Annotated in this window: 55 protein-coding genes (2 of these 55 only partly in view); 36 read left to right on the top strand and 19 right to left on the bottom strand. The window is 55.7% G+C overall.

Translation table 11 applies throughout. The annotated features are described in order from the left end of the window. The 4 genes in view from RAC60_RS13250 to argE are tightly spaced (at most 17 nt apart) and all read left to right on the top strand, a layout consistent with a single transcriptional unit that may run on beyond the window. On the top strand, positions 1-115 hold the 3' end of the coding sequence (locus RAC60_RS13250) for an NAD(P)/FAD-dependent oxidoreductase (protein ID WP_058702731.1). It extends 1,151 nt beyond the left edge of the window; only the last 115 of its 1,266 coding nucleotides appear in the window; its start codon lies beyond the left edge, outside the window; the stop codon is at positions 113-115. A 17-nt stretch (positions 116-132) separates the two neighbouring features. Further along, entirely contained in the window at positions 133-567 is a 435-nt protein-coding gene (locus RAC60_RS13245; RefSeq protein ID WP_033738510.1) for a RidA family protein, read from the top strand. Continuing rightward, positions 564-1,238: a DUF1028 domain-containing protein gene (locus tag RAC60_RS13240; RefSeq protein WP_367143280.1), complete on the top strand. Its 675-nt coding sequence runs from the start codon at positions 564-566 to the stop codon at positions 1,236-1,238. Before RAC60_RS13245 ends, RAC60_RS13240 begins: the two co-directional genes overlap by 4 nt. Then, on the top strand, positions 1,216-2,427 hold the full coding sequence (gene argE, locus RAC60_RS13235; RefSeq protein WP_205952800.1) for an acetylornithine deacetylase: 1,212 nt from the start codon (positions 1,216-1,218) through the stop codon (positions 2,425-2,427). The genes RAC60_RS13240 and argE overlap by 23 nt, the downstream gene beginning before the upstream one ends. A gap of 26 nt (positions 2,428-2,453) precedes the next feature. Here argE and RAC60_RS13230 read toward each other — a convergent pair whose 3' ends face one another. Further along, positions 2,454-3,227: an ArpA protein gene (locus RAC60_RS13230; protein WP_039338593.1), complete on the bottom strand. Its 774-nt coding sequence runs from the start codon at positions 3,225-3,227 to the stop codon at positions 2,454-2,456. Between the two features lie 94 nt (positions 3,228-3,321). On the opposite strand from RAC60_RS13230, the gene RAC60_RS13225 reads away from it, so the two are divergent. Then, positions 3,322-4,224: a LysR substrate-binding domain-containing protein gene (locus RAC60_RS13225; RefSeq protein ID WP_205959217.1), complete on the top strand. Its 903-nt coding sequence runs from the start codon at positions 3,322-3,324 to the stop codon at positions 4,222-4,224. A gap of 90 nt (positions 4,225-4,314) precedes the next feature. Here the strand turns inward: RAC60_RS13225 and hpxZ are convergent, their stop codons facing one another. The 4 genes from hpxZ to RAC60_RS13205 are packed head-to-tail and all read right to left on the bottom strand — an operon-like array spanning position 4,315 to position 7,873. Then, complete coding sequence (gene hpxZ, locus RAC60_RS13220) at positions 4,315-4,698, bottom strand: oxalurate catabolism protein HpxZ (protein ID WP_058702735.1); 384 nt, start codon at positions 4,696-4,698, stop codon at positions 4,315-4,317. Beyond that, positions 4,695-6,095 carry an AtzE family amidohydrolase gene (locus RAC60_RS13215; RefSeq protein ID WP_033738518.1) on the bottom strand — a complete coding sequence of 467 codons (1,401 nt, stop codon included), beginning with the start codon at positions 6,093-6,095 and terminating at the stop codon, positions 4,695-4,697. Before RAC60_RS13215 ends, hpxZ begins: the two co-directional genes overlap by 4 nt. Then, positions 6,092-6,274, bottom strand: a complete 183-nt coding sequence (hpxX, locus tag RAC60_RS13210; RefSeq protein WP_033738521.1) for an oxalurate catabolism protein HpxX — start codon at positions 6,272-6,274, stop codon at positions 6,092-6,094. Before hpxX ends, RAC60_RS13215 begins: the two co-directional genes overlap by 4 nt. A 12-nt stretch (positions 6,275-6,286) precedes the next feature. After that, positions 6,287-7,873 (bottom strand): gamma-glutamyltransferase family protein, encoded by a 1,587-nt coding sequence (locus RAC60_RS13205; protein WP_375093892.1) that lies wholly within the window; start codon positions 7,871-7,873, stop codon positions 6,287-6,289. A 157-nt stretch (positions 7,874-8,030) separates the two neighbouring features. Between RAC60_RS13205 and hpxU the strand changes: the two genes are divergently transcribed. From hpxU to katG, 10 genes are all read left to right on the top strand, one after another. Further along, positions 8,031-8,870: a MurR/RpiR family transcriptional regulator HpxU gene (hpxU, locus tag RAC60_RS13200; protein WP_033738523.1), complete on the top strand. Its 840-nt coding sequence runs from the start codon at positions 8,031-8,033 to the stop codon at positions 8,868-8,870. Between the two features lie 192 nt (positions 8,871-9,062). Next, a complete protein-coding gene (locus RAC60_RS13195) occupies positions 9,063-9,848 on the top strand; it encodes a transporter substrate-binding domain-containing protein (protein ID WP_006118026.1) in 786 nt (261 codons plus the stop codon). A 10-nt stretch (positions 9,849-9,858) separates the two neighbouring features. Beyond that, a complete protein-coding gene (locus RAC60_RS13190; protein WP_006118027.1) occupies positions 9,859-10,524 on the top strand; it encodes an amino acid ABC transporter permease in 666 nt (221 codons plus the stop codon). Further along, on the top strand, positions 10,524-11,180 hold the full coding sequence (locus tag RAC60_RS13185) for an amino acid ABC transporter permease (RefSeq protein WP_375093902.1): 657 nt from the start codon (positions 10,524-10,526) through the stop codon (positions 11,178-11,180). The genes RAC60_RS13190 and RAC60_RS13185 overlap by 1 nt, the downstream gene beginning before the upstream one ends. Continuing rightward, a complete protein-coding gene (locus RAC60_RS13180; protein WP_006118029.1) occupies positions 11,161-11,892 on the top strand; it encodes an amino acid ABC transporter ATP-binding protein in 732 nt (243 codons plus the stop codon). The genes RAC60_RS13185 and RAC60_RS13180 overlap by 20 nt, the downstream gene beginning before the upstream one ends. 21 nt (positions 11,893-11,913) lie before the next feature. Beyond that, a complete protein-coding gene (locus RAC60_RS13175; protein ID WP_006118030.1) occupies positions 11,914-13,149 on the top strand; it encodes an alanine--glyoxylate aminotransferase family protein in 1,236 nt (411 codons plus the stop codon). Further along, a complete protein-coding gene (gene hpxK / locus RAC60_RS13170; RefSeq protein WP_054632954.1) occupies positions 13,146-14,399 on the top strand; it encodes an allantoate amidohydrolase in 1,254 nt (417 codons plus the stop codon). The genes RAC60_RS13175 and hpxK overlap by 4 nt, the downstream gene beginning before the upstream one ends. 1 nt (position 14,400) lies before the next feature. Continuing rightward, positions 14,401-14,895 (top strand): 2-oxo-4-hydroxy-4-carboxy-5-ureidoimidazoline decarboxylase, encoded by a 495-nt coding sequence (uraD, locus tag RAC60_RS13165; protein WP_324028989.1) that lies wholly within the window; start codon positions 14,401-14,403, stop codon positions 14,893-14,895. Further along, positions 14,892-15,227, top strand: coding sequence for a hydroxyisourate hydrolase (uraH, locus tag RAC60_RS13160; RefSeq protein ID WP_054632956.1), 336 nt, complete (start codon positions 14,892-14,894; stop codon positions 15,225-15,227). The genes uraD and uraH overlap by 4 nt, the downstream gene beginning before the upstream one ends. 137 nt (positions 15,228-15,364) lie before the next feature. Further along, the gene (gene katG / locus RAC60_RS13155) at positions 15,365-17,563 is read left to right on the top strand and encodes a catalase/peroxidase HPI (protein ID WP_033738531.1); all 2,199 of its coding nucleotides are present in this window, start codon (positions 15,365-15,367) and stop codon (positions 17,561-17,563) included. Positions 17,564-17,599: 36 nt separating this feature from the next. Here katG and RAC60_RS13150 read toward each other — a convergent pair whose 3' ends face one another. Then, positions 17,600-18,373 (bottom strand): amidohydrolase, encoded by a 774-nt coding sequence (locus tag RAC60_RS13150; protein ID WP_054632957.1) that lies wholly within the window; start codon positions 18,371-18,373, stop codon positions 17,600-17,602. Next, complete coding sequence (locus tag RAC60_RS13145; protein ID WP_033738535.1) at positions 18,361-19,521, bottom strand: pyridoxal phosphate-dependent aminotransferase; 1,161 nt, start codon at positions 19,519-19,521, stop codon at positions 18,361-18,363. Before RAC60_RS13145 ends, RAC60_RS13150 begins: the two co-directional genes overlap by 13 nt. Before the next feature lie 115 nt (positions 19,522-19,636). Here RAC60_RS13145 and RAC60_RS13140 point away from each other — a divergent pair, with 115 nt between their 5' ends. The 3 genes from RAC60_RS13140 to RAC60_RS13130 are packed head-to-tail and all read left to right on the top strand — an operon-like array spanning position 19,637 to position 21,475. Further along, positions 19,637-20,251: a methylthioribulose 1-phosphate dehydratase gene (locus tag RAC60_RS13140; RefSeq protein ID WP_006118037.1), complete on the top strand. Its 615-nt coding sequence runs from the start codon at positions 19,637-19,639 to the stop codon at positions 20,249-20,251. Further along, entirely contained in the window at positions 20,248-20,931 is a 684-nt protein-coding gene (gene mtnC, locus RAC60_RS13135; protein ID WP_375093891.1) for an acireductone synthase, read from the top strand. Before RAC60_RS13140 ends, mtnC begins: the two co-directional genes overlap by 4 nt. A gap of 1 nt (position 20,932) precedes the next feature. After that, complete coding sequence (locus tag RAC60_RS13130; RefSeq protein WP_006118039.1) at positions 20,933-21,475, top strand: acireductone dioxygenase; 543 nt, start codon at positions 20,933-20,935, stop codon at positions 21,473-21,475. A 47-nt stretch (positions 21,476-21,522) separates the two neighbouring features. On the opposite strand, the gene mtnA is transcribed toward RAC60_RS13130, so the two are convergent. Then, a complete protein-coding gene (gene mtnA / locus RAC60_RS13125; RefSeq protein WP_162286951.1) occupies positions 21,523-22,545 on the bottom strand; it encodes an S-methyl-5-thioribose-1-phosphate isomerase in 1,023 nt (340 codons plus the stop codon). A gap of 137 nt (positions 22,546-22,682) precedes the next feature. Here mtnA and mtnK point away from each other — a divergent pair, with 137 nt between their 5' ends. Next, on the top strand, positions 22,683-23,882 hold the full coding sequence (gene mtnK / locus RAC60_RS13120) for an S-methyl-5-thioribose kinase (RefSeq protein WP_058708245.1): 1,200 nt from the start codon (positions 22,683-22,685) through the stop codon (positions 23,880-23,882). A 31-nt stretch (positions 23,883-23,913) separates the two neighbouring features. Here the strand turns inward: mtnK and fadE are convergent, their stop codons facing one another. Then, positions 23,914-26,361, bottom strand: a complete 2,448-nt coding sequence (fadE, locus tag RAC60_RS13115; protein WP_375093890.1) for an acyl-CoA dehydrogenase FadE — start codon at positions 26,359-26,361, stop codon at positions 23,914-23,916. A 252-nt stretch (positions 26,362-26,613) separates the two neighbouring features. Here fadE and lpcA point away from each other — a divergent pair, with 252 nt between their 5' ends. Together lpcA and RAC60_RS13105 are read left to right on the top strand one after the other, a co-directional pair. Then, complete coding sequence (lpcA, locus tag RAC60_RS13110; RefSeq protein ID WP_039338565.1) at positions 26,614-27,192, top strand: D-sedoheptulose 7-phosphate isomerase; 579 nt, start codon at positions 26,614-26,616, stop codon at positions 27,190-27,192. Positions 27,193-27,245: 53 nt separating this feature from the next. Next, positions 27,246-28,019, top strand: a complete 774-nt coding sequence (locus RAC60_RS13105; RefSeq protein WP_006118044.1) for a class II glutamine amidotransferase — start codon at positions 27,246-27,248, stop codon at positions 28,017-28,019. Here RAC60_RS13105 and dpaA read toward each other — a convergent pair. Continuing rightward, entirely contained in the window at positions 27,984-28,724 is a 741-nt protein-coding gene (gene dpaA / locus RAC60_RS13100) for a peptidoglycan meso-diaminopimelic acid protein amidase (protein WP_033738547.1), read from the bottom strand. The genes RAC60_RS13105 and dpaA overlap by 36 nt on opposite strands. Before the next feature lie 246 nt (positions 28,725-28,970). Between dpaA and dinB the strand changes: the two genes are divergently transcribed. Further along, positions 28,971-30,026 carry a DNA polymerase IV gene (gene dinB / locus RAC60_RS13095; protein WP_006118046.1) on the top strand — a complete coding sequence of 352 codons (1,056 nt, stop codon included), beginning with the start codon at positions 28,971-28,973 and terminating at the stop codon, positions 30,024-30,026. 1,032 nt (positions 30,027-31,058) lie between these two features. On the opposite strand, the gene RAC60_RS13090 is transcribed toward dinB, so the two are convergent. From RAC60_RS13090 to pepD, 6 genes are all read right to left on the bottom strand, one after another. After that, positions 31,059-32,126 (bottom strand): sugar ABC transporter substrate-binding protein, encoded by a 1,068-nt coding sequence (locus RAC60_RS13090; protein WP_039338561.1) that lies wholly within the window; start codon positions 32,124-32,126, stop codon positions 31,059-31,061. A gap of 29 nt (positions 32,127-32,155) precedes the next feature. After that, positions 32,156-33,157 (bottom strand): ABC transporter permease, encoded by a 1,002-nt coding sequence (locus tag RAC60_RS13085; RefSeq protein ID WP_054634454.1) that lies wholly within the window; start codon positions 33,155-33,157, stop codon positions 32,156-32,158. Continuing rightward, a complete protein-coding gene (locus tag RAC60_RS13080; RefSeq protein WP_058702743.1) occupies positions 33,154-34,659 on the bottom strand; it encodes a sugar ABC transporter ATP-binding protein in 1,506 nt (501 codons plus the stop codon). Before RAC60_RS13080 ends, RAC60_RS13085 begins: the two co-directional genes overlap by 4 nt. Positions 34,660-34,971: 312 nt before the next feature. After that, positions 34,972-35,943: a threonine/serine dehydratase gene (locus RAC60_RS13075; protein ID WP_058702744.1), complete on the bottom strand. Its 972-nt coding sequence runs from the start codon at positions 35,941-35,943 to the stop codon at positions 34,972-34,974. A gap of 27 nt (positions 35,944-35,970) precedes the next feature. Next, complete coding sequence (locus RAC60_RS13070; protein WP_054688091.1) at positions 35,971-36,963, bottom strand: ornithine cyclodeaminase family protein; 993 nt, start codon at positions 36,961-36,963, stop codon at positions 35,971-35,973. Positions 36,964-37,227: 264 nt separating this feature from the next. Continuing rightward, the gene (gene pepD, locus RAC60_RS13065; protein ID WP_375093889.1) at positions 37,228-38,685 is read right to left on the bottom strand and encodes a beta-Ala-His dipeptidase; all 1,458 of its coding nucleotides are present in this window, start codon (positions 38,683-38,685) and stop codon (positions 37,228-37,230) included. Between the two features lie 252 nt (positions 38,686-38,937). On the opposite strand from pepD, the gene gpt reads away from it, so the two are divergent. The 3 genes from gpt to crl all read left to right on the top strand — a co-directional run bounded on the left by gpt (position 38,938) and on the right by crl (position 41,286). Beyond that, entirely contained in the window at positions 38,938-39,396 is a 459-nt protein-coding gene (gene gpt, locus RAC60_RS13060; RefSeq protein WP_006118053.1) for a xanthine phosphoribosyltransferase, read from the top strand. 115 nt (positions 39,397-39,511) lie between these two features. Further along, positions 39,512-40,765: an esterase FrsA gene (gene frsA / locus RAC60_RS13055; protein ID WP_375093888.1), complete on the top strand. Its 1,254-nt coding sequence runs from the start codon at positions 39,512-39,514 to the stop codon at positions 40,763-40,765. 119 nt (positions 40,766-40,884) lie between these two features. Next, positions 40,885-41,286, top strand: coding sequence for a sigma factor-binding protein Crl (gene crl, locus RAC60_RS13050; protein ID WP_006118055.1), 402 nt, complete (start codon positions 40,885-40,887; stop codon positions 41,284-41,286). A 190-nt stretch (positions 41,287-41,476) separates the two neighbouring features. Here crl and ompC read toward each other — a convergent pair whose 3' ends face one another. After that, on the bottom strand, positions 41,477-42,589 hold the full coding sequence (gene ompC / locus RAC60_RS13045) for a porin OmpC (protein ID WP_058708252.1): 1,113 nt from the start codon (positions 42,587-42,589) through the stop codon (positions 41,477-41,479). 350 nt (positions 42,590-42,939) lie between these two features. Here ompC and proB point away from each other — a divergent pair, with 350 nt between their 5' ends. From proB to lpxO, 9 genes are all read left to right on the top strand, one after another. Beyond that, positions 42,940-44,043 carry a glutamate 5-kinase gene (proB, locus tag RAC60_RS13040; protein WP_033738564.1) on the top strand — a complete coding sequence of 368 codons (1,104 nt, stop codon included), beginning with the start codon at positions 42,940-42,942 and terminating at the stop codon, positions 44,041-44,043. Between the two features lie 9 nt (positions 44,044-44,052). Then, positions 44,053-45,306 (top strand): glutamate-5-semialdehyde dehydrogenase, encoded by a 1,254-nt coding sequence (gene proA / locus RAC60_RS13035; RefSeq protein ID WP_006118058.1) that lies wholly within the window; start codon positions 44,053-44,055, stop codon positions 45,304-45,306. Positions 45,307-45,665: 359 nt separating this feature from the next. Then, positions 45,666-46,397, top strand: coding sequence for a S24 family peptidase (locus RAC60_RS13030; RefSeq protein WP_039338546.1), 732 nt, complete (start codon positions 45,666-45,668; stop codon positions 46,395-46,397). 418 nt (positions 46,398-46,815) lie between these two features. Continuing rightward, complete coding sequence (locus RAC60_RS13025; RefSeq protein WP_072193621.1) at positions 46,816-47,094, top strand: hypothetical protein; 279 nt, start codon at positions 46,816-46,818, stop codon at positions 47,092-47,094. 187 nt (positions 47,095-47,281) lie between these two features. Further along, positions 47,282-47,749, top strand: a complete 468-nt coding sequence (locus RAC60_RS13020; RefSeq protein ID WP_033738569.1) for a glycoside hydrolase family protein — start codon at positions 47,282-47,284, stop codon at positions 47,747-47,749. Then, on the top strand, positions 47,746-48,093 hold the full coding sequence (locus RAC60_RS13015) for a hypothetical protein (protein ID WP_006118062.1): 348 nt from the start codon (positions 47,746-47,748) through the stop codon (positions 48,091-48,093). Before RAC60_RS13020 ends, RAC60_RS13015 begins: the two co-directional genes overlap by 4 nt. Further along, entirely contained in the window at positions 48,090-48,383 is a 294-nt protein-coding gene (locus tag RAC60_RS13010; RefSeq protein ID WP_033738571.1) for a hypothetical protein, read from the top strand. The genes RAC60_RS13015 and RAC60_RS13010 overlap by 4 nt, the downstream gene beginning before the upstream one ends. A gap of 199 nt (positions 48,384-48,582) precedes the next feature. Next, positions 48,583-50,331, top strand: coding sequence for a glycosyl hydrolase family 28-related protein (locus RAC60_RS13005; protein WP_058708254.1), 1,749 nt, complete (start codon positions 48,583-48,585; stop codon positions 50,329-50,331). A 270-nt stretch (positions 50,332-50,601) separates the two neighbouring features. Then, positions 50,602-51,510, top strand: coding sequence for a lipid A hydroxylase LpxO (gene lpxO / locus RAC60_RS13000; protein WP_033738574.1), 909 nt, complete (start codon positions 50,602-50,604; stop codon positions 51,508-51,510). Between the two features lie 66 nt (positions 51,511-51,576). Here the strand turns inward: lpxO and dhaR are convergent, their stop codons facing one another. Beyond that, positions 51,577-53,493 carry a dihydroxyacetone kinase operon transcriptional regulator DhaR gene (dhaR, locus tag RAC60_RS12995; protein ID WP_058708255.1) on the bottom strand — a complete coding sequence of 639 codons (1,917 nt, stop codon included), beginning with the start codon at positions 53,491-53,493 and terminating at the stop codon, positions 51,577-51,579. A 101-nt stretch (positions 53,494-53,594) separates the two neighbouring features. Next, on the bottom strand, positions 53,595-54,692 hold the full coding sequence (locus tag RAC60_RS12990) for a glycerol dehydrogenase (RefSeq protein WP_375093887.1): 1,098 nt from the start codon (positions 54,690-54,692) through the stop codon (positions 53,595-53,597). 586 nt (positions 54,693-55,278) lie between these two features. Here RAC60_RS12990 and dhaK point away from each other — a divergent pair. Together dhaK and dhaL are read left to right on the top strand one after the other, a co-directional pair. After that, complete coding sequence (gene dhaK, locus RAC60_RS12985; protein ID WP_058708256.1) at positions 55,279-56,349, top strand: dihydroxyacetone kinase subunit DhaK; 1,071 nt, start codon at positions 55,279-55,281, stop codon at positions 56,347-56,349. A 10-nt stretch (positions 56,350-56,359) separates the two neighbouring features. Continuing rightward, positions 56,360-56,856, top strand: partial view of a dihydroxyacetone kinase subunit DhaL gene (gene dhaL / locus RAC60_RS12980; RefSeq protein ID WP_006118067.1) — the 5' portion only. 136 nt of this gene lie beyond the right edge of the window; the window shows 497 of its 633 coding nt (coding positions 1-497); the start codon lies at positions 56,360-56,362; its stop codon lies beyond the right edge, outside the window.

The raw sequence follows: 56,856 nt of genomic DNA, 5'->3' as shown, positions 1-56,856 counted from the left end.
GTCGCGCCGCGGCTCCTCGTTTATCTGGGGCGTGTGGCATGACGCAAAGTATGTTGCCGACCATATTGCTATCCAGCGCCAGTATCAGGATTACCGTGCCGCGTCAGAAAACTGAACCAGGAGACTGCTGTTATGCCAACCCATACTCGTATTCGGATGTTTAACACCAAAGAAACGTACCCTAATCAAACGCTGGACAACGATCTCTGCCAGGCCGTACGTGCAGGTAACACAGTGTACCTGCGCGGCCAGGTCGGCACTGACTTCGACGGTAATCTGATTGGCCTGGGCGATCCGGCCGCGCAGGCGGCGCAGGCAATGAAAAATGTGAAGCAACTGCTGGAAGAGGCGGGGAGCGATCTGTCGCATATTGTCAAAACCACCACGTATATAGTCGACCCGCGTTATCGCGAACCGGTCTACCGGGAAGTCGGAAAGTGGCTAAAAGGTGTTTTCCCCGTCTCAACAGGGCTGGTGATTTCGGCTCTGGCACAGCCGCAATGGCTGATGGAAATTGATGTCATTGCGGTGATTCCGGATGACTGGAAACGTGGAGCAGACCAATGACCTTATCAGTGACGGCACGGTGTGAAGAAACCGGTCAGCTCGGCATCGCTATCAGTTCATCCAGCATTGCGGTAGGCGCGCGCTGTCCCTGGCTCCAGGCCGGCGTGGGTGCCGTATCCAGCCAGAATATTACGTTGCCCTCTCTGGGGCAGCAGATTCTGTTGCATCTGGATCAGGGCAGCGATCTGAACGTGGCGCTAAAGCGGGCGCTGGCCGGCGACAGATTCAGTGATTACCGCCAGGTCGCCGCGATTGATATTCAGGGTAACACGGCGTTTTTCAGTGGCAGCAAGACGCTGGGTATCTGGAGCATGGCCGAAGGAAAAAACTGTATCGCCGCAGGCAATATGCTGGCGAACGAGGGCGTAACGGCATCCATGTGCGCGGCCTTTGAAGCGGCCTCCGGTGAACTGGCCAGTCGGCTGCTTGCCGCCCTTCAGGCCGGCGTGGCGGCAGGCGGAGAAGCCGGGCCGTTACATTCTGCTGCGCTCAAACTCGTGGATGATTATCCCTGGCCGCTGGTGGATCTGCGCATCGACTGGACCGGGCACGACCCTGTCGGGCAGTTGACACAACTGTGGCTTGCCTATGAACCTCAGATGGAAGCCTATGTCGCGCGCGCGCTGGATCCGCGTGAGGCACCGGCCTATGGTGTGCCCGGCGATGAATGAGACGTTACGGGCGCTTCTGGCCTCTCTGCTGGCCTTTGACACAACCAGTCGGGTGTCAAACCTGGCCCTGATCCAGTTTATTGACGACTACCTGACTGACAGAGGCATAACGACGCAGTGGCTGTATGACGACAGCGGTAAAAAAGCCAATCTGTATGCGCGTCTGGGGCCGGAGGGCGAAGGCGGCGTTATGCTGTCAGGGCATACGGACGTGGTGCCGGTTGAGGGGCAAAACTGGTCCGTGCCGCCTTTCGCCCTGACGGAACGTGACGGACGATACTACGGTCGGGGAAGCGCCGATATGAAAGGCTTTATTGCCTGCGTGCTGGCCATGCTGGATGCGTTTCTTCAGCAGCCCCTGCGCATGCCTTTGCATCTGGCGTTTTCCTGTGACGAAGAGGTGGGGTGCCTGGGCGTGCGCTCGCTGGTGGCGATGCTCAATGCCTCACCGGCAAAACCGGCGATGTGTATTGTGGGTGAGCCGACCGCCATGCAGCCGGTTTACGGACATAAGGGAAAACGGGCGGTGCGCTGTCGGGTGCAGGGCCACGCCTGCCACTCTGCCTATACGCATCAGGGCGTGAATGCGGTTCACTACGCCGCCCGGTTAATTGCGCGTCTTTTGCAGCAGGAAGAAGCGTTAAAGCAGCAACGTGACGAACGGTTTGAACCGCCTTACAGCACGCTGCAGATTGGCACGATTCAGGGCGGTACAGCACTGAATATTGTTCCTGAGACCTGCCATTTTGATATGGAGTGGCGAACGCTGCCTGGTACGGATGCTCAGGCGCTGTATGACAGCGTACGCCACTTCGCCGAAGCAGAACTGGTGCCTGAAATGCAGCGCACTGAACCGTTGTGCAACATTACCTTTCAACCACTGAGCGACTACCCCGGCTTATTGACCGATCCGCAGACCGACTTTGCCCGCTGGCTGGCGCAGTGGAGCGGACATAACGAGTTCGCTACGGTCGCCTTTGGCACCGAAGGGGGATTATTTGACGAGATTGGGGTAGCCACGTTGGTCTGCGGGCCGGGAAGCATGGAACAGGGACACAAAGCAGATGAGTTTGTCAGTCTTGAACAGCTTGAACGCTGTATGGCAATGCTACAAAACCTGCGTCAGTGGATGGCAGTAACGTCCACCAATAAAGCCACGCAGGGTGGAGCGCGCCGCGCGGCCAGATGATCGGCAAAAACGTTTGCGGGTGCGGTTTACAACCGGCCGTAAAACGTCAGGCGGGCCGTTTCCGACAGGGCGATGCCGGGCGCGGTATTGTAGGCCAGCACCGCCAGCATGCGCGTGACGTCGCCTTCTGTGGGCGTCACGCGATGCAGTGAATTTCGCCCACGAAACAGTACCAGGTCACCGGCATCCATAGCCAGTTCATCGACGGGGTGCTGTTCATCGAGCACCGCGGCCACGCCCGCGTAATTCATTTCGCCCGCATCAGCATCCCGCAGGTCTTTCACATACTGAAATCGTCCACCGCCCAGCGGTTTCTGCACCAGCAACGTGATGGCAAACGAGGAGTTATCAAAATGCCATCCCAGCTCTTTACCCTGTGGCGCATAGTGCAGGTTAATCGAAGACAACGGGTCGGCGTAGGGATACAGCGCCTCTTCGTCCAGCACTTCGCATAAGAAAGACTGAAACAGCGCATCGTCATACAGCTGACGCAGCGGGGAATCCGCTGCAATCATATCGTCCGTAATGCACCCTTTGGTGCTGTTTACTTGGCGGTTGCGTGGATGGCTGTCGCTGAAGCCGGCATCCGTTTTCATCAGGTAAACGTTGTGCTGACTGACAGTGTAATAAGCCCGATCGCGCTGCGCATTGCCTTCTGCGACGATGGCCTGCAGGGCGGCAGGCTGCAAAAAATGACGCAACACCAGCGCGCCGTGTTGATTAAGTTGCCTGCGACAGTCTTGACGCCAGGCGTGGTCGGTCAGAGGATGTAAGTCAGTACGTACCAGGGCTTTGGGCATCGTCGCGGTCTCATAATGAATGAATTGTCACACTAGCCTGCCCGGCATCAGCTGAATACCAATAAATCGTTAATACCCTGATAAGGAATGCTTAATGCCCAACCCGTCATCGCGCTTGCCTAAAATCAACGTGATTCAGTCATTTAAAGTGGCTGCGGAAACCGGCAGCCTGACCAGGGCCGCGGCACAGCTGGCCTTAACCCCTGCGGCGGTGAGTCAGCAAATTCGCCAGCTTGAAGATCATCTTGGCTGCGTCCTGTTTTTACGTACGCAACAGGGCGTGATGCTGACGGAGACGGGCAAGCAGTATCTTCGCTATGTCACGGAAGCCTTTGCGGTTCTCCAGCTTGGTCAGCGTAACATAGGATGCACTGAGACCGCCGCACAGCTTACGCTTTACACGCTGCCGGCGCTGGCGTCGAAATGGCTGTTGCCACATCTGTGCCGCTGGCGTGAACGCTGTCCGGATGTCAGTCTTTCCTTACATGGCACGCATGCGGAGGTGGATTTTGCTCAAACGCCGGCCGACTTTGTGATGTGTTTCGGCGAGGAGGCGTATCCCAGACTGAATAAAGCGTATCTGTTTCATGATGAGGTGCTCCCGGTCGCCAGCCCGCGGCTGATCGACGCCTTTTCCCGCGAGGATCTGTTACGGCATGCGCCGCTGATTCATCTCGACTGGGGCAAAGAAGGGCGCTTTTTGCCAGACTGGTCGGGCTGGTTTGAGGCGAAAGGAATGGCTGTGCCAGCAGCCCGACCAGCCATGACCTTTAACCTGACCTCGCTGGCGATTGATGCCGCCGTGGCCGGCGCTGGTGTGCTGCTGGGACAGCGCCGGATGATCGCCCATGCGCTGGGCCGGGGCGAACTGGTCATTGTTGATGCGCTCGCGTTGCCGCTCAGCAAGCCCTATTATCTGGCCTGGCCGAATCGCACGCTGAACCAGCCTGGCGCAGAGGCAATGATCGCCTGGTTAGGCGAGCTCGCCGCCCTGTAGGAAGGCGTAGGGGTTGCAGTTGAGCGCTTTCGCGGCGTGAAGCGTTAGACTCAGGCCTCCCGGCCTTAACATATGACTGCTCCGCCGGGCTTAGCTCATCAGACTGACCTGCGCTGCCACGATGCGCCAGCCCTGCGGAAACTTCACCCAGGTCTGTTGCTGACGGCCAATTTTCTCGGTGCCCGCCCGGGTAAATTCGGTGCTGCACACCGCATACGCGTCACCAAACGTGGTGATCACCGTATTGCGCAGCATGCGGTCCAGCCCCGCTGACGGTCTTGCCGCGCGAAACGCGCGGATTTCATCAATGCCGTACAGGTTCTCGCCAGCGCCTAAGCGCACGGTCCGCGGATCGTGCCAGAACAGCTCATCCAGGACGGCAATGTCGTTGCCCGTCAGCGCCTTTTCATAACGGTAGAACGCGGCGGTAACGGCGTTCAGCACCTCGGGAAGATTAATCGCGTCAGTATTCATTGTGCTCCTGCCCTGCGGGTGGGCGAAAATGTCAGTCCTTGTTGTTCAAGGGCACAGGCTGCGCGTAAGACAGCCTGTTCGTTAAAGGGGGCGCCAATTAACTGTACGCCAATCGGTAAACCGCTCGCCGTCGTCATCGGCACAGTACAGACGGGAAGTCCAAGGAAGGAGATCGGCTGCGTCAGCATGCCCATGCTGGCCTTCGTCGGCAGATTCTGCCCGTTAATGGCAATCGTTTCCTGACCAATTAACGGCGCGCTACATGGCGTGGCAGGGGCGATAAGCACATCGTACTGCGCAAACAGCGGGACGACCTGCTGCTGAAAGTGGCGGCGGAAGCGCTGGGCCTGAACATACCATGCCGCGGGCAGCATCGCACCAGCCAGCAGGCGTTCACGCGAATGGGGCTCAAACAGGTCGGGCTGCTGACGCAGCGCAGGCAGGTAATGATTGCCGCCTTCAGAGGCGGTCATAATAAAGGCGGCCGAGCGCGCTAACTCAGCCTCCGCGATTACCACGTCGTCCTGAGCCTGTAACGCCTGCGCCACCTGTAATTGCGCCGCGCGGGCATCATCATTACACCAGGTCGAAAAGAAGCCGCCCAGTACGGCGCAGCGCAAATCCTGTGCACCGTTTTTCAGCTGCGGTAAGGTGGCTGCCAGCGGGCGATCGGCCTGGAAGGCATCCGTGCTGTCGTGCCCTTGCAGCAGATCGTAAACCAGGGCCAGATCGTCCACCCGACGGGCAAAGGGACCGATATGATCCAGACTGGCGACAAACGGATGGCTGCCGCTGCGGGATAAGCGGCCAAAAGTCGGTTTCAGGCCAAAAATCCCACACAGGGAAGCCGGGACGCGGATTGAGCCGTTGGTGTCCGTCCCCAGCGAGAAAGGCACCAGTCCCGCTGCCACGGCGGCGGCCGAACCGCCGGATGAGCCGCCCGCAATGCGCGCCAGATCATGCGGGTTGTGCGTCGCCCCGTAGTGGGTATTTTCGGTGGTAAAACCGTAGGCATAGGCATCCATGTTGACCATGCCGGAAAGCAGGGCACCGGCCTGCTGAAGTTGGGTGATGGCAAAGGCATCCCGGGTTGCGGCCGGACGCTGACGAAACAGTCTGGCCCCCGCCAGGGTAGTGTACCCCTGCACGTCAAACAGGTTTTTTACCGCATAGGGAATGCCCGCCAGCGGCGGCAAGGTCTCGCCGCGCAGGCGTTGCTTGTCTATCGCATCCGCTTCCTGCACCATCCGCGTTGCGGTGATATCCGTCCAGGCATTAAGCTGCGGATTCTGTTTCTCAATCGCGGTCAGTGTCTGCTCCGCCACTTCACGGGCGCTGATATCACCGTGCTGAATCGCCTGCTGAAGTGCCTGAATGGAAACCTCGTCTGGTCTCATGCTTTGTACACTCCTGCGACTTCGAGCCGGTCGTCCAGCGGATAAGCCATCAACGGGGCCGCCATATCGGCAATGCGCGTCATCTGTTGTAGCAGGGCGACACGGCGATCTTCGTCCAGTTCCACGTTCAGGATTTGCTCCATTTGGGCAATATAGGCTGCCCAGTCACTCTGATTCATGATTTACTCCTGTCAGAAACCGGCGGCGCTGCCGTTGCTGCGCGGATCGCTTGCGCCTTCAAACATACCGTTGTTGTGACGAACAATGGCACCTGCATGGCCGACGGCCTCACTGTAGGCCGGCAGCGACTCCACGTCATGTCCTAACGCACGTAGCGCCTCCAGGGTGTCGGGCGCGAAGCGACTTTCCAGTTTGAGCGAGTCCGACAGCTGGCCCCAGGTCCGCCCCAGCAGCCAGCGAGGTGCGCTAACGGCCTGCTGCAGCGGCAGGCGCTGAATAACATGGCGGGTAAAAATGGCTGCCTGAGTTTGCGGCTGGCCATCGCCGCCCATGGAGCCGTATACCATGGTGCGACCATCCTTCAGGCGTGCGGCGGCAGGATTCAGCGTATGGAAGGGTTGTTTACCGGGCGCCAGCGCCAGCATATGGTCGGGATCGAGGCTAAAAGCCGCGCCCCGGTTTTGCCAGACAAGTCCGGTGCCGGGCACCACTACACCGCTGCCAAACTCATGATAAATACTTTGGATAAAGGAAACGGAAAGCCCGCTGCTGTCCATCACGCCCATCCAGACGGTATCGCCAGGCCCGCGACCGGTTCCCCAGGGCGCGGCGCGATCATCCTGAATCTGGCTGGCGAGGGTGGCGAGGGTTTCGCCGTCAAGCAATGCCTGCAGATCCTCAACCACATGGCGGGGATCGGTAATATGCTGATCCCGAAGGGCAAACGCTTTTTTGGTGGCTTCGACGATACGGTGGATCGTCTGCACCTCATCTGCGTTCGCCATGTCCAGATGATCCGTGATGCCCAGTATGGCCAGCGACACCATACCTTGTGTCGGTGGCGTGATATTCCAGATATCGCCTTCGCTGTGGCGAATATGGAGCGGCGTGACGCGGCGAGCCCGTTGCTGCTGTAAATCGGCCAGGGTGATGGGAATGCCCAGATTGACCATTTCTTCCGCAAGGTGCTGTGCCAGCGTGCCGCGATAAAAACTGTCCAGACCTTCTTCGCTCAGCAGGCTCAATGTACGGGCTAAATCAGGCTGGGTGAAACGGCTGCCTTCCGCTGGCACATCGCCGTCCGGTAAAAACGTGGCGGCAAAGCCAGGCAGATGCTGTAGCTCGTCGCGCTTCGTCCGCGTCGCCGCGGCTTGTGAGGCGGTGACGGGAATGCCATCGGCAGCATAGCGAACAGCATCGCGGAGTAAGCGCGGTAAAGGCAGGGTGGTTCCCCCCAGTTCTGCGGACAGGTCCAGTGCCGCCTGCCAGCCGCTCACCGTGCCCGCCACCGTCAGGGCCGCTTTAGGCCCACGATGCGGGATATGGGTTTCCCCCTTATAGAAGTCAAAATTCGCCAGCGAACCCGCTCTGCCACTGCCATCAATGCCAACCGGATCGCCTTTGCCTGGCATGATCAGCCAGAATCCGTCTCCGCCCAGCCCATTCATGTGCGGATAGACCACCGCAATCGTCGCCGCGGCGGCCACCATGGCCTCAATCGCGTTACCCCCTTCCCGCAGTACCGCCAGCGCACTTTCACTGGCCAGATGATGCGGCGTCACGGCCATGCCTAACGGGGCCAAAATGCTCTGAATCATGCTCTTCTCATTCTGTTTTTCAGGGTACAAAGCAAAAGGTTAAGCAAGAGCCGTTCCAGTTTTTAAGAAGACAACGTCTCTGGACAGGTTTATCTGGCCCAAATTATGCTAGCTTCTGTGGCAATCCCGCGATTGAAACAAAAGTTACAGGACCTGAATGAAACAGCTTGATGAGCGACTCAGAACGCATTACCCCCAGCTTTCGCCGCAGGAGCAGCGTATAGCCGACTTTATTTTTGACCACTTTGATGACCTGATTAGCTATAACAGTGCCGAGCTGGCACGCCTGAGCGGTGTCTCAAAAGCCACGGTGAGCCGACTGTTTAAGCGCCTGGGCTATGACAAATATAAAGACATGCGCGATGAGCTCCGTACCCTGCGCCAGAGCGGTATGCCGTTAACGGATAACCGGGATGCGGTACAGGGAAATACCCTGCTGTCGCGGCATTACAAGCAGGAAATGGCCAATCTGACACAATGGGTTAACAGCATTGATCCCCAGCAATTCGCCGATGTCATCGCCCAGCTGGCGCAGGCAAAACGTATCTATATTGTTGGCATGCGCAATGCCTATCCGGTGGCGCTGCATCTGCGTCAGCAGCTCATTCAGACGCGTGCTCAGGTGCATATTCTGCCCCAGCCGGGCCAGACGCTGGCAGAGGATTTGGTGGACATCACGCCGGAGGACATGGTGGTCGTGATTGCGTTTCGCCGCCGCACCCGCATTATTCAGCCGTTAATGCAGCAGCTGCAAAGCGCAAGGATTCCGGTACTGGCGCTGTGTGAGCCCCAGGCGCAGAGCGTGATTTCACTGGCGCGCTGGCAGTTTTGCGCCCCGCTGGACAGCGTCTCCGCCTTCGACAGCTACGCCTCGGCCATGAGCCTGGTGAACCTGCTCGCCAACGCCCTGCTGCATGAATTACTGGCGCTGGGGCGGCCGCGTATTCATCAGATTGCCGATCTTTATCAGCACCTTGATGAGCTGGAGCACCGTTAGCAGGCACCATTTTGGTGCTTTGCCCCTTTTTGGATCGTCTCCCGGGGTGACTCGGGAATCGCATCACGCTTAGTAAAAGCCGCCATTTCAGCGTTAATCCGCATTTATCCCCCACCCGTTGCGTTGGCACATTAGTTGCAGAATGCCAATCATAAGAATCTTTTGTTTCACATAATCTCACCGGGGTGCATAATGAAAAAAGTATTAATGGCCGTTGTCGCGGCAGCCGTACTGATGGCACAGGCAGGCAGCGTGCTGGCGGATCAACTGCAGGACATCCAGAAACGCGGCGTACTGCGGGTGGCAGTGCCGCAGGATTTCCCACCGTTTGGCTCCGTGGGGACCGATCTGCAACCGCAGGGCTATGACATCGACATGGCAAAGTATCTGGCCAAACAGATGAAACTTAAGTTGCAACTGGTGCCGGTCAGCAGTGCCAACCGTGTGCCTTATCTGCAGACGGACAAGGTGGATCTGGTGATCTCCAGCATGGGGAAAAATCCTGAGCGTGAAAAGGTAATTGATTTCAGCCGGGCTTACGCGCCGTTCTTTCTGGGCGTTTTTGGACCTAAAGGCGATCATCTGAAAGATCCCGCGGCGCTGAGCGGCAAGTCGGTGGGTGTCACCCGTGGTGCGGTGGAAGATATGGTGCTGAGCGAGGTGGCGCCGAAAGACGCGCAGGTGAAACGTTATGAAGATAACAACACCACGTTATCAGCCTACCTCTCCGGACAGGTGCAGTATGTCGCTACCGGCAACCTGGTCGTCGCAGCCATTACGCGTCAGAACCCGGCTAAAGCCCCTGTTGCGCAGTTCATGCTGAAAGACTCGCCGTGCTATATCGGACTGAAAAAAGACGAGCCGGCACTGAAAGAGAAAGTGAATGCGCTGATCGACCAGGGCATTAAAGACGGCACGCTGAACAAAATGTCCGAAGAGTGGCTGAAAGCGCCGCTGCCAGCCAACCTGGGCGCATAAGGACGGGGCAATGACCGGGCAACTTAATTTCCCTGCATTATTGCCGTACTGGCCGGAGTTGCTCTCCGGCCTGTGGGTAACGATCCAGTTAACGGTGCTGGCGACGGTCGGCGGCGTCAGTATCGGCATTATCGGCGCGGCGCTGCGCAGCGGTAAACCCAGTTGGTTAAGCCGCCTGTGGGGCATCTATGTCGAACTGATTCGTAATACGCCGTTTGTGGTGCAGCTGTTCTTTATTGTGTTCGGTTTACCCAACCTGGGGCTGAAACTCACCGCAGGGGAAGCCGCACTGCTGGCGATGCTGGTTAATCTGGGTGCCTACAGCACGGAAATTATCCGGGCGGGCATTCAGGTCACGCCAAAAGGGCAGTGGGAAGCCGGTCGGGTGCTGGGATTAACGCGCAGCCAGACCTTTCTGCGCGTGGTGTTGCCACCGTCGCTGCAACGGATTTATCCGGCGCTGGTGAGTCAGTGCATCATTGTGATGCTGGGATCGTCGGTCGTCTCGCAGGTCTCCTACGAGGAGCTGACCTTTGCCGCCAACCTGATTCAGTCACGCACGTTTTTGAGTTTCGAAGTCTACTCGGTGACCACGTTGATCTACCTGGCGTTGTCGATAGTAATGCGTCAGCTGCTGCTGGCGATTGGCCGCAAGTGGCTGGGGGTGCAGGCATGATGACAACCTTTACCGACTGGGACATCGTGCGCAACCTGCTGCTGGCCGCGCGCTGGACGATTGCCCTGTCGCTGGTGGCCTTTTTAGGCGGTACGCTCGTGACGTTACCTCTGCTGTTTTTACGTCTGTTAAAGCGTAAATGGCTGACGCGAATCATTCGCGCGTACACCGAGCTGTTCCAGGGCACACCGCTGCTGATGCAGCTGTTTCTGGCTTTCTTTGCCGTCGGGCTGTTTGGCATCGACGTTGCGCCCTGGACCGCTGCGTCGCTGGCGCTGACCTTTTATACCAGCGCCTATTTGCTGGATATCTGGCACGGCAGTATTCAGGCGCTGCCAAAAGGGCAGTGGGAAGCGTCACGCTGCCTCGGCCTGAACTTTGGTCAGACGCTCACGCGGGTGATTGCGCCTCAGGCGATCCGCATTGCGATTGCCCCGACAGTGGGGTTTGCCGTGCAGGTGATTAAAGGCACCGCGCTGGCCTCCATTATCGGATTTGTCGAGCTGACCAAAGCCGGCACCATTTTGAATAACGTGACCTACCAGCCGTTTAAAGTCTTTGGGCTGGTGGCACTGGGCTACTTCCTGATGTGTTATCCGCTGTCGCGTTACAGCCAGTATCTGGAGAAAAAATTCAATGCCGCTCATCACCATTAATCAGGTCCAGAAGTATTACGGCACCAACCATGTTTTGAAGGGCGTGGATCTGGATATCGATATGGGAGAAGTGATCTCGATTATCGGTCGCAGCGGTTCCGGCAAAAGTACACTGTTGCGCTGCATGAACGGGCTGGAAGGCTATCAGGATGGAAGCATTAAACTCGGCGGCATGACCATCACCGACCGCGACTCACAGGCGCGCGAAATCAGCCGCTCCGTAGGGATGGTATTTCAGAACTTCAACCTGTTCCCACATATGACGGCGCTGGAAAACGTCATGCTGGCACCGCGTCGGGTTCTGAAAAAAAGTCAGGCCGAGTGCCGCGAACTGGCAGCCCGTATGCTGGAAAAAGTGGGGCTGGGCGAGCGGCTGGATTATTACCCGTCCAGCCTGTCAGGCGGACAGCAACAGCGCGTAGCCATTGCCCGCGCACTGGCCATGGAACCCCGGGTATTACTGTGTGATGAGATCACCTCAGCCCTGGACCCGGAGCTGGTCGGCGAAGTGCTGAAAGTGCTGGAGCAACTTGCCGCCGAAGGCATGACGTTAATTCTCGTCACCCATGAAATGAACTTCGCCCGCGATGTGGGCGATCGTGTGGTCTTTATGCATCAGGGGCGCGTCTGGGAACAGGGGGACAGCAAAACACTGTTTGCCCATCCGCAGACGGCGGAGCTAAAGCAGTTTATTTCCTCTGTGCGTCTGTGAGTGCTTAACAAGGAATTCACTATGGATATCTCTCAATTTTCGCAAATTAATCCGCCTCAGCGCCTGTTAATGGGCCCCGGTCCGATCAATGCCGATCCGCGTGTGCTGCGCGCGATGTCGAGCCAGTTGCTCGGACAATATGATCCGGCGATGACCCATTACATGAATGAAGTGATGGCGCTCTATCGCGGCGTGTTCCGCACCGAAAACCGCTGGACGCTGCTGATCGACGGTACCTCACGCGCCGGTATTGAAGCGATCCTGCTGTCGGCGATTCGCCCTGGCGATAAGGTGCTGGTGCCAGTCTATGGCCGTTTTGGTCATCTGCTGTGTGAAATCGCCCGTCGCTGCCGGGCCGATGTGCACACCATTGCGGTGCCGTGGGGAGAGGTGTTTACGCCCGATCAGATCGAAGATGCGATTAAAAAAGTAAAACCGCGTTTGCTGTTGACCGTACAGGGCGATACCTCAACCACTATGCTGCAGCCGCTGGCGGAGCTGGGGGCGATCTGCAAAAAATATGGTGTGCTGTTTTACACCGATGCCACGGCATCGCTGGCGGGCAATGCGCTGGAAACCGATGCATGGGGCCTGGACGCGGTGTCCGCCGGCATGCAGAAATGCCTGGGTGGCCCGTCCGGAACTTCGCCGATCACGCTGAGCGATGAGATGGCAGCGGTGATCCGCCAGCGCAAATGCGTAGAGCAGGGGATCCGCACGGATGCGCACCAGGATGGCGATGACGAGATGATCTACTCCAACTATTTCGATCTCGGCATGATCATGGATTACTGGGGCCCGGAACGCCTCAATCACCACACTGAAGCGACCAGCGCCCTGTTCGGCGCGCGTGAATGCGCGCGTCTGATTCTGCAGGAAGGGCTGGATAACGGGATTGCGCGCCACAAGCTGCACGGCGAAGCGATGTTAAAAGGCATTCAGGGGATGGGGCTGGAAACCTTTGGCGATCTCAGCAACAAAATGAGTAACGTGCTGGGCGTAGTGATCCCTCAGGGCGTCAATGGCGATGAGGTCCGTAAGCTGATGCTGGAAGATTTCGGCATTGAAATCGGCACGTCGTTTGGTCCGCTGCATGGCAAAGTCTGGCGCATCGGCACGATGGGTTACAACGCGCGCAAAGACTGCGTGATGCAAACCCTGGCCGCGCTGGAAATGGTGTTGTCGCATGTCGGTTACCGCACGCCACAGGGCGCGGGCTCGCAGGCGGCATGGAACCACTACGGGAGCCATGCATGATGATGAATGCCAGCGAGGCTCAGGTTGCCGCCCGGCGCGTGATGGCGCGCTGTGATGCGCTGGCTGAGATCAGTGAAAGCGAACAAGGGCTGACACGGGTTTATCTGTCGCCGGAACACCTGCGTGCCAACGCGCGCGTCGGTGAGTGGATGCAGGCCGCCGGTATGACGGTCTGGCAGGATGAAGTCGGCAATATCTGCGGCCGCTACGACGCGGCCCAGCCTGGCGCACCTGCGCTGCTGCTGGGCTCGCATCTGGACACGGTTCGTAATGCGGGCCGCTATGACGGCATGCTGGGCGTGCTGAGCGCGATTGAAACCGTGCAGTGGCTCCACGATCGCCAGCGTCGCCTGCCCCTGGCCATTGAAATCATCGGCTTTGGTGATGAAGAAGGCACGCGTTTTGGCATTACCCTGCTGGGCAGTCGCGGCATTACCGGCACCTGGCCTGACAGCTGGCCGACCCATCCTGACGGCAATGGCATTACGGTGGCACAGGCGATGCAGGATGTCGGCCTGGACGCCAGCCAGATCTCACGCGCCGCTCGTAACGTCAGCGACATCGTGGCCTATCTTGAACTGCACATAGAGCAGGGGCCTTGCCTGGAGCAGGAAGATCTCGCGTTGGGTGTGGTTACCGCGATCAACGGTGCCCGTCGCCTCAATTGCTGTTTCACCGGTGAGGCCGGTCATGCCGGAACCGTACCGATGGCGCATCGTAAAGACGCGCTGGCCGCTGCCGCAGAGTGGATGGTATTCATCGAGCATACCACGCGCGAGCAGACTTCACCGCTTGTCGCTACGGTGGGCACGCTGAACTGCGCGCCGGGCGCGGTGAACGTCATTCCGGGGGAGGTGCATCTGTCTCTGGATGTGCGTGGACCCGAGGACGCGCCGCTTGAATCGTTGCTGTCCTCGTTGCTGACCCAGGCGGAAGCCATTGCACTGCGTCGCGGTTTAACCTTTAGCGCGCAGGAGTATTACCGTATCGCGGCAACGGCCTGCGATGCCGGATTGCAACAGGCGCTGAGCCACGCGGTAGAAACCGTTCAGGGACGCTGCCTGGCGCTGCCCAGCGGGGCGGGTCATGATGCTATTGCCATTGCAGAGCGCTGGCCGGTGGGGATGCTGTTCGTGCGTAACCACCGCGGCATCAGCCACCATCCGGCAGAATCGGTGAATGAAGCCGATGTCGCGCCAGCGGTTCAGGCCTATTTGCAGACGATTTGCCTCCTTGCGGAGCAGCATTAATATGGATCTGGATACCTTTAACCAGTTACCGGAAGCCGCTGCACAGCTTGCCCTGTCCCACTGCGTTGCGCTGCCGCACTGGCAGCTGGCGCTGGTGGCGGCCCGCCCGTTTCACAGTCTTGATGCCCTGCTGACTGAAGCACAACGGCTGACACAGGACTGGCAGGAGGACGATCTGAATCAGGCGCTCTCCGCTCATCCACGTATCGGGGAAAAGGCGCAGGGCAATGAGAAGGAAAAACAGTTGTCGCGTAGCGAACAGGTGGCCATGCAACACGCAGACGACGCGTTACATCAGGCCATGGTGCGGGGCAATCAGGCATATGAGGCGCGCTTTAACCGGGTATTTTTGATTCGGGCCAAAGGACGCAGCGCACAGACGCTGCTTGATGAACTCACGCGGCGGCTGGACAACAGCCCGGAAACCGAGCAACAGGAAGCCCTGGCGCAGTTGCGGGAAATCACCCTGCTGCGCTTAAAGGAGAGTTTTTCATGAGCACCATCAGCACTCACATTCTGGATACGGCGCTGGGAAAACCCGCGCCGGGCGTTGCCATGTTGCTGGAACAGCACACGGCACAAGGCTGGACTCCCTGTGCACAAGGCGTCACAGATAACGATGGTCGTCTGAAGGATCTGACACCTGAGCCACTTGCGTCTGGGCAGTATCGCCTCACGGCAGATATTGGCGCCTACTTTCGCGCGGACGGACGGGAAACCTTATACGTCAGCGCACAAATTGATTTTGTCCTCACGGAAAGCGGCAGCCATTACCACTTGCCCTTTTTGATATCCCCCTGGAGCTGGTCCACCTATCGCGGCAGCTGACGGGTCTATCGGGCGCAGCTTTTTTTTCGCTGCGCTTGAAAGCTAATGGCTATCAATACCTTCGGCCCATCCGACTATATTCCTGCTAACGCCAGGGTTATCTTAGCGATGACAATGTGAAGGCAACGGAGCCGATAATGAGCACGCCAAAAGATAATGATGTAGCCGCTTCAGGTAAATGTCCCTTTCATCACGGTAAATCGGAAGAAGAAAGCGTTCTGGCTCGTGGAGCCGGTAGTGGTACCAGCAATCGCGACTGGTGGCCAAATATGCTGCGCGTGGATCTGCTGAACCAGCACTCCAACCGCTCTAATCCCCTCGGCGAGAACTTCAACTACCGCGAAGAGTTCAGCAAACTGGACTATTCCGCACTGAAAGCCGATATCCGGGCGTTGCTCACCGACTCCCAGTCATGGTGGCCTGCCGACTGGGGCAGCTACATTGGTCTGTTCATCCGCATGGCGTGGCACAGTGCCGGCACATACCGCACTATCGATGGCCGTGGCGGCTCCGGTCGTGGTCAGCAGCGTTTCGCGCCGCTGAACTCCTGGCCTGACAACGTCAGCCTGGACAAAGCCCGTCGCCTGCTGTGGCCGGTCAAACAGAAATACGGCCAGAAAATTTCCTGGGCCGACCTCTATATTCTTGCGGGTAACGTTTCGCTGGAAAACTCAGGTTTCCGTACCTTTGGTTTTGGTGCCGGTCGTGAAGACGTCTGGGAACCGGATATGGACGTGGACTGGGGTAACGAAACCGAGTGGCTGGCCCATCGTCATCCCGAAAGTCTGGCTAACGCCCCGCTGGGCGCAACCGAAATGGGGCTGATCTACGTGAACCCAGAGGGGCCTGAAGCCAGCGGCGATCCGGCGTCTGCCGCGCCAGCGATTCGCGCCACCTTTGGCAACATGGGCATGAACGATGAAGAGATTGTCGCGTTGATCGCAGGCGGGCATACGCTGGGTAAAACCCACGGTGCGGCGGCGGCCAGCCATGTTGGCGTCGATCCGGAAGCGTCACCCATCGAAGCTCAGGGCTTTGGCTGGAACAACAGCTACGGCAGCGGTGTCGGTGCCGATGCGATTACGTCGGGTCTGGAAGTCGTCTGGACGCAGACGCCAACGCAGTGGAGTAACTACTTCTTTGAGAACCTGTTTAAATATGAGTGGGTGAAAACCCATAGCCCGGCAGGGGCCATTCAGTATGAAGCCGTTAACGCAGAAGCCATTATTCCGGACCCGTTCGATCCTGAGAAAAAGCGTAAACCCACCATGCTGGTTACGGACCTGACGCTGCGTTTTGATCCGGAGTTCGAGAAAATCTCTCGTCGTTTCCTTAACGATCCGCAGGCCTTTAACGAAGCCTTCGCCCGCGCCTGGTTTAAACTGACGCACCGCGATATGGGGCCAAAAGCACGTTACATCGGGCCAGAAGTGCCGAAAGAAGATTTACTGTGGCAGGATCCGTTACCGCAGCCGACTCATCAGCCCACGCCAGCGGATATCAGTGAGCTGAAGGCGAAAATCGCGGCGTCAGGTCTGAGCGTGAGCCAGCTGGTTTCAGCGGCCTGGGCGTCGGCATCAACCTTCCGGGGTGGCGACAAACGTGGCGGAGCGAACGGTGCCCGTCTGGCCCTGGCACCGCAGAATAGCTGGGCTGTGAACGCCAGCGTGATTAACGACGTGTTACCGAAACTGCAGCAGATTCAGCAGGAATCCGGCAAGGCCTCGCTGGCTGACGTCATCGTCCTTGCGGGCAGCGTCGGTATCGAAATGGCCGCCGCCGCTGCGGGCGTGGCCGCGCAGGTCCCCTTTACGCCAGGTCGTGTGGATGCTCGTCAGGATCAAACCGATGTCGAATCCTTTAACGTGCTTCAGCCGCTGGCGGACGGGTTCCGTAACTACCGTCGCGTGAAAGGCGGCTCGTCAACCGAAACCCTGCTGCTGGACAAAGCACAGCAGCTGACGCTGAGCGCGCCGGAACTGACGGTGTTACTGGGTGGTCTGCGTGTGCTGGGGACCAACTTTGACGGCAGCCATCATGGCGTCTTTACTGACCGCGTCGGCGTCCTGAGTAACGACTTCTTCGTAAACTTGCTGGATATGCGCACCGCCTGGCGTGCGACCGACAGCAGTGAAGAGATCTTTGAAGGCCGTGACCGTCAGAGTGGCGAAGTCAGGTTCAGCGCCACGCGTGCCGATCTGGTGTTCGGTTCCAACGCCATCCTGCGCGCCCTGGCGGAAGTCTATGCCAGCAGCGATGCGAAACAGAAGTTTGTTACTGACTTCGTGGCGGCCTGGACAAAAGTAATGAATCTGGACCGTTTCGATCTGCAATAACTGACTGAAGCGCCCCCGGCCTGGCCGGGGGCGCTTTTATTCTGCCAGCGTAAAGCCATCCGCATCGCGCCACGCCGGAAACCGCTCGCGATAAGCCTGCAGATCGGCAAGCGACAGCGACGTCTCAACCTTACCTGCCGTAAAGGGCTCACCTGCAGCCAGCACCTCGCCTTGCGGTGAAATAATTCGGCTGTCCCCACTGTACTGATGTTGGTTGCCATCGCTGCCCACGCGATTGCAGCCCGCGACAAACGCCTGATTCTCAATCGCCCGGGCCAGCAGTAGCGCCTGCCAGTGCAGCGCGCGCGGCGCAGGCCAGTTGGCCACATACAACGCCAGATCGTAGTCATTTTGGTTGCGCGAAAAGACCGGAAAGCGCAGGTCGTAACAGATTTGCGGCAAAATGCGCCAGCCGCGCCACTGAATCACCGTGCGCGCCGTGCCCGCGACATAATGCTGCTGCTCATCCGCCATGCGAAACAGGTGTCGCTTGTCATAGTGATGCAGCGTGCCATTCGGCTCAACCAGCAAAAAACGGTTCACGGCACCCGCTGGCGTTTGTATCGCGGCACTGCCGCCCACCAGCGCATTCGTGCGCTTCGCATGACGGTGTAGCCATGTCACGACCTGCTGTTGCGGCAGGGCCTGCTGTGCAGCCTCCATCGCAAAACCGGTGGTGAACATCTCCGGCAGAATAATCACATCCCGGTCTGTCATGTCAGCCAGCAGATTATCGAAATGGCGCAGGTTAGCCTCGCCATCCATCCACGTCAGCGGCGCTTGCAACAACGTAATGGCTAAAGACGACATAAGCGCTCCGCTGCGGCGTCGAGCGTCGCTTCCTGTTTTGCAAAGCACAGCCGGATCAGTTTGTGTGGGAAAGGCGCTTCACAGAAGACCGACAGCGGGATCGCGGCCACGCCCACTTCGCGCGTCAGCCACTGGCAAAACTGCACGTCATCCAGCGCCGATATAGCGCTGTAGTCCGCCAGCAGGAAGTAGGTGCCTTCGCACGGTAAAATGCGGAAACGGCTACGGCTCAGTGCCTGTATCAGTCGGTCACGGCGCGCGCGATAGAAGTCGGGCAGCTCACGATAATGTTCAGGATGCTGGCGCAGCATATCAGCAATCGCCAGCTGAGCGGGTGTGTTGACGGAAAAAGTGAGGTACTGATGGATCTTGCGGATTTCTGCGCTGATCGCCGCGGGGGCGACGCAGTAACCCACTTTCCAGCCGGTCATGTGAAAGGTTTTGCCAAACGAGGAAACCGCCACCGCACGTTGACGCAGTTCGGGGTGCGCCAGCACGCTGGCATGACCGTCCCTGGCAAAACAGATGTGCTCATAAACCTCATCGCTCAGCACATAAATTTCTCGGTCGGCAATCGCCTGCCATAAGGCCGCATAGTCCGCCTGGTGCCAGACGCTGGCCGAGGGATTATGTGGCGTATTTAAGATAACCAGTCGGGTTTTATCGCTTAACAGCGCGGAGAAGGCCGGCCAGTCAACTGCAAACGTGGGCGGCTGCAGGGTGAGGCGTTTCAGTACGCCGCCCGCCAGTTGCACCGCGGGCGCATAGCTGTCGTAACTGGGATCGAAGCAGATCACCTCGTCACCCGGGCGAACCAGGGCAGTGATCGCGGCATACAGCGCTTCGGTTGCGCCTGCGGTTACGGTGATATCGCTGTTCACATCGGGACGATAGTCGTACAACGCAGCGGTCTTTTCGGCAATGGCTTCGCGTAACGGTTGTGCGCCGGTCATGGGGGCATACTGATTGGCACCCTGACTGACATGATAAGCCAGCCTGTCCTGCAGGTAGCGCGGACCATCAAAATCCGGAAAACCCTGGGAAAGATTGATGGCGTTATGCTGCTGTGCCAGCGCGCTCATCTGCGTGAATATCGTGGTGCCGAGGGCGGGTAACTTGCTCTCAGGCGTGAGGATGGATTGCGTCATGATTAGGTTGCCTTACGCGCAAAAACGGTTACGGAGAAACGCTGAGTTGCTGCCACTATAAACAGGATGCTAGTATTTGGCAATCAAGACGCTTAGACGGCTAAAAGGAAGAGTAATGTCCGATTCTCATGCTTTAGATCAGCTGGTTGCCGCCTGTCACTGGATAGGTGCGAAGGGCTGGGCGCCCGCCACCGGCGGCAATATGTCGGTGCGCCAGGATGCGCATTTCTGCCTGCTCAGCGAGTCGGGCAAAGATAAAGGCAGCCTGACGCGGGATGACTTTATTCAGGTCGACATTGCCACCAGCCAGGCCCCCTCGGGTCGCAGGCCTTCTGCCGAGACCGCACTGCACACGCTGATCTACCGCCTGTTTCCGGAGGCGGGCGCAGTACTGCATACGCACACGGTCAATTCCACCGTTCTGTCGCGCGTAGAGCAGGGCGCGGCGCTACTGCTGTACGGCTATGAGATGCAAAAGTCGCTGAGCGGTCAGTCCACGCATGAGGATACCGTGGCGATTCCGGTGTTTGATAACCGCCAGGATGTTGCCGCGCTGGCGTCAGAAATTGAAGATTATGCAGCCCGTTTTCCGCTGCGTTACGGCTTTCTGCTGCGTGGCCATGGCCTGACCTGCTGGGGCAACGATGTGGCAGAAGCGCGCCGCCATCTGGAAGGGCTGGAGTTTTTATTTGAATGCGAACGTCAACGTCGCTTGCTGGAGAAGGCATGATTAAGGCCATTGTTACCGATATTGAAGGCACCACCAGCGATATCCGTTTTGTACATAACGTCCTGTTTCCCTATGCCCGTGCCCATCTGGCCGACTATGTGCGCCAGCATCAGGCGCAGCCCGCCGTTCAGGACGCGCTCAATGCCGTGCGTACGGAGGCCGGACAGCGCGATGCCGACGTCGACAGCGTGATCGCCATCCTGTTTTCTTACATGGATGAGGACCGCAAATCGACCGGCCTGAAAGCGCTGCAGGGGATGATTTGGCGCGAGGGCTATCTGAGCGGGCGTTTTACGGGGCACCTTTATCCGGATGTCCTGCCTGCGCTCACGGCCTGGCACGCGCAAGGCATTAAACTTTATATATATTCCTCTGGCTCGGTTGCCGCGCAGAAATTGTTATTTGGCTACAGCGACGAAGGTGATATTACTGGTTTGTTTAGCGGTTACTTTGATACCCACGTGGGCGCCAAGCGCGAGGTGGCATCGTATCAAAACATCGCGGCGCAAACGGGCTTGCCGGCCGGACAATTGCTGTTCCTTTCTGATATTCATCAGGAGCTGGATGCCGCCAGACAGGCTGGCTGGCACACGTTGCAGCTGATTCGTGACGCGGCGGATGATGACAGCCATCATCGTCAGGTCGCTGATTTTTCCCAGATTAACCCGGAGTCGATTTGAAATGAGTGCACTGACCATTTTTAGCGATAGCGATCCGAGCCAGCCGTTGTGGCACAGCACCGATCCCGAGGCGATCCGTGAGCGTCTGAACGCCAAAGACGTTCGCTTCGAGCGCTGGCAGGCAGACCGCGATCTGGGCGAGAATCCCGATGCGGAAACGGTGATCAACGCCTATCAGCACGCCATTGACCGCCTGGTCGCCGAAAAAGGCTATCAGAGCTGGGACGTCATCAGTATGCGGGCAGACAATCCGCAAAAAGACGAGCTGCGCCAGAAATTCCTCTCAGAACATACGCACGGTGAAGACGAAGTGCGGTTCTTTGTCGAAGGAGCCGGGCTGTTCTGCCTGCATCTGGACGGTGAAATCCTGCAGATCCTGTGCGAAAAAAACGATCTGATCTCGGTGCCCGCAGGCACGCCGCACTGGTTTGATATGGGCTCATCCCCGCATTTCACGGCGATTCGTATTTTTGATAATCAGGAAGGCTGGATCGCCAACTTCACAGGCGACAGGATCGCCGATGCCTACCCGCGCCTGGCGTAGTCATGACGGTGCGTTCTGCAGGCGGCTGACTCAGCCGCCCGTTTTGTTTACTGTGGCTGAAAAACGCCAGCAGCCACCTGCGCCGGTGTGATCACGCCGGTATCCAGTACCCAACCACTGATGAGCGCCGCAGGCGTGACATCAAAGGCCGGATTAGAAACCTGCGCATCCGCGGGCGCCCACTGCACGCTGCCGAAGCTTCCCGACACACCGGTAACTTCACTGGCGGCACGCTGCTCAATCGGGATGGCATCCCCCGTCGGGCATTGACGATCCAGCGTGGTATGCGGCGCGGCAACATAAAACGGAATACCATGATAGTGAGCCAGTACCGCCAGGCTGTAGGTGCCGATTTTATTCGCCACGTCACCATTGGCGACAATGCGATCCGCGCCGACCCAGACAGCATCAACCTTGCCCGCCGCCATCAGGCTGGCGGCCATCGAATCCGTGATCAATTGGTAAGGCACACCCAGCTCGCCCAGTTCCCAGGCGGTTAAGCGTCCTCCCTGCAACAGCGGGCGCGTTTCATCAACCCAGACATTGTGAACGTGGCCTTGTTGATGCGCACGCGCGATAACGCCCAGTGCCGTACCCACACCCGCAGTCGCCAGACCGCCGGTGTTGCAGTGGGTTAACAACTGACTGCCGGGTTTGACCAGCGCACTGCCGGCATCGGCGATGCGATCGCACAGCTGTTTATCCTCATGCACCAGACGCAACGCTTCTTCCACCAGGCTCGTTGCCATTTCTGGCTGCGCCAGCGCCTGTTTCATACGATCAAGGTTATTCATCAGGTTCACGGCAGTAGGGCGGGCGGCCCGCAGGGTGTCCAGCGATTGCGCCAGTTGCTCGCGTGATTCCCCCTGTTCTGCCAGTAGGGCCAGCAGCAGTGATGCAGATAAACCAATTAACGGCGCGCCGCGCACCCGCAGGGCATGAATATGGTCAACCAACTGCGCCACAGTATGGGCGGGCAGCCAGTTCTTTTGCTGAGGCAGGGCCTGCTGATCCAGTATCCAGAGCTGGTTGTTGCGAACCTGTAAGCTTGTGGTTTGGAATGTCTGCATTGTCGGTGAAATCCATGTTGCGTTGATGACGGATATTGTGCCAACATGCGTAACGGATGTATAGACGTCTGAACGGCTTGTTACGAAAAATTAATCAGCTCCGGCGCACACCGGCGTTTGTTGATGAGGAAAGGTCAATGTCGCAATACCGTACGTTCACCGCTGCTGATGCGGTTGAATATGCCAAACAGTTTGGTGGGCTGGAAGATCCCTCGGTTTTACGCAGTGCGGAAGAGATTGGTGATGGTAACCTCAACCTGGTGTTCAAAATTTACGACGGCCAGGGCAACAGCCGCATTGTGGTCAAGCAGGCGTTGCCCTATGTGCGCTGTGTGGGCGAATCCTGGCCGTTAACTCTTGATCGTGCGCGTATTGAAGCGCAGACGCTGGTCGAGCATTACAAATATTGCCCGCAGCACACGGTCAACGTCACGCATTACGATGCAGACCTGGCGGTGATGATCATGGAAGATCTGTCCAGTCACCGTATCTGGCGCAGCGAGCTGGTGAAGGGCGCTTACTATCCGGAGGCGCCGCGTCAGCTTGGCGAATATCTGGCCCAGACGTTGTTCCATACCTCAGACTTCATCCTGCATCCGCATGTGAAAAAAGCCGAAGTGGCGCGCTTTATCAATCCCGAACTGTGTGAAATCACAGAAGATCTTTTTTTCAACGATCCCTATACCGACCATGTGCGTAACAGCTATCCCGAGGCGCTGGAACCCCTGGTGGCATCGCTTCGTACCGATGAGGCGCTGCGCATTGCTGTCGCCGGGCTGAAGCACCGTTTCTTCAGTCATGCAGAAGCCTTACTGCATGGCGATATCCACAGCGGCTCCATTTTTGTGGCTGACGGTAGCTTAAAAGCGATCGACGCAGAGTTTGGCTATTTTGGACCGATGGGATTTGATGTCGGTACGGCATTGGGCAATCTGCTGATTAACTACTGTGGCTTACCAGGGCTGCTGCCGCCCCGTGAAGCCGCGGATGCGCGCGAGCAGCGCCTGAGCGACGTGCATGATGTCTGGCAGACCTTTGAAACGCGTTTTCTGGCGCTGGCGGAGAGCAAGACGCAGGATGTGGCCATGGCTTATCCCGGCTATGCGCAGGCGTTTCTGCGTAAAGTGTGGGCAGATACCATTGGCTATTGTGGCACCGAACTGATTCGCAGAACCGTTGGCATGTCGCATGTGGCGGACATGAAACTGATTCGGGATGAGGAGATGCGGACTGACTGCATTCGCAATGCGATTACCCTGGGCCGCACCCTGATTCTGGCGGCCGGGCATGTGGACGATGTGGATGCACTGATTGCCCGCATCCGTCAGGCGGGATAAAAAAAGGCCGACGTGATGTCGGCCTGATGGGTTATGCCGCCTCGCTGGGGCGCGCGGGCTTAGTCACATCCTGTCTGACCGGCACGGCCAGCGCATCGGGCTCAAACTCGTCCACGTTGATTGAACGCAGACGGCTCTCTTCGGCACGCTTCAGCACCTCTGCCTCTTTCTGATCGATCCAGCCCTGTTCCAGCGCCTGTTTAGCCAGCGCATCCAGGCGCGTAAACGAGAGGTGTTTTTTCTGCTGTTTGCACAGGCGATCGTGAATCACCTCAGCCGCCATCACATCCTGTAGCGCCTGCTCTAACTGGCCCGCCGGATTATGCTCGCTGGGAGCCAGATACTGACCACGACCTAAGCGCGTACGCGTCGCCGACGGCACCTGCAGCATTTTTGCCAGCTTATGATCCAGGCGATCGGACGGTGCCGGGCAGTGCTGACCACCGGCAAAGACCACCAGGCGCATGACGCCAGCGACCAGACGGTTCGGGAAGTTGCTCAGCAGATCGTCCATAGCTTTCTCGGCTTTGTGCAAGGCATCCTGCACGCCCCAGTGCACCAGCGGCAGATCGGCTTCATGACGGCCTTCATCCTCATAACGTTTCAGCGTCGCCGAGGCCAGATACAGCTGGCTCAGCACATCGCCCAGGCGGGCTGACATACGTTCGCGACGTTTCAGGCTGCCGCCTAACACCGCCATGGACACGTCCGACAGTAACGCCAGATTGGCACTGATACGGTTCAGGTGCTGATAATAGCGACGGGTGGCATCACGCGTTGGCGCGGCGCTGGTGCGTCCGCCCAGAAGGCCCAGCCACAGGCTGCGCATCGCATTGCTGCCAACGTGGCCAATATGGCTAAACAGCGCCTTATCAAAGCCCGCCACATCATTGCTGGCGGCGGCCGCCATTTCCTGCAACACATACGGATGGCAGCGGATAGCACCCTGGCCAAAGATGATCATACTGCGGGTCAGTATATTCGCGCCTTCCACGGTAATGGCGATAGGGGCACCCTGATAAGCCCGGGCCAGGAAGTTGCTGTCGCCCAGCATGATACCTTTACCCCCGGCAATATCCATTGCATCGATAATTGACTGTTGGGCGCGGTGGGTACAGTGATATTTCACAATCGCAGACAGCACCGCAGGTTTCTCGCCCTGCATAATGCCGGTGGTAATCAGCGTCGCGGCAGCGTCCATCACGTAGGCATTACCGGCAATGCGCGCCAGGGGTTCTTCAATCCCTTCCATTTTACCGATAGACAGTTTGAACTGACGGCGGATATGCGCATAGGCGCCTGTGGCCAGCGCTACGCTTTTCAGGCTGCCGGTTGAGTTAGACGGCAGGGTGATTCCACGGCCCACCGACAGACATTCCACCAGCATCCGCCAGCCCTGTCCGGCCATTTCCGGGCCACCGATAATGAAATCGATCGGCACGAAAATATCTTTACCGCGGGTTGGGCCATTCTGGAACGGTACGTTAAGCGGGAAATGGCGATGGCCGATTTCCACGCCCGGTGTGCTGGTGGGGATCAGGGCGCAGGTAATGCCCAGTTCGTCTTTGTCGCCCAGCAGATGGTCGGGATCGGAAAGTTTAAACGCCAGGCCCAGCACAGTGGCAATCGGGGCCAGCGTAATATAGCGCTTGTTCCAGGTAAGGCGCATGCCCAGCACCTGCTGGCCCTGCCACTCGCCCATGCACACAACGCCCGTATCCGGAATCGCTCCCGCATCTGAACCGGCTTCCGGGCTCGTCAGGGCGAAACAGGGGATTTCATCGCCACGCGCCAGACGCGGCAGATAGTGGTCTTTCTGTTTTTCCGTTCCGTAATGTTCCAGCAGTTCGCCAGGGCCCAGTGAGTTAGGCACGCCCACGGTAATCGCCAGAATGCCTGAGACGCCGGCCAGTTTCTGCAACACGCGCGCCTGTGCATAGGCAGAGAACTCCAGGCCGCCGTACTCTTTCTTGATGATCATGGCAAAGAAGCGATGGGCTTTCAGATGCGCCCACAGTTCTGGCGGCATATCGGCCAGTTCATGGGTAATCTGGAAATCATTTGCCAGACGACAGGCTTCTTCTACCGGCCCGTCAAGAAACGCCTGTTCTTCCGGCGTCAGTCGCGGTTGCGGGTAGTTATGCAGTTTCTGCCAGTCGGGTTTGCCCTGAAACAGGTCGCCTTCCCACCAGGTAGTGCCCGCATCGATCGCCTCTTTTTCCGTACGAGACATCGGCGGCATCACCTGCTGAAAGCGGTGCAGCATTGGTTTGGAAAACAGGCTGCGGCGCAGGCTGGTGAGATTCAGCGGTAACAGGATAATCGCCAGCGGCACAAGCAGCCACGGCGTCCAGAGATGGACCACCGCCATTGCTGCGGTCCACAGCAACAGGATGACGCTGCTGAGCAGCAGCGAGATGCGGTGATAGAACAGTGCGCCAGTCAGCAGCACTGTCGCAAGAATCGAGACAACCATCATAATGAAGTGCTCCGTAAGTAGTAAGAGGTCTGACCTGTTATGATGAAGGTGTAATTCAGATGAGGGCATTTATCAATTTGTTTACATCGCAATTACAACCTGACTCACAAAATCAGCGAAAGCGCGAGCAACGCCCAGGCTGTGGTCGCGAAAAAGCGCGGCGCGAAAAGGATCCGGCGGCGTGATGCTATGCGTGCGTCAGCCATTCCGTTAAACTTGCTGCGATTACCCTCTCCTACAAAGGACAAGTCTATGTATCAGGACATTATTCGTTCAGAGCTCAACGAAGCTGCAGAAACGTTGAATAACTTTCTGAGTGACGACGCGAACATTCATACCATCCAGCGTGCAGCGGTGATGTTGGCGGACAGCTTCAAAGCGGGCGGCAAAGTGCTCTCCTGTGGCAACGGCGGATCACACTGTGATGCGATGCATTTTGCGGAGGAACTGACGGGCCGTTACCGTGAAAATCGTCCGGGCTACCCGGCGATTGCCATTTCAGACGTCAGCCACCTTTCCTGTGTGAGTAATGATTTTGGTTATGACCATGTCTTTTCCCGTTATGTAGAAGCGGTAGGGCGCCCGGGCGACGTGTTGCTGGGGATTTCAACCTCAGGTAACTCGGCTAATATCATCAAAGCCGTAGAAGCGGCGCGCGCCCAGGGGATGAAAGTGATCACGCTGACCGGTAAAGATGGCGGTAAAATGGCCGGCAGCGCGGACATTGAAATTCGTGTGCCCCATTTCGGTTATGCTGACCGTATTCAGGAGATCCACATCAAAGTGATTCATATCCTGATGCTGCTGATTGAAAAAGAGATGGTCAGGTAACAGCGTGTGTCGCCTCCTGACCGACAGGAGGCTTTTACTCTAAGGCGGTTGCTATGTGCGAATTGCTCGGGATGAGCGCTAACGTTCCCACCGATATTTGTTTTAGTTTCACCGGACTGGTGCAGCGCGGCGGCGGAACAGGGCCGCATAAAGACGGCTGGGGCATTACGTTTTATGAAGATAAAGGGTGCCGCACCTTTAAAGATCCCTTGCCGAGTTTTAATTCCCCCATTGCGCGCCTGGTGCAGGAATATCCCATCAAATCCCACTCCGTCGTGGCGCACATTCGCCAGGCGAATCGCGGCCCGGTTTCGCTGGAAAATACGCACCCCTTTACCCGGGAGTTATGGGGACGCAACTGGACCTATGCCCACAACGGACAACTGAAAGGTTACCGGCAACTGGAAACCGGCACGTTTCGGCCAGTGGGCGAAACCGACAGCGAAAAGGCCTTTTGCTGGATTCTGCATAAGCTGGCCACGCGCTATCCGCGCACGCCGGGAAACTGGCCTGCGGTCTTCCGCTACATCGGCGAGCTGGCGAGCGAGCTGCGGCAAAAGGGCGTGTTCAACATGTTGCTGTCGGACGGGCGCTATCTGATGGCCTTCTGCTCGACCAATCTGTTCTGGATCACCCGCCGTGCCCCTTTTGGCCGGGCACAGTTGCTCGATCAGGATGTGGAAATTGATTTCCAGAAACATACCGGGGCGAACGACGTGGTCACGGTCATTGCCACACAGCCGCTGACGGGGAATGAAACCTGGCACCGGATCGTGCCAGGCGAGTGGGCCTTATTTTACCTTGGAGAGCGCCAGGAACGACTGTGATGCCGCTTCGGGTTGGGTGATGACCGGGCTGCTGTTCATCACATATCTGCCGCTGGCGACATTGACTGTCGGCGGTTGATGATACTTCGCAAAGTAGACATAACCCGGCTGAAGCTGCTTCCAGAAATCCGCGTAGGTCGAATAACGATGGCGCTGCATGTTGCTGTCCGTCATGCGGAACGGATAAATTGCAATGTTCACTTCCTGCTGACCATTACGCAATGCCGCGTTCACATACGTGAAAATCTGATCCATATAGGCATTGGTCATGGCGTAGCAGCCAATCGACTTACAGTCGCCGTGAATCATCAGGTAGTTGCCGCTGTAGCCCTGGTCACGGTCGTATTGATTCGGAAAGCCAATATTAATCGCGCGATAGAAACGGCTGTCCGGTTTAAGCTGATTCAGTTTTACGCTGTAGAAACCTTCCGGGCTTTTAAAATCGCCTTCACGGCGTTTTGGACCCAGACCGCCCGAAAAATTGCAGATGCGGTAAGTATCCAGCAAGCGGTATTCGTTACCAATCTTGCCGTACAGCTCAAGTGTCCGCTCTTCCTTAAAGATCTGAATATAAACCGGCGTGCCGATTAGCTGTTTCTTTAACTCTTTACTCACAGGGGCCAGTTGCTGAACCGGCTCGGGAGTCATTGCCATGCTGAGGGCTGGCAGTAAAAGCATCGCAAACAGAAGTGCGATTTTGCCCATGCTGTGTATACCTTGAAGTGAAGAAGAACAATGGCGCGTTATGTGCGCCTCTGTTTGCATTATCGGAACTTTCCGCTACCGCAGCGCAACATTAAACATTGTCTGTTTTTTTAGCAATACAGCACGGCGCAAAATGTCTATTTCTTTGGCGGAATGACGCCAAAAATTTGTAAACTTTGTTTGTTATTGCAAGAAATATTGCACAAGCCTTTCCGGACTGTATACTTATCCAGTACTGGAGGGGCGATGCGTAAGATCATTCATGTTGATATGGACTGCTTTTTTGCGGCGGTGGAAATGCGTGACGATCCCTCATTACGCGATATTCCCATGGCCATCGGCGGCAGCCGCGATCGACGTGGCGTTATCAGTACCGCTAATTATCCGGCCCGCAAATATGGCGTACGCAGCGCGATGCCGACCGGTATGGCCTTAAAGCTTTGTCCGCATCTGCGTCTACTGCCCGGACGGTATGACGTCTATAAAGAAGCCTCCAGTCAGATCCGTGCCATCTTTTCGCGTTATACCTCGCTCATTGAGCCACTCTCACTGGACGAAGCCTATCTGGATGTTACCGACAGCCAGCACTGTCAGGGATCGGCCACGCTTATCGCGCAGGACATCCGCGCCACCATTTTTCGCGAAACGCAGCTCACTGCCTCTGCGGGCATCGCGCCCATAAAATTCCTTGCCAAGATCGCCTCCGATTTAAACAAGCCTGATGGTCAGTATGTGATTACACCGGCCCAGATGTCCGATTTCTTGCTGGCCTTACCGCTGGCAAAAATTCCCGGTGTAGGAAAAGTTTCAGCAAAAAAGCTCGAAGAGCTGGGTCTGCACACCTGCGCGGACGTGCAAAAAGCCGATTTGGCGCTGCTGCTTAAGCGTTTTGGCAAGTTTGGCAGAGTGTTATGGGAGCGCAGTCACGGCATTGACGAACGGGGCGTAGTGGTTGAACGCGAACGAAAATCGCTGGGTGTGGAGCGGACGCTGGCTGACGATATCGACAGTTGGGAGCGCTGTCTGGAAATTATTGATTACCTCTATGCCGAGCTTGATCGTCGCCTGACGCAGATTCGACCCGATAAGCACATTGCTCGCCAGGGCGTGAAGCTGAAGTTTAGTGATTTCCAGCAGACCACTCAGGAACATGTCTGGCCCGTGCTCAATAAAGAGGACATGATTGCCGTGGCCCGTAAGACCTGGGACGAGCGCCGCGCCGGACGTGGCGTCCGGCTGGTGGGGTTGCATGTGACGCTGGTGGATCCGCAGCTGGAGAGACAGTTGCTGCTGGGATTATAGAGGGGGCGCTTTCGCGTTGAGTGGGGTGATTACGGTCGTACACCGGGAGCTTTCCGCCCGCCAGGCGACAGGGAGTTTCAGCCTGTCCGTGCAGGCGGCCGGGTTAAGGGGCTTGCGCCAGCCCCTTAACAATCCCGGCGGCCGGCAGCCGTCGCTGTTCCTTCGTCACTCACTGCGGCCTGACGGACCGTCCGGATGCGCCGTCCCTGGCGCAGCCGTCCTCTGCGCGGCATCCCTGCCGCTCCGTCCTGGCCTCCGTTCCCTCCTCAGCGCGCCGGATGCCGGCAGAAAACCCCCCGCCTGTCAGTCCTGTTTTTTTAAAAAAAGCGGGTGTTGTCTGTTTGAATGTGTTCAGTGAGGCTTAAAAAGATAAAACTTGATAAACAGGCATTGATTCAAAACCAGCAGACGGTAGGACTTTCCGGTCACCTACAGCGACAATGGAAGTGGCTTTAACACAGAGATAGTGAAGCGGGGGGTTAGGGGCGGCCTTCCCACCCGCTGAGCGGATGAGGGATTTCCGGATGAGCCGACAGGACGTCGGCGAGAGCCGGGCCGCGCCATGGATGGCGCGTCCTGGCGGTCCGCAGAAATCCTGAAGGAGCGAAGGCACCGCGCAGCGGCGGGTGGGCAGGACGGGAGCCCGGGGTCAAGGGGTCGCGGCGGCTGGCGGCCCCTTGTCGGTCGCCCGCACCGGGCTGGCTGAAACTCCAGGCCGCCTGGCGAGCGAAACCCTCTCAGCGTTTCATAAGCCGTCAGCGACTCAAACCTTCTCAACGCCTGCTCGCGCAAGCATCACTGCAACTCATTATCGGTATCCAAAGCAATAAAAACGCCTGAACAGACGCAAATCTCAAAGTGGGGGAGTTGGGCAGGACGGGAGCCCTTGTTGGTCGCCCGCACCGGGCAGACTGAAACTCCCGGCCGCCTGGCGGGCGAAACCCTCTCAGCGCTTCACAAGCCGTCAGCGACACAAACCAGCCACCTCGCGCAGCGAATTAACCGCCCCGCGTAATCGCCACCAACACCCCATTATTTCTTATATTTCGCTTCCAGTGTCGCAAACCACGGCTGGACAAAATCGTTATTGCTGCCCCAGCCCGGAATGATCTTGTTAAGCGACGCGACATTCACAGCGCCAGGATGACTGTCGAGCGCCTGTTGTGAAATCGACGACGCTTTAAATTCATACGTCGCAGGCGTGGTTTCCCCGGCGATCTTGTTCGCCACCAGGCGCATATTCACGGCACCGATAGTTTTCGGATCGACCGCGACGGTTTGCACCCACGGGCTGCCTTTCTGGCGCATCAGCTGCAAATCCTGATTGGAAACATCAATGCTGTACAGCTTGATCTCGGTGCGGCCATTTTCCTGCAACGCTTTATACGCGCCCTGGCTGAAGGCATCCCATGCGCCCCAGATGGCGTCAATCTTGCCTTTCGGGTATTTCGCCAGAATCGCGCCCACTTTGTTGGCCGTGTCGCCCTGGACATCCGTTGATACGGCACCAATGGACTCTAGCTGATGAATGCCTGGGTTTTCTTTTAATAATTTTTCATACACCACCTGACGGCGTTCCATCGGCGGGAAACCGGCGACCCATAACTTCACGATGTTAGCTTTGCCGTTGAAGTCTTTGATCAACTGCCCCAGGGAGAGCTGCGCCAGCGAGGCGTCATCCTGGGCGGTCACCGTCACGCCGGGAATCGGGTTGTCTACCGGTGTGTCAAATACCGACACTTTAATGCCCGCGTCAGCGATGCGTTTTACCAACGCACTGGCATAGGGCGCTTTGCCGTGTGACAGCACAATACCGTCGTATTTTTGGCTGATCGCCTGATTAACAAAATCCTGAAAACGCGCGTCATCACCGTTGCTGAGGAAGGTGCTGACTTTGAAGCCCAACTGGCGACCCTGCTGAATCGCGCCTGCCACAAACTGGGTCGTGTTGTCGTCGGAACCGAGGTTACGGATGACGGCAATACGAATCGGCCCTTCATGATTGGCGATGGCGGCAGGGACAGGTGTTATGGTGTCGGCAAACGCGGCACTGGCGTTTAACAGGCTCAGGGCCAGCAGCGAGAGTGTTATCTTTTTCATTATTCTTAACTCCAGTAGAAGAACGCGTCTTAACGACGCTGTACATAAGTGATGGCCAGCGCTAAGGCCAGCACTAATCCTTTGATAATGTCCATGGCGTAATAGGGCACGGATAACATTACCAGGCCGTTTTGCAGAACCCCTAAAATGACGGCCCCGACCAGCGTACCCAGCGCATTTGGCTTACCGGAGCCGGCCAGTGAAAAGCCGATCCAGGCGGCAGCCACGGCGTCCATCAGATAACCGCTACCGGCGTTAACCTGGGACGATCCAATGCGTGAGGCCAGCAGAATACCGCCCAGTCCGGCCAGTAGTGAGGCAATCACATAGGCCAGAACGCGATAACGCGTGGTGCGAATACCGGAAAGTCGGGCGGCTTCGGGGTTTCCGCCCAGCGCATACATGCGGCGGCCGTGTTTGGTCAGCGATAGCGCCAGCTGTGCCACCACGGTCACCACCAGCATGATAATCACGATCGTGGGTACCTGACCCAACAGGTTAAAGGCAGCAGGAATGGTGCCTTCCGCCATATCGCCGCTGGGCAGCACCATGTTTTCCGTAATCGAGCCGCCAAAGCTGTAGGTCATGGCAACGCCCTGAATCACAAACAGGGTGGCCAGCGTGGCCAGCATGTCGGGAATGCGCAGCACGACGATCAGAAAGGCGTTAAACAGTCCCACCAGCGTGCACAGCGCCAGAGTGATGGCGATCGCCGCCGTGGTGTCGAAGCCGTACCAGACAAACAGCGAAATGACCAGGGCGTTTGCCAGTGACGCGGTAGAGCCCACCGAAAGATCGAAGCCGCCAACGGTGAGGGATACTGAAACGCCCACGGCAATCACGGTTACGATGGCGATAGACCGCAAAATATTGACGATATTGTTCGGCTCCAGAAAGCTGTCGGAAGCCAGGCCAAAGGCAGCGATCAATATCACCACTGTCAGCAACATGCCCCACTTATAGAGGAAATCGAACAGCTGATGGCGCAGCGATGGCGATGCGGAATTCAGGGCTAACTCTTTACTGCTCACGCAGGGGTTCCTCCGGTGGAATAGAGCAAAAGTGTCTCTTCCGTGGCGCGTTGTCCGTCTAATTCCGCCACAATACGTCCGTCCCAGAGCACACAAATACGGTCGCATAAGCCGACCAGTTCAGAAAATTCGCCAGAGGCGTAAATAATCCCTTTGCCTTCATGGGCAAGGTTGCTGATTAGCGTGAACAGTTCCGTTTTGGCTTTTACGTCCACGCCTTTGGTCGGTTCGTCGAAAATCAGGACATCGGCGTTATTGCGTAACCATTTGCCAATCGCCACCTTTTGTTGATTGCCGCCGGAAAGCCGACGTAACGGTTGGGCGGGGCCAGTCGTACGCACGTTAAGACGACGGATCACCGCTTCCGCCCAGCGCCAGGCCTGACGATGGCCGAACAGGCTCCAGCGGGAAAAACTGTCGTCTGCGCTGATACTGAGGTTCATCGCCACCGATTCGTCAATGAAGATGCCCTCTTTGCGGCGCTCTTCCGGCACCAGTGCCATGCGCTGACTCACGGAATCGTGTGGCGATCGCGGTTTCCAGCGTTTACCGTGCAGTTCACCGCGGGCAACCCGGCTTTTACTGGCACCAAATAACGCTTTGCAGAGTTCGGTTTTGCCAGCCCCGGCCAGCCCGGCAATACCCAGAATCTCGCCCTTGTGTAAACGCAGTGAGATATCCTGAAGCAGGTGTTCATCATGTAATCCTTCCACCGCCATGAGTACGGATGAGGACTGCAATGGCCGGCGCGGAGGATAGATATCGGTCAACGGATGACCCAGCATTTTTTCAACGATTTGCTCACCGCTCAGGGAAGCCATTGGGCTACTTTCCACCAGGCGGCCATCGCGCAGTACCGTCAGGCGATCGCAGATGGCTTTCAGTTCGTGAATACGGTGAGAGATAAATATCACGCCAATACCGCTGGTCTGCAGGCGACGAACTACGGCGAACAGGCGCTCGCTTTCGTGTTGGTCGAGTGGGGCAGTGGGTTCATCAAGAATCAGAAAGCGGCAATGGTGCGACAGGGCTCTGGCCAGCAGGATTTGCTGCTTTTCCGCCAGCGAACAACGTTCGACCGGACGTTTGACATCAATCGTGGCATCCAGCTGCGCCAGCAGGTCTCGCGCCTGACGACGCATATCGCCCCAGCGAAAGCCATGGCCCGGTTCGGCCAGCTGATCCAGCAGAATGTTCTCGGCCACGCTTAACTGGGGCACCAGCGCAACATCCACTTCCTGCTGCACCAGGTGAATGCCGAGCTTTTTGGCGTCACGCGGGCTGCGAATCGACACAGGCTGGCCGTCCAGCAGAATCTCACCGTGATAGTGACTGTGGGCACCGGAGAGTACCGCCATCAGGGTGGATTTACCCGCGCCATTGGCCCCGGTCAGGGCATGAACCGAGTGACCTTCCGTCAGAAAATCCACTGAGGTTAACGCGGCAAATCCGCCGAAATCGATAGAGATGTTACGCATCTCAAGGCGATTGACTGCACGCATCACGGAGCTCTCCATTAAAGTCACTGATCGCATTTTTTCCCGAAGCTACCGGTGCGGCAACTAACGAAAGCGCATAAGTTAGCACAGAAATTTATTAGCCATCCAGACATCTGGACATAATGGCGGCTAAAGCTGACTAAGCGCAGCAAGTTGGTGATTTAACGGTAAGAAGTCGCCTTAACCCAGCGGATTATGCTGCGCCTGGGCGTCAGTCTTTTTTAAACGGATGCGCTTTTATCTCAGGATAGGAAAATGCGACGTGGTTTTGTCGCAGACTTCACCACGTGCAAGAACGTATCGCATCCGTCGCGTTTACTTCACGGCGTAGACCTCGGCGAGGTCAGCCAGATCCCAGTTACCGCCTGTTAACAGTACGCAGACTTTCTCAGCGGGCTTCAGGCTGACCGATCCCGCCAGCAACGCGCCAAGGCCGATGGAGGCCGCGGGCTCGGCAATCAATTTTGCCTCACTGGCCAGCACCCGCATGCCCTGAGTAATATGCTCGTCGTCAACCAGCACAATCTCATCTACGTACTTTTCAATAATCGGGTAGGGATTGCGGCCCGGCACGCTGAGTCTTAAGCCATCCGCAATAGTATTGAGCAGCGGCAGTGACGTTGGCTGTTTGTTGATCCGACTTTGGTAATATTTCGGGGTCAGAGCGGGTTCCGCGCCAATCACTCTGACGGCAGGGCGGCTTTCTTTGATTGCGGTCGCCACACCGGAGAGAAGTCCGCCACCGCCCAGCGGCACAATCACGGTATCCACATCCGGCAAATCATGCAGGATTTCGCAGCCGATCGTTCCCTGGCCCGCCATGACCATCGGATCTTCAAAGCCATGCACCACCGCATAATTGTTGAGCTCGGCAATTTCATACACCTTCTTCCAGCGGGACGCATTGTCGCCATCGAAGAGAATCACCTCTGCGCCCAGGGCGCGCGTATTGTCGATTTTGATTTGCGGCGTTGTGACCGGCAGCACCAGAATGACCTTTACGCCCAGCATTCTGCCTGCATAAGACAGGCCCTGGGCATGATTGCCTGATGAACTGGAAATCATGCCGTTGGCAAACGCCTCAACGGGCAGAGAAAGGACCTTATTCAGTGCGCCCCGTATTTTAAACGCGCCGGTAATCTGCAACGTCTCCGGCTTGAGATAAAGCTCACAGCCGACCCGTTTTTCAATTTTTTCAGCGCGGAGTAACGGCGTATGGCGAATGTGGGCAGCGATGCGCTGCTGCGCGTCATGAATGTCCTGCAGGGTGGGGTACGAACGCGTCATATACATTACCTTCGTCTGAACGAAACGTTATTCAAAAAATGCAAATCCGGTTCCGTAGCCTTTTTCAAGGGCCTTGCGGTAAATGCGCCCGGCTGTCGTGTTGTCCTGAATGGCAAGCCCGGTGGAGTCAAAGAAGGTAATTTCCCGATCGTTTTCCCGGCCCGGTTTTGTCCCGGACAAAACTTCCCCGATTTCGGCATGAATCGCGTTTTCACTGATGATATTTCTGTCCAGCGCATGCCAGGTTTCTCCTTTCTGCGTGCACTGGGGCAGGGAATCCACGATCACTTTTGCCCGACTAAAAATCTGCGGGTCAAACTCCTGTTTACCGCGCTGATCGGTGCCAATGGCGATGATATGCGTGCCGGGCGGAATCCAGTCGGCCTCAATCAGCGGTCCTTTGCCCCGGGTGGTGGTGATAAGAATATCGGCTTGCCCGACCGCCGCCTGACAGCTGTCCGCGATAATGACCGGAATACCTGTGGTGCTTTCAATGTCCGCTTTGAAAGCCTGACGGGTGGCTGGCGTTCGGCTCCAGGCATGGATTTCCTCAATATCCATTACCCGGGCGATCGCCTGGATTTGCATTCTCGCCTGATTGCCAGTGCCAATCGCGGCGATTTTTTTGGCATTTTTACGTGCCAGTGCTCTGACGGAAACAGCGCCCGACGCACCGGTTCGCAGACCGGTAATCAGGCTACCGTCCATCACACAGCACAGGGCGCCGCTTTGGGCATCAAACAGGATGATCGTGCCCATACCGCCCGGCAGACCAGGACGGGACGGGTTTTCTGAAAAACCGCCGGAGGAGGCTTTCATCGAAATCAGTTCGTTGGTGCGGTAATAGCAGGTTTTAAAATCAATCTCGCCACGGGGGGCGGGCAGGTGCAGGCCGATATAGTCAGGCTGTTCCACCAGGCCGCCGTTAAAGGCCCTGTAGGCTTCGTCGACGGCTTCAATGACATCATCAATGCTGATGAGCTGTCGGACATCTTCTTTGGTGAGTAATAAGGTCTTCATGCTTCCTCGGGTCGTGTCAGACGAACGATTCCCGACTAGCGCAATGGTGTTAAAACGCGGTCGGGAAAAGAGGGATTCCCGACATTATTACACTGGTGTTGCAACAGAAAATGCCAATCTGCACCCCGGAGAAACGCTTTAAACTGTTTTAGCGACGGGTGACGAAAGCTAATGCTCGGGTAAGTGTGACGGCGGAAAGGCGAGCGAGGCGCAAAAAAAGGGCTTATGCAGAACATAAGCCCTTAATCTTATGGTGTACGGATTTTATTTCTCCGGCACCACATTCAGCAGTGTAGTCAGCAGCTTCCAGTACAGGCCAACGCTTTCGATATGGACCTGCTCATCGGGGGAGTGCGGACCTGTGATGGTTGGGCCGATCGAAACCATATCCATGTTGGGATAGGGCTTTTTAAACAAGCCACATTCCAGACCCGCGTGGATCACCTGAATATTGGGTGTTTTGCCAAACAGGGCGACATAGGTTTCACGCGTCAGGGCCATGATGGGCGAGTCGGCATCGGGCTGCCAGCCAGGATAGCCGCCTTTTGGTTTGGTCTGCGCGCCCGCCAACTGGCCGAGTGAGGTCAGCATCTGCACCACATAATCACGTCCCGTGTCGATCAGCGAACGAATCAGACAGTTAATTTCCGCTTTGTCGGCATCCATCGTCACAACGCCCACATTAAGTGAGGTTTCCACAACGCCTTTGGCGACATCAGAGTTGCGGATCACGCCGTTCGGAGTGCTGTTTAACAAATTCAGGAAGCGATCGCGGCTTTCACGGCTCAGCGCCTCGCCCTGATGGGCAACCGGTTCGCTGACAAAAGCAATATTCTTCTCTTTCACGCCGTGCTCATTCTGTACCGCGGCCAGGAAGCTGGCGGCGGCCGATTTGAGGTTATCCACTTTGCTGCTGTCGACAGAAACGGTTGCAAAGGCTTCGCGAGGAATCGCGTTGCGCAGTGTACCGCCGGTGAACGCAATCAGGCGAAGATCCAGCTCTGCCGCATGCGCGGTCAGGAAACGGGCCAGCAACTTATTGGCATTCCCCAGGCCCATATGAATATCCGCACCTGAGTGACCGCCACGCAGTCCTTTCAGGGTGAACTTCAGGGTTTCAAAACCGGCAGGAACCGCTTCGCGCGTCAGGGGCAGGGTTGTGATGAAATCGATGCCGCCTGCGCAACCCATGTAGATCTCACCTTCTTCTTCCGAATCGGTGTTGATCAAAATGTCAGCCTGCAGCCAGCCTGGCTGTAAACCAAAAGCACCGTCCATACCGGTTTCTTCGGTCATGGTGAGCAGGACTTCCAGCGGGCCATGGGTCAGGCTGTTGTCCGCCAGTACCGCAAGGGCCGAGGCCATACCAATCCCGTTGTCGGCGCCCAGCGTCGTCCCGCGCGCTTTCACCCATTCGCCATCGACATACGGCTGAATAGGATCTTTGGTGAAGTCGTGAACGGTATCGTTATTTTTCTGCGGCACCATATCAAGGTGTGCCTGCAGGGCCACGGGCGTGCGTTTTTCCATACCGGCGGTCGCAGGTTTACGAATCAGGATATTGCCGACCTGATCGCGCTCACACCAGAAGCCTTGTTCTTTGGCCCATTTAACAATGTAGTTAGCCAGCGCTTCTTCATGAAAAGAGGGATGAGGAATCGAGCAGATTTTGGCGAAAAAATCCCACAGCGGCTGTGGAGAGAGTTGAGACAATTCAGACACGACAAGTCTCCTGTGTCAGTGCGCCGGCTTTGCCGGACAGTGCGAAGTTCCAGTGAAAGATCGCCGTCAGTGAACTGACGAGATAGGGCGAGAATATCACTGTTTTTCGTTCTGTGTGTCATTCACCGCGCTAAAAAACCGCAACCAGCCGCCAGGTGCTGGTTTTTAGCGCGTCATGTCCTTATAATCTCGCGCAACCTTTTCCCCGTTGCACATTTTTTAAGCCACACTGACTGGCTGGGATTCCTATTTATGAGCGAAAAATACGTCGTTACCTGGGACATGCTGCAGATTCATGCCCGTAAACTGGCTCAACGCCTGCTGCCTGTTGAACAGTGGAAAGGCATTATTGCAGTGAGTCGCGGCGGTCTGGTACCGGCTTCGCTGCTGGCACGTGAACTGGGTATTCGCTATGTCGATACCGTGTGTATTTCCAGCTATGACCACGATCATCAGCGTGAAATGAAAGTCCTGAAACGCGCCGAAGGCGATGGTGAAGGCTTTATCGTGATTGACGACCTGGTGGATACCGGCGGTACCGCACAAGCCATCCGTGAGATGTATCCCAAAGCGCGCTTCTGCACCATCTTTGCAAAGCCTGCCGGGCGGGCGCTGGTTGACGACTATATCGTTGATATTCCGCAGAACACTTGGATCGAACAGCCATGGGACATGGGCGTGGTTTATATTCCACCGATTGTCAAAGGCTGATTGACGCAACACAAACAACGCCCGGTTTTCCGGGCGTTGTGCTTTCTGCGCCTCGCGACTTGCCGTGCAGTACAGTAAACTTAACTGCTGCTGTCTGTGTTGTTAGAGAGGTGATATGTCTGGCAAAAACCTGAGCGTTGAGCTGTTTAAACCTCGCTTTAAACATCCCGAAACGTCGTCGCTGGTACGCCTGCGTCGGCATGCCACGCATGAAGTGCATTCTGCCCTGGATGGCGACAGTCGGCGTGGCTGGTATCGGATGCTTAATAAGCTGATGTGGACATGGCGGGGCGTGCCTGCGCAGGAGATCAGCGAGGTACTGGCGCGTATTGCAATCAGCGATGTTGAGCACACCAACCCTGCGCTACTGGATACGGTAATAGGTTATCGCAACGGTAACTGGAATTACGAGTGGAGCAGACAGGCAGGTCGCTGGCAACAACGTGCGCTGGACGCGAAAGAGGACGCCCACGACCAGGCCGGGCATGACTGGCTGCACGCGTCTCATCTCTACAGTGTGGCCGCGTACCCCTATATTAAAGGCGATGAACTGGCGGATCAGGCGCAGGCTCTGGCCAGCCGCGCTTATGAAGAAGCGACCCGCCGCTTACCCGGGGAACTCAAAACGCTGACCTTCCACATTGAAGAAGGCAGCCCCGTCAGCGGCTTTTTGCATATGCCGCCTGGCGTGGAAGCCCCTTATCCCACCGTGATGTTTTGCGGTGCGCTGGACTCGCTGCAAACTGACCACTATCGTCTCTTCCACGATTATCTTGCGCCGCGCGGCATCGCTATGCTGACACTGGATATGCCGTCCGTCGGGAACGCCATCAAGTGGAAGCTCAGCCAGGATACCAGCTTTCTGCATCAGCAGGTGCTGCGCGATCTGGCTTCTGTTCCGTGGATCGATCACACGCGTGTAGCGGCGCTGGGTTTTCGCTTCGGTGCCAATGTCGCCGTTCGTCTGGCCTATCTGGAAGCGCCGCGTCTGCGAGCCGTAGCCTGTCTCGGGCCCATCGTGCACAGCCTGCTGACACAAAATACCTTGCAAAACAAAGTACCGGATATGTATATGGACATGCTGGCCAGCCGACTTGGCATGGCAGGCAGTACAGACAGCGCCTTGCGGGCGGAACTGCTCAGCTACTCGCTGAAAAATCAGGGGCTACTGGGACGTCGAACTGCCACGCCCATGCTGTCCGCATACTGGTCCAACGATCTCTTCAGCCCTGAGGAGGAAAGCAAACTGATTGCCAGCTCTTCAGCACAAGGTAAAGCGTTGTTAATTCCGGTAAAACCGGTAGCGGCCAGTTTCGATAGCGCCCTGAATGAAATCTGCGACTGGCTGGTACAACGTTTAAAAAGATAGCTGGCAAAATTGACAGTGTTTGCTACAACTACTAGCTGGAATCATTCGGATCGTTGCAAGACAATGCAGCATGGCTGCTGCGGTTCGAGATATAAAGCCTGTCCTAATGGAGAATTAGCATGACGTTACCGAGTGGTCATCCCCGCAGTCGCCTGCTTAAACGCTTCACGGAACTGGGACCTTACATACGCGATGGAAAATGTAGTGAAAATCGCTTCTTCTTCGACTGCCTGGCTGCCTGCGTAAATGTTAAACCTGCGCCTGAGCTGCGAGAGTTCTGGGGCTGGTGGATGGAGCTGGAAGCGCAAGCCGATCACGTTACCTATGTGTATCATATTGGCCTGTTTGATAAAGAGGGCGACTGGTCTGTCGCCACGATCAAGGGCAAAGATAATTCAGCCCGCGTGGAAGAAACGCTGCGTAATTTCCATGGCCGTTTAAAAGAGACGTTGAAAGAGTTTGAACTGGATCTGGTGCCTGCCAGTGACTTCGATGAAAAACCGATAAAACTCAGCGCCTGAAACTGAAGCCCCTGCGGGGGCTTTATTGTCAGGATCGATCCCGCTCAGATTGCCCTACAGGAAAGGGCGAGTGATGGTCACTCGCCCTTTTAACAGACACATTCACATTGAGGGTAAAGCACTAAACCTCTCCATCACGCGGGCCGTCATTCCTTCGACAGCCTCTCTCGTCAGGCGAAGCTCAGATTCATCAGAACTGGTAGGTCAGGCCGACAGCAACGATGTCATCGTTGTTAAGCGCCAGCTTGTTGTCTTTATCCAGTTGGTTAATTTTGTAATCCACAAACGTCGACATGTTTTTGTTGAAGTAGTAGGTGGCGCCCACGTCGATATATTTAACCAGGTCTTCGTTGCCGATACCGTTTTCGATATCTTTGCCCTTGGTCTGCACGTAGCCAATAGAAGGACGCAGGCCGAAGTCAAACTGATACTGCGCAACCAGCTCCAGGTTTTCTGCTTTGTTGGCTGAGCCCGAAACGGAACCGCCAGCGACACGGTTTGTTCCACTGATAGGCGTCATGTTGCGGGTTTCGGTATAAATCGCGGCCAGATAAATACTGTTGGCATCATATTTCAGGCCCGTGCCCCATGATGTCGCTTTATCGCCATGACCATAGGCACCCGCCTGTTGTGAATTGGTACGGTCAGAAGAAGTGATTGCACCCAGTACGCTCACACCAGAGTCAGCAATCGCATAACCCAGTGAGGCACCATAGCCATCACCATTCTGGCGTGTAATATCGGTACGGCTGTTTGCGGAAGTCGAGTCATTTTTACCCTGATACTGCAGGGCAAACTTCAGACCATCGACCAGACCAAAAAAGTTGGTGTTACGGTAAGTGGCGACGCCAGAAGCGCGCTGCGCCATAAAGTTATCCGTACGGGCTGTACCGTCACCACCAAATTCCGGGAAGACGTCAGTCAGCGATTCAACGTCATACAGTACGCCGTAGTTACGGCCATAGTCGAATGAACCGTACTGAGAGAATTTCAGACCGGCAAAGCCCAGACGAGTTTTATTGCCTGAATTAGCATCGCTGCCTTCAGAGTTGTTAGCATTGTACTGATATTCCCACTGGCCATAACCGGTCATCATATCGTTAATCTGCGTCTGGCCTTTGAAACCGATACGCACATAAGATTTGTCGCCATTTTGACCAGCATTATCGCTCATGTAATGCTCGGCTTTTACCTTACCGTAGAAATCCAGCTTGTTACCGTCTTTGTTATAAACTTCAGCGGCCTGAGCGGCAGAGGTCAGCGCCAGAGCAGAGACAACGATTGCCAGTGTACTTTTCTTCATTTGCTATCAATCCCAATGAGTAAAATGCTTATATCCTCACTATTTTCTTGCTGCAGGCAGGGCTGCCTTATTCTCCGGTCGCTCAGTGAACGCACCAGGGGGCATTCATTTGCCGCCTTGTTACATCAAGAAAACTTTTGAGGCATTAGTGAAAATATTTGTAAAACACCGACTTTTTACCGATGAATGATGAAGTTTTTATGACAACTTTTATGTTTTGTTGTTAAAGGGGAACTTTTGGTCTACTCCGCACTCTGCAAAATTTGCAGCTTTTCCCTTACTGGCTGTTGGCTTCCCTCACCGCACCTGTTAAAAAGTCGGTTCACAGAAATTTTTTACGGCAGGACAACATGAGTGGCAGTCAGACCCTTGTGGTCAAATTGGGTACCAGCGTGCTTACCGGCGGTTCGCGTCGGTTAAACCGGGCACATATGGTGGAATTAGTGCGTCAGTGCGCGCAGCAGCACGCCGCCGGCCATCGTATTGTGATTGTGACCTCCGGCGCGATGGCGGCCGGTCGTGAACATCTGGGTTACCCCGAACTGCCGCCTACCATCGCCTCAAAGCAGCTGTTAGCTGCGGTGGGGCAAAGTCGTCTGATCCAGTTGTGGGAACAGCTGTTTTCCATTTACGGTATTCATATCGGGCAGATGTTACTGACCCGTGCTGATATGGAAGATCGCGAACGCTTCCTCAATGCCCGCGATACCTTACGGGCCTTGCTGGACAACCACATTGTGCCGGTCATCAATGAAAATGACGCCGTTGCCACGGCGGAAATTAAAGTGGGCGATAATGACAATCTCTCTGCGCTGGCGGCAATGCTGGGCGGGGCAGACAAACTGTTGCTACTGACCGATCAGCAGGGATTGTTTACCGCCGATCCGCGCAGTAATCCGGATGCCCAGTTAATCAGCGATGTGCATATCATTGACGACGCACTGCGCGCACTGGCGGGCGGAAGCGTATCCGGGTTGGGCACGGGCGGCATGTCGACGAAGCTGCAGGCTGCCGATGTCGCCTGCCGGGCCGGTATTGATGTCATTATTGCGGCCGGAAGTCGTCATGGCGTGATCAACGATGTGATTGAGGGCAAGCCCGTCGGTACACTGTTTCATGCTCAGCAGACGCCGCTGGAAAACCGTAAACGCTGGATTTTCGGTGCGCCGCCCGCCGGAGAGATCACCGTGGATGACGGTGCGCTTGCTGCGATTGTTGCGCGCGGCAGTTCGCTGCTGCCAAAAGGGATCCGCGAGATTCAGGGGAATTTTTCCCGTGGTGAAGTGATCCGTATCCGCAGTTTGCAGGGGCGCGATATTGCGCACGGCGTCTCGCGCTATAACAGTGATGCGATGCGCATGATTGCGGGTCACCATAGTCAACAGATAAGCGAGATTCTGGGCTACGAATACGGGCCGGTTGCCGTGCATCGCGACGACATGATCGTCAGTTAAGGAGTACACATGCTTGAAGAAATGGGAAAGGCGGCGCGCGCCGCGGCCTGGAAACTGGCGGATCTGTCTGCGGCAGAAAAAAATCAGGTTTTGCTGACTATCGCCGATCGGCTTGAGGCAGAAAGCGAGGGGATCCTGGCGGCAAACGAGCAGGATCTGGCTGAGGCGAGGCAGAACGGCATGAGCGCCGCATTGCTCGATCGCCTGACGTTGACGCCCGCGCGCCTCAGTGCGATTGCCCACGATGTTCGCCAGGTTTGTCGGCTCGCCGATCCGGTAGGGCAGGTGATCGATGGTGGTTTACTGGACAGCGGCTTGCGCATTGAGCGCCGCCGGGTGCCGTTAGGGGTGATCGGCGTCATTTATGAAGCGCGTCCGAACGTCACGGTGGATGTGGCGAGCCTGTGCCTGAAAACCGGCAATGCGGCCATCCTGCGTGGAGGGAAAGAGACATGGCGGACGAACGCGGCTACCGTCCGGGTAATACAAAACGCTTTGCAGCAGCACGGCTTGCCATCAGCTGCCATTCAGGCGATTGAGAATCCGGATCGGGAACTGGTCAATCAACTGCTAAAACTGGACCGCTATGTGGATATGTTGATTCCGCGAGGGGGCGCCGGACTACACAAACTCTGTCGCGAACACTCCACTATTCCGGTGATTACTGGCGGCATTGGCGTTTGCCATATGTATATCGACGACACGATGGATATCGACGCCGCGCTGGATATCATCGTGAATGCCAAGAAGCAGCGTCCGAGTGCCTGTAACTCCCTCGAAACGCTGCTGATCGACGCGGCCATGGCGGCGCGCTTTCTGCCCGCTTTTATGGCCCGCATGGCAGAGGAGAACATTCCGCTGCATGCTGATGCCAGTATCCTGAGTGAACTGCAGCAGGGACCGGCCAGCGTTACCGCCATCCAACAGGGCGATTACGACGATGAATGGCTGTCGCTTGATCTCAACGTTAAACGGGTTGCCGATATGGATGAAGCTATCGCGCATATTCGCGAGCACGGCACGCAGCACTCAGACGCTATCCTGACACGCAGCACACAAAATGCCGCGCGCTTTGTTAAGCAGGTTGACTCGTCTGCTGTTTACGTCAACGCCAGCACGCGCTTTACCGACGGGGCACAGTTTGGTCTGGGCGCGGAAGTCGCGGTCAGTACGCAAAAACTGCATGCCCGTGGTCCAATGGGCCTGGAGGCGCTGACGACCTATAAATGGATTGGCTGGGGAGACGACAGCCTGCGTGCATAACCGCATTTTAGTGAATAAAACGGGAGCCTGTGCAGGCTCCCGTTTTTTTTAGATGGCTTTTTTCGCACCACTCAATGGTAGAGTTTTTCGCCCGTTGGCCGCTTTTTAGTCAGTAAGAGGGAGGTTGTTCATCAGAAACGATGAAGGTAGGGCGCAATTTTTTACACAAGATTACTGAAAGGTGAGGTCAGACGCGGCTTAACGCCTGATTTTATGCTTCGCTTGGCATAATAACGGTTAACAATAATCAAAAATGCCTGGCAATGCCGTTAGGTAGTCAACGGGCGGTAATATAAAATGAACTGGTAGCAATAACGAAAATAACATTCAGCACCTCTTTCATGGTTGATTATTAACTGATGGTTAAAAAAGAGAGTATCAAACAAGCGTTCACTGCCAGGCTGATCGCCGCGTGTGAAAGTGCGGGCATCACCGGTCATGGCCGAAATAAGCAGGTCGCCTGTGCGCTGCAACAGCAGGGTTGTCAGATTTCCGCACCCGGCGTGTGGAAATGGTTTAACGCGCAGTCCGTGCCCGATAACGGCAATCTTCTGGCGCTCAGCCAGTTACTGGGTGTCAGAGTAGAATGGTTGCAATATGGCATGGAGCAGACACCGGAACCGTATTTACTGCAGGATATGCCGTGCCAAAAAAGCACGTTTCGCGTTAACAGTTTTGACCTGGGGCAAACGTCAGCAATGGGGGTTCCCGTCGGGGATGACTTCGTTGAAACGATTAAGGCTATCGAATACGGGCAGGAGGAAGCCCGCATCTTGTTCAGCGGCCGCCCGGCCGATCATATTCGGTTAATCGCAATGAACAGCGATGCCATGTCAGACACATTTGCCCCACGGGATCAGCTGTTTGTGGACATTAGCGTGCAGACATTCGACGGAGATGGCATCTACATCTTTACGCTGGACGACAGACTTTACCTCAAACGCCTGCAACTGCAGCATAAAAGAATTGCTGTTATCTCAGATAATAAACGTTACGAGACCTGGTATCTGGACCGGAATGATGCGGGCAGTTTAACCGTTCTTGCAAAGGTGATCATGAGCCAGGCCAGGCAGTATCATATTCTGGGTTAGGCAATTCAGTCAGACTGATGATCCTTAAGTGAAAAAATAATCGGTCTAAATTCAAAAAGTTAACTTATGGTAAAAAATAAATTAACCAGTGGTGTTTGATAAAGCATAAGAACCTGTTAATAATTTGAGCAGGGACGAAAAAAGTTGTTACCTCCAGGATGAAACGCTCTTAAACAATTGAGGCGCTGCACAAGCGCGAATCAACCCCCCAACGCTAATGAGCTTTGGGATGGGGTGGATGCGTACCGTGCAGTGTCATCAGATGCCGCCCGAACCCTTTGCTTACCCTTCCACCTGACTGATTATTCAGCCGGGAGGAGTGCCTGTGAACAGCATTCCGCGACGTTCAGGCGTGTTCAACGGAGCGAAAATGCTTGCCTGCCACCCTATCGCCAAAGACTCATTCACAGGAGGAGTTATGGCGATAATCCAGTATGGCAAAAGCGTTTTTACAGGCAATGCACGAACTCGCCGTCATCAGCGGCGTCAACCTCTTAACCGTCTCAAACACAGTATTGACGAAGCACTTAACTGTCCACCCGAAACCCGCACGCTTCGCCGCGCAGAGCAAATCTGTCAGCGGCAAGTGATATCGGCTGTTGATCGCGCGATTGCCGCACCGCGCCTGAGAAGCCAGGAGATATCAGGATTTGATAATTGCTGCCTGCCCCATGTTCATCTCTATGCGGTCCGTTGAACGAATTTTTCGTCACTGATTTTACGCCTGTCGCAGACATCTCCATCCTTTCTGACCTTTTGTAAATGCTTCAATGCTGCTGCATGTTCACCCGACATCGCCGCTGCGTTTATCCCTGCACTAATCAGTTTGTTTTATGTTTTGTCAGTCCGGTCGGTTATGTCTGCATCGTCTATGAGGAGTTTTTATGAGCCAGATTATTGCAATTCTGAATTTTGAAGAGGGTTACGCAGAAATGCCCTATCTCGATACGCTGGGGTTTCCTACCGTTGCAGGCGGCATCCGTATTGGCCCGAAAGGCGCATCGCTAAGTAACTATGTCATGCGGGTTCCCCGGCGGGTCGGGGATGTCTGGAAGCAATGCATTCTGGAAAACAAGATCACAGATATGCAAAGCCGTGCGCCCATTAAGCTGGCGCTGGAGAAATGTAATGAGGCGCGTACCGATGTTCTGATGAGTATGGCCTATCAGCTTGGCGTAGATGGCATTTTGCAGTTTAAAAACATGCTCAACGCGATTGCCCAGGAAAACTTTGTTGAGGCCGGTGAGGCCATGCTCAACAGCCTGTGGGCGCGGCAGACACCGGGCCGTGTCCGGCGTCATGCCGAAGTGATGCGCAGCGGAAACTATGACGTCTACCGGGGGTTACTATGAGATGGTTACTTTTCATTATCGCGGTGTTAAGCGTCATTATCATTTTGCTGTTAATGCAGCGCTTCACCACGCTTCAGTTTGTTTCTCACGCCAAATTGTTGTTTAAAACCTGGTCTGTATGGCTTGCCTCGCTGGGATCGATGCTCAGTGCCTGGGTTCAGTCGTTTCCGTCTTCTGCGCTCAATGCCTGGCAAACACTGCCGGAGGACGTAAAAAGCATTCTTCCCCACAACTATCTGGGTCTTATCGGTGCCTTCATGGTGGCGATGGGCGTGATTGCGCAGTTTGTTCGCCAGAAAACCCTGCTCAATGAAAAACGGCAAAGTAAGGAGATGGAGTCATGACGTTTTTTTCTCTGTTAACCAACGGTGGCTGGCACTGGTTGGCTGCGCTGGGTGCGCTGATGGCGGCTTTGGGAGCCAGTTACTTCGGTGGCAAAAAAATTGGCAAGGTGCAACAGCAGGCGCAGTCAGAAGCCGAGGGGGCCAGGCAAGAGGCAGACCGCCTGACGAAGATTACTCATCAACAGCAACACAATAGTGAGGAGGCGAAGCGTGTGGCGACTGATAACCTCAATCTTGATGATGCTGCTGCTCGCGACAAGTTGCAGCAGTCCAAATATAACCAGCCCTGAACCCATCATCTCTAACGATTCAGCCTGCATTCTCTTTTCCCCTATTTACACCCATGGCGATGACGCGCAGAAGGCAGACATTCGCACTGTGCGCGCCATCAATGCCCATAACGATCTCTGGGATGCCCTCTGTGGACATCCCTCATCGTCAAAATAGTTAACTAAATGATTTATAAACCCTTATCCTGAGGAGGATATCATGATTGAAGTCAACTCATTTGCTGAGCTGCGTACTACCGTGCCGTCAAAAGCAGGTGAAATTGCCATGTTAAAACGCTACTACGACAAAGACTCCAGTTTCCGGGGCGGCGGTGATTTTGTGGGATTCACCGGCACCACCACGTTAAAAGACGATGGCGGTACAGTCGCCGTTGGCAATAACTTTTACTGGAAGCGTTCGATTAACGATCCACGTGAAGTTAACATCCTGCATTTTGGCGCGAAAGGCGATGGCGTAACCGATGACACCGATGCGTTTAAACGTATTCTTGGCTGGTCACAAACTTACAGCCAAAATATGAAAGGTTTACCGGTCCGTTTTCCCGGCGGACGTTTCCTGATCATGCCAATGGACCTGAGTGATACAGAAATGCCGTTCTTTGGTCTGGCCGGCGATGACCTGGCGCTGGGTTCTCTGCCTGGCACAACCCTTATCTCCGACAAAAGCGCCAATACGCTGTTTAAGGTTAAAGCCCGTAGGACGACGATCCGTGGTATCACCTGGGACGGGCAAGCCAGCGCGGATATTGTTGCCAATAAAGCCACCATCACCCCCGAGATGTGCAGCAACACTCAGCCTTTCTTTGAAAATATTTGTGTGGAAGGGCAAATCGTCAATATTAGCTGTTTTCGCGGCCAGCGCAGTGGCGGCACGATTTTTAAACTGCAGGACACGCTCGACAGTAAGTTTGAGCAAATCTACACCAATACCACCTACTCACGGGTGTTTGATATTGGCTGGTCAAATTCGCCCAATGGCGTGTGGGATCACTCCACGGCGGTTGAATTGTGCAACGCGAATTTCCAGACAGGCTATGGCGATGCCACGCTTTACATGCCGCGCATGACACAGGCGATTATGCGCAACGTGTGGATTGAACATACGCGTAATCCCGGCGATCTGTCTGATGGCGGCTGGACAATTGATACGCTCAACGTCGAAGACTGTAGTGCACCTTTAATCCTCAATAATGCGCGCGTGGTAATGCGCCATATTAACCTGCAGGCGGGCGCAAAGCTCAGTCAGGATCTGGTCACGGGCAAATGGCTTTCTACTTTCGAGTATGGCTATCGCCGCGACGAGAACTACGGCACGTTTATGAGTGGATCGCTACGGGCAGGGTACTTCAGTGGCTATAAAGTCGTGAATAATACTGCGACGGATAACTGGTATCGCCTGGGCCAGGTGTTTTTCCCTTCACCCAATCAGCAATGGGTTATTGAGTTGATTGGCAAAGCGGATAACACCACGCCTTCGGGAACTGCTACGTCACCCGTTAACATGCCGGGTACAGGGAAAACGTGGATCAACCTACAACGGCTGGATACCGTCTGGGCGGATGCCTGCCACATGGGTCAACCTGCTGTTATGGATATTCGCTACAACCGGGTGGGCACCACCTATGCTGGCGTGTGGGTCAAGCTGCGCGCTAACAGCGGTGAGACCATGTTTAACCTGAAAACGACCGGGCCGACGCGCTTTGACACCGGATCCTGCTCACTTTTCCAGAGTGATATGTCTCAGGTTGATGACGTCACAAAAGTCGGGACGCTAAAACCCGCTGCACGCTTTGGTCTTCACAATGGTGTAGCGGGGCTGGGCGCCAATGAAAAAGGGGTGGTAACCCTGGCGACCGCAGAAGGCTCGCCGACAAATAAAACAACGCCGACCGGATTTGTGCTGATGAATATAAACGGCGTCGATCGGAAGGTGGCGTATTACGATTAGCATGCATACACATTCGCGAGGCTTCGGCCTCGCGACGTTTATTTACATGCTGGCAGATGTTGAAGTGTTATTGCGATGATCTGACGCGCTGTGCGGACAGATCGCTTCCGTTTTATAAACCTTTACTAAACAACCTGCCGTTATTCGCCATGAGTGATAACGCAAAGCGCACTGCATGACAAAAATTTTTACGTTTCAATACTAAAAATTAAAGTCCCAATAACTCTTCGCAAGAAACACTCCATTCTTGCAACACAAGGAACACGTTGTATGGTGGCTGCCATTATCATTGGTATTTTTATTATTAGCGTTATCTATGCGCACTCACGCGGTGTAGAAAAGCAAAAGTTTTCACGTCAGTTATTTGATCACTCGACCTTTATGGCGCCCATCAATATGTTTATGACGGGCTTCTCCAGGTTGCCGGCAAAACAGCCTTATTTCCCGACGGATGATTTTCCTGAACTTCGTCAGCTTACCGATAACTGGGAGGTTATCCGTGAGGAGGCGATACGGCTTCAGGATCACATCAAAGCGGCACAAAGCCATAATGATGCAGGTTTTAACACCTTCTTTAAACGTGGCTGGAAACGTTTTTACCTTAAGTGGTATAGCGATGTGCACCCTTCAGCACAGCAGCTGTGTCCTGTGACCACGGCACTGGTGAGTCAGATCCCGTCCATCAAAGCAGCCATGTTTGCAGAACTGCCTGCAGGCAGTCATTTAGGTAAACACCGCGATCCCTACGCGGGATCGGTGCGTTATCACCTTGGCCTGGTGACGCCCAATGACGACCGTTGTTTCATCGAAGTGGATCGCCAGCGCCATAGCTGGCGCGATGGTCAGGCGGTGATTTTTGACGAAACGTATGTGCACTGGGCGCAGAATGAAAGCGAGCAAACGCGCATTATTCTGTTCTGCGATATTGAGCGGCCGATGAAATGGCGCTGGGCACAGGCGGTTAATCACTGGGTTGGCAATACATTAATGTCGGCAGCCGCCTCGCCCAATGATGAGAATGACAAAACGGGATTCATTAACCGGATTTTTAAATACGTTAATGCTGTTCGCGATGCCGGACAGAAGCTGAAAAAGCGTAACCGGACCCTTTATTACTGGGTAAAACATAGCTTAATTGCCCTGATCTTTTTGGCGATCATTGTCCCGGGTATGATGTAGCAAAATAACAAGGCGGTCAGGCGCAGACTGACCGCCTCATTGGCTGGCGAATATAACCGACAGCCCTTACTTTAGTTTGAACTCACTGGCATCAATCGCATAGTGTTTCATTTTTCGCCATAAGGTGGTGCGTCCAATATTCAGCATCGCCGACATAGCCTGTACCTTGCCGTGCGTCATTCGGGCTGCCTGAAGAATCGCTTCTTTTTCAATGGCGCGAAAAGACAAATCATCCGGCAACAACGCCGTGCCGGCAGTATTATCAGCCTGTTCAGAAAACAGTGATTCAGGCAGGTTGCTTAGCCGGATATGGCCATTTTCACTGCGGATCGCAATATTCTCGATTACGCTGTTGAGCTCAAAGTCATTGCCTGGCCATCCATACTGCATTAACTGCGTGATAACCTCGTCATCCACTTTAAAACGTGATGAAAACCGCTTTTCCAGCCTGCGCAACCGGGTGTTAATGAGACAGGGAATGCTGTGACGGCGCGCCCGCAGAGGCGGTATGGCAATTTCAAAGGAATGTAAGGCGTAATAAAGCTGACGGCTAAAACGATTCTGTTCCACAAGATGGGCCAGATTAGTGGTCGTTGTGGCAATCACTTTGATATCAACAGGAATAAGCCGCCGGGCATCCAGCCGGGTCAGTACGCCCTGTTTGATGACCTGAAGCAGCACAGACTGCTGAGCCGGAGTCAGATATTCAATCTTTTCCAAAAACAACGTGCCGCCGCTGGCCAGCGCCAGTCGGCTTAACCGGCCATCTTCATCCTCGCCGGGCGCACTGCCTGTAAAATCCTCTCCCAGAGAATTGTCGGCATAAAGTTGACAGTTAACCGCAATGTAGGGGCCACTCGCCCGGTCGCTTTCATTATGAATCGCCTGGCTGAGTAGCTCTTTCCCCACGCCTTCTTCCCCACACAGTAAGACCGGAAAGCGGCCTTTTGCGGCCTGACGGCCGAAACAAACCAAACGTCGTGTTTCCGCATCTTCTTCAGGCATTTGTTCAAACGTATGGCTGACTTTGCCTAACTGACTGGTCATCAACTGGCGCATCTGCTCAACCGGATGAAGCAGCAAAATAAAACTGTTGCCCTGGGGTTCAACAATCGGTTTCAACGTAATGACGGCATCCACAAACTGGTGCTGGCTTTCAAACGTGACTTCTACATGCTTCAGCGCCTGAACCTGGGTGATGGCCCGACGCAACAGGGCAGGCAGGGTCACCAAATCCGCCAGCATTTTTCCCTGACTGGTCAACGCATTCAGATGCAACATCCGTGCGGCCCGGGCGTTGAGAAACTGCAACACGCCTTGCTCGTTCCAGGCCATCACGCCGTCATCCATGCTTTCCAGCAGGCCATTGAGTTGATTCAGATGGCGGTTGGACTCGGTAAGCAAAGTGTCCGTCAGTAACGAGTTGCCCACTTCACGGGCAATGACTAACGTCAGAGAAAGATCTGACGATGCCTGCGTCTTGTCCTGGCAGGCCAGAGAAATGGAGCCAAATAAGCGACCATGATTATCAAATATTGGGGTTGAGCAGAAAAACCAGGGATGAAGGGCCCGTTTGAAGTGCTGTTCGCCGTGGGTCTTAATGGGCTGACCTTCAAGCGCCGCCAGCGATAAGGCACAGGTACCGATAATGCTTTCCGCACAATAGCTGCCATCCCGCATGCCTAATGCGTCAAGCTGCATCAGCGTTTCAGGCGCGCCGCAGCGGGTCAGAATACAGGCTGATTCGTCCAGAATGAGCAGCGCACAGGCACGGTTTTCCATGTATTCCCATGCATCCTCCAGCGTCGCCTGACCGAGGGTTATCAACGCGGCTTTACGTCGACATATGGATTCATAGGTCAGGCCCTGCGCCTGGTGTGGCGTCTGCCAGTTATCGCGTTGCATATATTTACTGCAGCGCTGCCATGACTGCGTAATCACCACTGAACCGTCATTATTGCTATGGGGAGGTAAACCCGTCATCACGTTTTCCGCCAGAAAACCATAGAAAATCCCTCTGACAGATCCGGTCAGAGGGACGCCTGGTGCCCGTGATACCCGGGCCAGCGGTTACCGGCAGTCGGCTAACGTGACAGCCACTGCTGCCCCAGCAGACCCGCAGTCACAATGGCTGCGTACACGCTGTCCGGTGTAACCGGGAACGGCATATTGTGGATGGTTTCGCCTTCCACGCAGGCCGCATGGGCAACCGCGCTTATTTTCTCTTCAATGCCGTGTTTCACTCCCATCTGTGCCAGCGTGACAGGCAGGCCCACTTTCTGGCAGAAGTTCAGCACGGTTTCGATCTCATCTGTCGGGCTGTTTTGCAGTACCAACTGCGCGAGCGTACCAAACGCCACTTTTTCGCCATGATAAAGATGATGGCACTCTTCCAGCACGGTAAATGCGTTGTGAATCGCATGGGCGGCAGCCAGACCGCTGCTCTCAAAACCAATACCACTCAGATAGGTGTTGGCTTCCACAATACGTTCCAGGGCTTCCGTGACGACGCCCGCCTGGGCGGCACAGCGCGCTTTTTCGCCCTCAGCCAGAAGCGTCTCGTAGCACAGACGCGCCAGGCTTAACGCGGCCGCGGTCGATTTCCCTCCCGCCATACTGGTTGCGCCCGAGTCATAACAGGCTTTTGCTTCAAACCAGGTCGACAGGGCATCACCCATACCGGCGACCAGTAAGCGAACCGGGGCTTTGGCAATGATTGTAGTATCCATGACCACCATGTCAGGGTTTTTGGGATAGATCAGGTACTCAGCAAACTCACCGGATTCGGTATAAATGACCGACAGCGCGCTGGTGGGCGCATCCGTCGACGCGATGGTCGGGATCACCACCACCGGCAGTTTCAGATACCAGGCGACGGCTTTAGCGGTGTCCAGCGTTTTCCCCCCACCCAGTCCGATCACGCCCCGGCAGCCATGCTGTTCGACAAGGGCCATCAGGCGTTCTATTTCCGTCCGGCAACACTCCCCGTTAAAGCGTTCGGCATGGCAGGTCACACTGTGGCTGGCAAGGCCGGACAGGACCTGATCGCCCGCCAGTTTCATCACAACGTCATCGGCAATCACAAAAAAATGATTTGCCAGGTTTTTGGCATATTCCCCAAAGGACAACAAGGCATCGGGGCCCTGAATATATTTCGCTGGAGACTGAATAATTTTTGGCATTCCTTTCACCCTCAAGTAAGAACATGTTCGCAAGATGAACGCGCGCATCTTTCTGGCTCAGTTGGCGATGTGAGCCGGATGATGACCGGCGTACGCGACTCACTTTACGATCAACGGTGAGGGGAAATATTTTTGACGCCAACGTTCTTATATGGAACGCCATACGGCCAGTTATGTTCCATCCTGAAACAATAAACGCGCTCGAAAAGCCATGTTGCGATCGCGATCGCCTCTTAGCGGTTAAGAGACTACCCGGAACCCATGTGAGAGGAAGGACGCGACTGCGCGCCAGCCTGAGGGGATAAAACGCTTATCGCTCAGACAGATTGATCACGTGCAACGATCCCGATTTCTTGCTTTGCCTCTCATTTTTCGCCGTAAGTGCGATAAAACGTTTCATAACGAAACATAATAACGCAGCAAAACGTTCCCTTATGGAACGCTGAAGAGGGGCATTTTTTTTCCTGTCGACTCCGTAAGAATCACTCCACCGACGCGCTGCTTTTCGCCGTCTCGCTCTCCTGATAATGCTGTCCCTTTTGCTAAGGCAAGAGCGGCGGCAAACCGATGCTAACGGAGCATACCCATGAAAAAGCTGATTAATCGTGTGGAAGATGTATTGAGTGAACAACTTGCAGGCTTCGCTCGTGCCCATCCTGAACTGACGCTGCATCAGGATCCAGTTTGTATGACGCGCGCCGATGCGCCTGTCGCCGGAAAGGTTGCCTTACTGTCGGGCGGCGGAAGCGGCCATGAACCGATGCACTGCGGATTTATTGGTCCGGGCATGCTTTCGGGTGCCTGCCCGGGTGAGATTTTCACCTCGCCAACGCCGGATAAAATGTATGAATGCGCCATGAAAATTGACGGTGGTGAAGGCGTACTGATGATAATCAAAAATTACACCGGTGATATTCTCAACTTCGAAACCGCCACCGAGCTGCTGCACGAAAGCGGTGTAAAAGTCACCACAGTGGTGGTTGACGATGACGTGGCCGTAAAAGACAGTCTCTACACGACAGGACGACGTGGTGTGGCGAATACGGTACTGATTGAAAAACTGCTTGGCGCCGCAGCGGAGCGGGGCGATTCACTGGAAGCCTGTGCGGCGCTGGGACGTAAACTCAATAACCTGGGCCACTCGATCGGTATTGCGTTAGGCGCCTGTACCGTGCCCGCCGCCGGCAAACGCTCGTTCGAACTTCAGGACAACGAAATGGAGTTCGGTGTAGGGATTCATGGCGAACCCGGCATCGACCGCCGTACTTTTACCTCGCTGGACAAGACGGCCGATGAGATGTTCGACACGCTGCTGGAGAATGGCAACTACAGCCGTACCCTACGTCACTGGGATCAAAACAGCGGAAGCTGGCAAGAGGTTAAACACAGTAAGCAGGCATTAACCCGCGGCGATCGTGTGATTGCGCTGGTTAATAATCTGGGCGCTACGCCACTGTCAGAACTGTATGGTGTTTATAACCGCCTGGCTCAGCGTTGCGACGAAAGCGGCATCACTATCGCGCGAAATCTGGTGGGCAGCTACTGCACATCGCTGGATATGGTGGGCTTTTCCATCACGCTGTTAAGCGTGGATGATGAGGCCCTGTCACTGTGGGATGCCCCGGTACACACACCTGCCCTGAACTGGGGCTGTTAAGGAGTTCGACATGTCACTTACCCGCGCCCAAATTGTGAACTGGCTTTACCGCTGTGGTGAAGTTTTTACCCGTGAAAGTGATTTTCTCACCGGCCTGGATCGCGAAATTGGCGACGCCGATCACGGCTTAAATATGCACCGGGGTTTCAGTAAGGTGGTCGAGAAGCTGCCCGCGATTGCCGATAAGGATATTGGCTTTATCCTCAAAAATACCGGCATGACGCTGCTTTCCAATGTGGGCGGTGCCAGCGGGCCGTTGTTTGGCACTTTCTTTATCCGGGCGGCGCAGGTCACACAGGCACATCAGAGCCTGACGCTGGAAGAGCTGTATCAAATGATACGCGAAGGGGCCGAAGGCGTGGTGAATCGAGGAAAAGCGGAACCCGGCGATAAAACGATGTGTGATGTCTGGCTTGCGGTGGTGGCGTCACTGCGGCACGCCAGTGAGCAAAATATGTCGGTCATCGCCGCGCTGGATGCCGCCTGCGAGCAGGCAGAAACGGCCGC

Origin of the sequence: Pantoea sp. BR_17 (assembly GCF_041955125.1) — a bacterium.
In the GTDB taxonomy this organism is placed as follows: domain Bacteria; phylum Pseudomonadota; class Gammaproteobacteria; order Enterobacterales; family Enterobacteriaceae; genus Pantoea; species Pantoea stewartii.
Note: the sequence above shows the minus strand (reverse complement) of the source record. Positions and strands in the feature narration are given on the sequence as shown.

What these genes read in the sequence shown, in the direction of transcription:
- RAC60_RS13245 (WP_033738510.1), top strand. Translation starts at nt 133, where the DNA reads ATGCCAACCCATACTCGTATTCGGATGTTTAACACCAAAGAAACGTAC.
- mtnK (WP_058708245.1), top strand. Translation starts at nt 22,683, where the DNA reads ATGTCGCAATACCGTACGTTCACCGCTGCTGATGCGGTTGAATATGCC.
- RAC60_RS13180 (WP_006118029.1), top strand. Translation starts at nt 11,161, where the DNA reads ATGCCGCTCATCACCATTAATCAGGTCCAGAAGTATTACGGCACCAAC.
- RAC60_RS13215 (WP_033738518.1), bottom strand. Translation starts at nt 6,095, where the DNA reads ATGAGACCAGACGAGGTTTCCATTCAGGCACTTCAGCAGGCGATTCAG.
- uraH (WP_054632956.1), top strand. Translation starts at nt 14,892, where the DNA reads ATGAGCACCATCAGCACTCACATTCTGGATACGGCGCTGGGAAAACCC.
- hpxK (WP_054632954.1), top strand. Translation starts at nt 13,146, where the DNA reads ATGATGATGAATGCCAGCGAGGCTCAGGTTGCCGCCCGGCGCGTGATG.
- RAC60_RS13025 (WP_072193621.1), top strand. Translation starts at nt 46,816, where the DNA reads ATGGCGATAATCCAGTATGGCAAAAGCGTTTTTACAGGCAATGCACGA.
- dpaA (WP_033738547.1), bottom strand. Translation starts at nt 28,724, where the DNA reads ATGGGCAAAATCGCACTTCTGTTTGCGATGCTTTTACTGCCAGCCCTC.
- RAC60_RS13030 (WP_039338546.1), top strand. Translation starts at nt 45,666, where the DNA reads ATGGTTAAAAAAGAGAGTATCAAACAAGCGTTCACTGCCAGGCTGATC.
- hpxU (WP_033738523.1), top strand. Translation starts at nt 8,031, where the DNA reads ATGAAACAGCTTGATGAGCGACTCAGAACGCATTACCCCCAGCTTTCG.
- RAC60_RS12990 (WP_375093887.1), bottom strand. Translation starts at nt 54,692, where the DNA reads ATGCCAAAAATTATTCAGTCTCCAGCGAAATATATTCAGGGCCCCGAT.
- RAC60_RS13105 (WP_006118044.1), top strand. Translation starts at nt 27,246, where the DNA reads ATGTGCGAATTGCTCGGGATGAGCGCTAACGTTCCCACCGATATTTGT.
- ompC (WP_058708252.1), bottom strand. Translation starts at nt 42,589, where the DNA reads ATGAAGAAAAGTACACTGGCAATCGTTGTCTCTGCTCTGGCGCTGACC.
- RAC60_RS13205 (WP_375093892.1), bottom strand. Translation starts at nt 7,873, where the DNA reads ATGATTCAGAGCATTTTGGCCCCGTTAGGCATGGCCGTGACGCCGCAT.
- RAC60_RS13075 (WP_058702744.1), bottom strand. Translation starts at nt 35,943, where the DNA reads ATGACGCGTTCGTACCCCACCCTGCAGGACATTCATGACGCGCAGCAG.
- hpxZ (WP_058702735.1), bottom strand. Translation starts at nt 4,698, where the DNA reads ATGAATACTGACGCGATTAATCTTCCCGAGGTGCTGAACGCCGTTACC.
- gpt (WP_006118053.1), top strand. Translation starts at nt 38,938, where the DNA reads ATGAGCGAAAAATACGTCGTTACCTGGGACATGCTGCAGATTCATGCC.
- lpxO (WP_033738574.1), top strand. Translation starts at nt 50,602, where the DNA reads ATGGTGGCTGCCATTATCATTGGTATTTTTATTATTAGCGTTATCTAT.
- RAC60_RS13130 (WP_006118039.1), top strand. Translation starts at nt 20,933, where the DNA reads ATGAGTGCACTGACCATTTTTAGCGATAGCGATCCGAGCCAGCCGTTG.
- RAC60_RS13005 (WP_058708254.1), top strand. Translation starts at nt 48,583, where the DNA reads ATGATTGAAGTCAACTCATTTGCTGAGCTGCGTACTACCGTGCCGTCA.
- RAC60_RS13145 (WP_033738535.1), bottom strand. Translation starts at nt 19,521, where the DNA reads ATGACGCAATCCATCCTCACGCCTGAGAGCAAGTTACCCGCCCTCGGC.
- mtnA (WP_162286951.1), bottom strand. Translation starts at nt 22,545, where the DNA reads ATGCAGACATTCCAAACCACAAGCTTACAGGTTCGCAACAACCAGCTC.
- RAC60_RS13070 (WP_054688091.1), bottom strand. Translation starts at nt 36,963, where the DNA reads ATGAAGACCTTATTACTCACCAAAGAAGATGTCCGACAGCTCATCAGC.
- RAC60_RS13230 (WP_039338593.1), bottom strand. Translation starts at nt 3,227, where the DNA reads ATGCCCAAAGCCCTGGTACGTACTGACTTACATCCTCTGACCGACCAC.
- RAC60_RS13090 (WP_039338561.1), bottom strand. Translation starts at nt 32,126, where the DNA reads ATGAAAAAGATAACACTCTCGCTGCTGGCCCTGAGCCTGTTAAACGCC.
- RAC60_RS13190 (WP_006118027.1), top strand. Translation starts at nt 9,859, where the DNA reads ATGACCGGGCAACTTAATTTCCCTGCATTATTGCCGTACTGGCCGGAG.
- RAC60_RS13185 (WP_375093902.1), top strand. Translation starts at nt 10,524, where the DNA reads ATGACAACCTTTACCGACTGGGACATCGTGCGCAACCTGCTGCTGGCC.
- RAC60_RS13150 (WP_054632957.1), bottom strand. Translation starts at nt 18,373, where the DNA reads ATGTCGTCTTTAGCCATTACGTTGTTGCAAGCGCCGCTGACGTGGATG.
- RAC60_RS13015 (WP_006118062.1), top strand. Translation starts at nt 47,746, where the DNA reads ATGAGATGGTTACTTTTCATTATCGCGGTGTTAAGCGTCATTATCATT.
- RAC60_RS13225 (WP_205959217.1), top strand. Translation starts at nt 3,322, where the DNA reads ATGCCCAACCCGTCATCGCGCTTGCCTAAAATCAACGTGATTCAGTCA.
- uraD (WP_324028989.1), top strand. Translation starts at nt 14,401, where the DNA reads ATGGATCTGGATACCTTTAACCAGTTACCGGAAGCCGCTGCACAGCTT.
- RAC60_RS13010 (WP_033738571.1), top strand. Translation starts at nt 48,090, where the DNA reads ATGACGTTTTTTTCTCTGTTAACCAACGGTGGCTGGCACTGGTTGGCT.
- fadE (WP_375093890.1), bottom strand. Translation starts at nt 26,361, where the DNA reads ATGATGGTTGTCTCGATTCTTGCGACAGTGCTGCTGACTGGCGCACTG.
- RAC60_RS13020 (WP_033738569.1), top strand. Translation starts at nt 47,282, where the DNA reads ATGAGCCAGATTATTGCAATTCTGAATTTTGAAGAGGGTTACGCAGAA.
- RAC60_RS13195 (WP_006118026.1), top strand. Translation starts at nt 9,063, where the DNA reads ATGAAAAAAGTATTAATGGCCGTTGTCGCGGCAGCCGTACTGATGGCA.
- proB (WP_033738564.1), top strand. Translation starts at nt 42,940, where the DNA reads ATGAGTGGCAGTCAGACCCTTGTGGTCAAATTGGGTACCAGCGTGCTT.
- katG (WP_033738531.1), top strand. Translation starts at nt 15,365, where the DNA reads ATGAGCACGCCAAAAGATAATGATGTAGCCGCTTCAGGTAAATGTCCC.
- RAC60_RS13175 (WP_006118030.1), top strand. Translation starts at nt 11,914, where the DNA reads ATGGATATCTCTCAATTTTCGCAAATTAATCCGCCTCAGCGCCTGTTA.
- RAC60_RS13240 (WP_367143280.1), top strand. Translation starts at nt 564, where the DNA reads ATGACCTTATCAGTGACGGCACGGTGTGAAGAAACCGGTCAGCTCGGC.
- hpxX (WP_033738521.1), bottom strand. Translation starts at nt 6,274, where the DNA reads ATGAATCAGAGTGACTGGGCAGCCTATATTGCCCAAATGGAGCAAATC.
- RAC60_RS13140 (WP_006118037.1), top strand. Translation starts at nt 19,637, where the DNA reads ATGTCCGATTCTCATGCTTTAGATCAGCTGGTTGCCGCCTGTCACTGG.
- dinB (WP_006118046.1), top strand. Translation starts at nt 28,971, where the DNA reads ATGCGTAAGATCATTCATGTTGATATGGACTGCTTTTTTGCGGCGGTG.
- RAC60_RS13080 (WP_058702743.1), bottom strand. Translation starts at nt 34,659, where the DNA reads ATGCGTGCAGTCAATCGCCTTGAGATGCGTAACATCTCTATCGATTTC.
- frsA (WP_375093888.1), top strand. Translation starts at nt 39,512, where the DNA reads ATGTCTGGCAAAAACCTGAGCGTTGAGCTGTTTAAACCTCGCTTTAAA.
- lpcA (WP_039338565.1), top strand. Translation starts at nt 26,614, where the DNA reads ATGTATCAGGACATTATTCGTTCAGAGCTCAACGAAGCTGCAGAAACG.
- mtnC (WP_375093891.1), top strand. Translation starts at nt 20,248, where the DNA reads ATGATTAAGGCCATTGTTACCGATATTGAAGGCACCACCAGCGATATC.
- crl (WP_006118055.1), top strand. Translation starts at nt 40,885, where the DNA reads ATGACGTTACCGAGTGGTCATCCCCGCAGTCGCCTGCTTAAACGCTTC.
- argE (WP_205952800.1), top strand. Translation starts at nt 1,216, where the DNA reads ATGGTGTGCCCGGCGATGAATGAGACGTTACGGGCGCTTCTGGCCTCT.
- dhaK (WP_058708256.1), top strand. Translation starts at nt 55,279, where the DNA reads ATGAAAAAGCTGATTAATCGTGTGGAAGATGTATTGAGTGAACAACTT.
- dhaR (WP_058708255.1), bottom strand. Translation starts at nt 53,493, where the DNA reads ATGACGGGTTTACCTCCCCATAGCAATAATGACGGTTCAGTGGTGATT.
- proA (WP_006118058.1), top strand. Translation starts at nt 44,053, where the DNA reads ATGCTTGAAGAAATGGGAAAGGCGGCGCGCGCCGCGGCCTGGAAACTG.